The 57,671-nt window shown below is 33.1% G+C and carries 48 protein-coding genes, 1 tRNA gene and 1 pseudogene (1 of these 50 running past the window's edge); 27 read left to right on the forward strand and 23 right to left on the reverse strand.

What is annotated here, in order from left to right:
- The 6 genes and pseudogenes from P8H68_RS12640 to P8H68_RS12665 all read right to left on the reverse strand — a co-directional run.
- A pseudogene (locus tag P8H68_RS12640) lies at positions 1–2,267 on the reverse strand (hypothetical protein); the annotation flags it as partial.
- A 128-nt stretch (positions 2,268–2,395) separates the two neighbouring features.
- Positions 2,396–3,034 (reverse strand): tail fiber protein, encoded by a 639-nt coding sequence (locus P8H68_RS12645; protein ID WP_300325791.1) that lies wholly within the window; start codon positions 3,032–3,034, stop codon positions 2,396–2,398.
- A 112-nt stretch (positions 3,035–3,146) separates the two neighbouring features.
- Positions 3,147–3,506 carry a T9SS type A sorting domain-containing protein gene (locus P8H68_RS12650; RefSeq protein ID WP_300325793.1) on the reverse strand — a complete coding sequence of 120 codons (360 nt, stop codon included), beginning with the start codon at positions 3,504–3,506 and terminating at the stop codon, positions 3,147–3,149.
- Between the two features lie 104 nt (positions 3,507–3,610).
- Positions 3,611–3,958 (reverse strand): hypothetical protein, encoded by a 348-nt coding sequence (locus P8H68_RS12655; RefSeq protein WP_300325796.1) that lies wholly within the window; start codon positions 3,956–3,958, stop codon positions 3,611–3,613.
- A 164-nt stretch (positions 3,959–4,122) separates the two neighbouring features.
- Positions 4,123–5,307 (reverse strand): pyridoxal phosphate-dependent aminotransferase, encoded by a 1,185-nt coding sequence (locus P8H68_RS12660; RefSeq protein ID WP_300325799.1) that lies wholly within the window; start codon positions 5,305–5,307, stop codon positions 4,123–4,125.
- A gap of 62 nt (positions 5,308–5,369) precedes the next feature.
- Entirely contained in the window at positions 5,370–6,461 is a 1,092-nt protein-coding gene (locus tag P8H68_RS12665) for an acyl-CoA desaturase (protein ID WP_300325802.1), read from the reverse strand.
- A gap of 120 nt (positions 6,462–6,581) precedes the next feature.
- Here P8H68_RS12665 and rsmG point away from each other — a divergent pair, with 120 nt between their 5' ends.
- Complete coding sequence (gene rsmG, locus P8H68_RS12670; RefSeq protein WP_300325805.1) at positions 6,582–7,211, forward strand: 16S rRNA (guanine(527)-N(7))-methyltransferase RsmG; 630 nt, start codon at positions 6,582–6,584, stop codon at positions 7,209–7,211.
- Between the two features lie 3 nt (positions 7,212–7,214).
- Here rsmG and P8H68_RS12675 read toward each other — a convergent pair whose 3' ends face one another.
- Entirely contained in the window at positions 7,215–7,715 is a 501-nt protein-coding gene (locus P8H68_RS12675; RefSeq protein ID WP_300325808.1) for a cupin domain-containing protein, read from the reverse strand.
- A 12-nt stretch (positions 7,716–7,727) separates the two neighbouring features.
- The gene (locus P8H68_RS12680; protein ID WP_300325810.1) at positions 7,728–11,846 is read right to left on the reverse strand and encodes a GEVED domain-containing protein; all 4,119 of its coding nucleotides are present in this window, start codon (positions 11,844–11,846) and stop codon (positions 7,728–7,730) included.
- A 332-nt stretch (positions 11,847–12,178) separates the two neighbouring features.
- Between P8H68_RS12680 and P8H68_RS12685 the strand changes: the two genes are divergently transcribed.
- From P8H68_RS12685 to P8H68_RS12710, 6 genes are all read left to right on the forward strand, one after another.
- Positions 12,179–12,886 carry a hypothetical protein gene (locus P8H68_RS12685; RefSeq protein WP_300325813.1) on the forward strand — a complete coding sequence of 236 codons (708 nt, stop codon included), beginning with the start codon at positions 12,179–12,181 and terminating at the stop codon, positions 12,884–12,886.
- 87 nt (positions 12,887–12,973) lie between these two features.
- Positions 12,974–15,130: a TonB-dependent receptor gene (locus P8H68_RS12690; RefSeq protein WP_300325816.1), complete on the forward strand. Its 2,157-nt coding sequence runs from the start codon at positions 12,974–12,976 to the stop codon at positions 15,128–15,130.
- A 100-nt stretch (positions 15,131–15,230) separates the two neighbouring features.
- On the forward strand, positions 15,231–15,854 hold the full coding sequence (locus P8H68_RS12695; RefSeq protein WP_300325820.1) for a hypothetical protein: 624 nt from the start codon (positions 15,231–15,233) through the stop codon (positions 15,852–15,854).
- 2 nt (positions 15,855–15,856) lie between these two features.
- A complete protein-coding gene (locus tag P8H68_RS12700; RefSeq protein ID WP_300325823.1) occupies positions 15,857–17,170 on the forward strand; it encodes a histidine kinase in 1,314 nt (437 codons plus the stop codon).
- Between the two features lie 2 nt (positions 17,171–17,172).
- Positions 17,173–17,454: a 2TM domain-containing protein gene (locus P8H68_RS12705; RefSeq protein ID WP_300325826.1), complete on the forward strand. Its 282-nt coding sequence runs from the start codon at positions 17,173–17,175 to the stop codon at positions 17,452–17,454.
- Positions 17,455–17,467: 13 nt separating this feature from the next.
- Entirely contained in the window at positions 17,468–18,223 is a 756-nt protein-coding gene (locus P8H68_RS12710; RefSeq protein WP_300325829.1) for a LytTR family DNA-binding domain-containing protein, read from the forward strand.
- 58 nt (positions 18,224–18,281) lie between these two features.
- Here P8H68_RS12710 and frr read toward each other — a convergent pair whose 3' ends face one another.
- From frr to P8H68_RS12725, 3 genes are all read right to left on the reverse strand, one after another.
- Positions 18,282–18,836, reverse strand: a complete 555-nt coding sequence (frr, locus tag P8H68_RS12715) for a ribosome recycling factor (RefSeq protein WP_300325832.1) — start codon at positions 18,834–18,836, stop codon at positions 18,282–18,284.
- 23 nt (positions 18,837–18,859) lie between these two features.
- On the reverse strand, positions 18,860–19,573 hold the full coding sequence (gene pyrH / locus P8H68_RS12720; RefSeq protein ID WP_300325975.1) for a UMP kinase: 714 nt from the start codon (positions 19,571–19,573) through the stop codon (positions 18,860–18,862).
- Between the two features lie 133 nt (positions 19,574–19,706).
- On the reverse strand, positions 19,707–20,072 hold the full coding sequence (locus P8H68_RS12725) for a DUF3127 domain-containing protein (RefSeq protein WP_300325835.1): 366 nt from the start codon (positions 20,070–20,072) through the stop codon (positions 19,707–19,709).
- A gap of 219 nt (positions 20,073–20,291) precedes the next feature.
- On the opposite strand from P8H68_RS12725, the gene P8H68_RS12730 reads away from it, so the two are divergent.
- Positions 20,292–21,425 (forward strand): HAMP domain-containing sensor histidine kinase, encoded by a 1,134-nt coding sequence (locus P8H68_RS12730; protein WP_300325838.1) that lies wholly within the window; start codon positions 20,292–20,294, stop codon positions 21,423–21,425.
- Here P8H68_RS12730 and P8H68_RS12735 read toward each other — a convergent pair.
- Both P8H68_RS12735 and greA read right to left on the reverse strand, forming a co-directional pair.
- On the reverse strand, positions 21,422–21,820 hold the full coding sequence (locus P8H68_RS12735) for an HIT family protein (RefSeq protein ID WP_300325840.1): 399 nt from the start codon (positions 21,818–21,820) through the stop codon (positions 21,422–21,424). The two genes, P8H68_RS12730 and P8H68_RS12735, sit on opposite strands and share 4 nt — an antisense overlap.
- A gap of 120 nt (positions 21,821–21,940) precedes the next feature.
- Complete coding sequence (gene greA, locus P8H68_RS12740; RefSeq protein WP_300325844.1) at positions 21,941–22,414, reverse strand: transcription elongation factor GreA; 474 nt, start codon at positions 22,412–22,414, stop codon at positions 21,941–21,943.
- A gap of 115 nt (positions 22,415–22,529) precedes the next feature.
- Between greA and P8H68_RS12745 the strand changes: the two genes are divergently transcribed.
- The 3 genes from P8H68_RS12745 (at position 22,530) to purE (ending at position 24,799) form a co-directional block, all read left to right on the forward strand.
- On the forward strand, positions 22,530–23,021 hold the full coding sequence (locus P8H68_RS12745; protein ID WP_300325846.1) for a hypothetical protein: 492 nt from the start codon (positions 22,530–22,532) through the stop codon (positions 23,019–23,021).
- Positions 23,022–23,072: 51 nt separating this feature from the next.
- Complete coding sequence (locus P8H68_RS12750; protein ID WP_300325848.1) at positions 23,073–24,218, forward strand: 5-(carboxyamino)imidazole ribonucleotide synthase; 1,146 nt, start codon at positions 23,073–23,075, stop codon at positions 24,216–24,218.
- Positions 24,219–24,313: 95 nt separating this feature from the next.
- A complete protein-coding gene (gene purE / locus P8H68_RS12755; protein WP_300325851.1) occupies positions 24,314–24,799 on the forward strand; it encodes a 5-(carboxyamino)imidazole ribonucleotide mutase in 486 nt (161 codons plus the stop codon).
- A gap of 226 nt (positions 24,800–25,025) precedes the next feature.
- Here the strand turns inward: purE and P8H68_RS12760 are convergent, their stop codons facing one another.
- Complete coding sequence (locus P8H68_RS12760; protein ID WP_300325854.1) at positions 25,026–25,553, reverse strand: cupin domain-containing protein; 528 nt, start codon at positions 25,551–25,553, stop codon at positions 25,026–25,028.
- Positions 25,543–26,718, reverse strand: a complete 1,176-nt coding sequence (locus tag P8H68_RS12765) for an MFS transporter (RefSeq protein WP_300325857.1) — start codon at positions 26,716–26,718, stop codon at positions 25,543–25,545. The genes P8H68_RS12760 and P8H68_RS12765 overlap by 11 nt, the downstream gene beginning before the upstream one ends.
- Before the next feature lie 135 nt (positions 26,719–26,853).
- Here P8H68_RS12765 and mgrA point away from each other — a divergent pair, with 135 nt between their 5' ends.
- Complete coding sequence (gene mgrA, locus P8H68_RS12770; RefSeq protein WP_300325860.1) at positions 26,854–27,876, forward strand: L-glyceraldehyde 3-phosphate reductase; 1,023 nt, start codon at positions 26,854–26,856, stop codon at positions 27,874–27,876.
- Between the two features lie 5 nt (positions 27,877–27,881).
- Positions 27,882–28,499, forward strand: coding sequence for a nitroreductase family protein (locus tag P8H68_RS12775; RefSeq protein ID WP_300325862.1), 618 nt, complete (start codon positions 27,882–27,884; stop codon positions 28,497–28,499).
- 68 nt (positions 28,500–28,567) lie between these two features.
- On the opposite strand, the gene P8H68_RS12780 is transcribed toward P8H68_RS12775, so the two are convergent.
- Together P8H68_RS12780 and P8H68_RS12785 are read right to left on the reverse strand one after the other, a co-directional pair.
- Positions 28,568–30,097 carry a ribonuclease E/G gene (locus tag P8H68_RS12780; protein WP_300325865.1) on the reverse strand — a complete coding sequence of 510 codons (1,530 nt, stop codon included), beginning with the start codon at positions 30,095–30,097 and terminating at the stop codon, positions 28,568–28,570.
- A gap of 306 nt (positions 30,098–30,403) precedes the next feature.
- The gene (locus tag P8H68_RS12785) at positions 30,404–30,694 is read right to left on the reverse strand and encodes an HU family DNA-binding protein (RefSeq protein ID WP_300325868.1); all 291 of its coding nucleotides are present in this window, start codon (positions 30,692–30,694) and stop codon (positions 30,404–30,406) included.
- Positions 30,695–30,828: 134 nt separating this feature from the next.
- Here P8H68_RS12785 and mutY point away from each other — a divergent pair, with 134 nt between their 5' ends.
- The 4 genes from mutY (at position 30,829) to gldD (ending at position 34,234) form a co-directional block, all read left to right on the forward strand.
- Positions 30,829–31,887: an A/G-specific adenine glycosylase gene (gene mutY / locus P8H68_RS12790; RefSeq protein WP_300325871.1), complete on the forward strand. Its 1,059-nt coding sequence runs from the start codon at positions 30,829–30,831 to the stop codon at positions 31,885–31,887.
- A gap of 64 nt (positions 31,888–31,951) precedes the next feature.
- Positions 31,952–32,362, forward strand: a complete 411-nt coding sequence (ssb, locus tag P8H68_RS12795; protein WP_300325874.1) for a single-stranded DNA-binding protein — start codon at positions 31,952–31,954, stop codon at positions 32,360–32,362.
- Positions 32,363–32,381: 19 nt separating this feature from the next.
- Positions 32,382–33,674: a gliding motility-associated protein GldE gene (gene gldE, locus P8H68_RS12800; protein ID WP_300325877.1), complete on the forward strand. Its 1,293-nt coding sequence runs from the start codon at positions 32,382–32,384 to the stop codon at positions 33,672–33,674.
- Positions 33,674–34,234, forward strand: a complete 561-nt coding sequence (gldD, locus tag P8H68_RS12805) for a gliding motility lipoprotein GldD (protein ID WP_300325880.1) — start codon at positions 33,674–33,676, stop codon at positions 34,232–34,234. Before gldE ends, gldD begins: the two co-directional genes overlap by 1 nt.
- Here the strand turns inward: gldD and P8H68_RS12810 are convergent.
- The gene (locus tag P8H68_RS12810) at positions 34,231–34,986 is read right to left on the reverse strand and encodes a sulfite exporter TauE/SafE family protein (protein WP_300325883.1); all 756 of its coding nucleotides are present in this window, start codon (positions 34,984–34,986) and stop codon (positions 34,231–34,233) included. The genes gldD and P8H68_RS12810 overlap by 4 nt on opposite strands.
- Before the next feature lie 210 nt (positions 34,987–35,196).
- Between P8H68_RS12810 and P8H68_RS12815 the strand changes: the two genes are divergently transcribed.
- The 8 genes from P8H68_RS12815 to P8H68_RS12850 all read left to right on the forward strand — a co-directional run bounded on the left by P8H68_RS12815 (position 35,197) and on the right by P8H68_RS12850 (position 42,623).
- Positions 35,197–35,284 (forward strand) — tRNA-Ser (locus P8H68_RS12815).
- Positions 35,285–35,524: 240 nt separating this feature from the next.
- Positions 35,525–36,766, forward strand: a complete 1,242-nt coding sequence (locus tag P8H68_RS12820; RefSeq protein WP_300325886.1) for a site-specific integrase — start codon at positions 35,525–35,527, stop codon at positions 36,764–36,766.
- Positions 36,767–36,856: 90 nt separating this feature from the next.
- A complete protein-coding gene (locus P8H68_RS12825; RefSeq protein WP_300325889.1) occupies positions 36,857–37,708 on the forward strand; it encodes an RteC domain-containing protein in 852 nt (283 codons plus the stop codon).
- 240 nt (positions 37,709–37,948) lie between these two features.
- The gene (locus P8H68_RS12830; protein ID WP_300325892.1) at positions 37,949–38,221 is read left to right on the forward strand and encodes a helix-turn-helix domain-containing protein; all 273 of its coding nucleotides are present in this window, start codon (positions 37,949–37,951) and stop codon (positions 38,219–38,221) included.
- Positions 38,221–38,919, forward strand: a complete 699-nt coding sequence (locus P8H68_RS12835) for a hypothetical protein (RefSeq protein WP_300325895.1) — start codon at positions 38,221–38,223, stop codon at positions 38,917–38,919. The genes P8H68_RS12830 and P8H68_RS12835 overlap by 1 nt, the downstream gene beginning before the upstream one ends.
- A complete protein-coding gene (locus tag P8H68_RS12840) occupies positions 38,882–39,691 on the forward strand; it encodes a hypothetical protein (protein ID WP_300325898.1) in 810 nt (269 codons plus the stop codon). The genes P8H68_RS12835 and P8H68_RS12840 overlap by 38 nt, the downstream gene beginning before the upstream one ends.
- Before the next feature lie 252 nt (positions 39,692–39,943).
- Complete coding sequence (locus tag P8H68_RS12845) at positions 39,944–41,368, forward strand: DNA cytosine methyltransferase (protein WP_300325901.1); 1,425 nt, start codon at positions 39,944–39,946, stop codon at positions 41,366–41,368.
- Positions 41,361–42,623, forward strand: a complete 1,263-nt coding sequence (locus P8H68_RS12850; protein ID WP_300325904.1) for a DNA cytosine methyltransferase — start codon at positions 41,361–41,363, stop codon at positions 42,621–42,623. Before P8H68_RS12845 ends, P8H68_RS12850 begins: the two co-directional genes overlap by 8 nt.
- A 1-nt stretch (position 42,624) precedes the next feature.
- Here the strand turns inward: P8H68_RS12850 and P8H68_RS12855 are convergent, their stop codons facing one another.
- From P8H68_RS12855 to P8H68_RS12875, 5 genes are all read right to left on the reverse strand, one after another.
- Entirely contained in the window at positions 42,625–45,057 is a 2,433-nt protein-coding gene (locus P8H68_RS12855; protein ID WP_300325907.1) for an AIPR family protein, read from the reverse strand.
- Complete coding sequence (locus P8H68_RS12860; protein WP_300325909.1) at positions 45,058–46,041, reverse strand: PD-(D/E)XK motif protein; 984 nt, start codon at positions 46,039–46,041, stop codon at positions 45,058–45,060.
- A gap of 10 nt (positions 46,042–46,051) precedes the next feature.
- Positions 46,052–49,219 (reverse strand): Z1 domain-containing protein, encoded by a 3,168-nt coding sequence (locus tag P8H68_RS12865; RefSeq protein WP_300325913.1) that lies wholly within the window; start codon positions 49,217–49,219, stop codon positions 46,052–46,054.
- An 8-nt stretch (positions 49,220–49,227) separates the two neighbouring features.
- Positions 49,228–50,733 carry an ATP-binding protein gene (locus tag P8H68_RS12870; RefSeq protein ID WP_300325916.1) on the reverse strand — a complete coding sequence of 502 codons (1,506 nt, stop codon included), beginning with the start codon at positions 50,731–50,733 and terminating at the stop codon, positions 49,228–49,230.
- Between the two features lie 196 nt (positions 50,734–50,929).
- Positions 50,930–51,361, reverse strand: coding sequence for a hypothetical protein (locus P8H68_RS12875; protein ID WP_300325919.1), 432 nt, complete (start codon positions 51,359–51,361; stop codon positions 50,930–50,932).
- Between the two features lie 1,216 nt (positions 51,362–52,577).
- On the opposite strand from P8H68_RS12875, the gene P8H68_RS12880 reads away from it, so the two are divergent.
- Positions 52,578–55,460 carry an ATP-dependent helicase gene (locus P8H68_RS12880; RefSeq protein ID WP_300325922.1) on the forward strand — a complete coding sequence of 961 codons (2,883 nt, stop codon included), beginning with the start codon at positions 52,578–52,580 and terminating at the stop codon, positions 55,458–55,460.
- Positions 55,450–57,671, forward strand: partial view of a hypothetical protein gene (locus tag P8H68_RS12885; protein WP_300325925.1) — the 5' portion only. 367 nt of this gene lie beyond the right edge of the window; 2,222 of the gene's 2,589 nt are visible here — the first part of the coding sequence; the start codon lies at positions 55,450–55,452; its stop codon lies beyond the right edge, outside the window. Before P8H68_RS12880 ends, P8H68_RS12885 begins: the two co-directional genes overlap by 11 nt.

Genomic DNA, 57,671 nt, shown 5'->3' on the forward strand with positions numbered 1-57,671 from the left:
CCATATACTTTAGATTTTGCTTCTGCAGTAACGGTCAAAGGTTTTTTTCCTATCGTTAATGTAATGTCCTTTGAGCTCGAACCATATATTCCATTTGCAGCCTGAGAAGCACGGATAGTAACGGTACCCGCATTTCCTAGAGTTACGGTTTCATTATTCGTACCCGATAGACTTGCTGTTCCGGTTCCACCTGCAACAACTGAGTAACTAATAGTTCCTGCTGAGTTAGAAGTAGCTCCTAAGTTAAAATTGGCATCGTTATAGGTTTTACCGATATCAGAAAATGTGATTGTTGGTGTAACAGAGGGTGCAACTACATTAGAAATTGTCATATCCTTGTTGGACCAATTCTCAACAAAAGTGATTGGTGAATTAGGAACTATTGTGAAAATAATTTCTGCCACTGAATTAACAGGTGAACTATTCCCATTGTCAAAATATGAGAATATTGAAGTAGCATTACCAGATAAATACTTGTCAGAATTTAATGTCATCGTTCTTATGGTCGTACCATTTTTATCTTTAAAAACAACATTGGTTGTTTCATCAAAAGTTTGACCTGCATAACCATAAATATTAAAAACATCTAACGTAAATGACTCCGCATTCACCCCATCTGCTTTTATACTATACGTTTTGGATTCTCCAAGAACACTATGATCGATATACATATCAGTACCATCATTCGCCATTATGTTACTTATCACATAGTTGGTATTACTTGTGTTGGTCTTAAAACCAGTTCCACCAGAATCATTTGCTCCTAATCCAGTAAAAGTACTTGTTCCTAATTGATGTGTTGTAAAACTAATGTTACTTCCGTATGCAGTTCCAGCTGAGTTGGTTGCATAAGCTCTTGCATGAATAGTAGTATTTGAAGGTAGAGAACTAACTGTGTTTGAAAAGTTAGAATCAGAACCTGCCATAGCCACTTTAGTATTTGCTATAGTTGGGTTTGATGTAAGTGCCCACACTATTCCTTTCTCAGATATTGTACCTCCACCATTAGCAGTAATACCACCTCCTAGATTTGCTGAGATAGTAGTAACTACAGTTTGAACTGTTGTGGTTAATGTTGCCAAAACAACTGGTGTTGCTGTGGTAAACGTTTGAACTGCACCATAAGAAGTCCCTGCAGAGTTTGTAGCATACGCTTTAAAAGAATATTGAGTACTTGGACTCAAACTAGCAATTGATTCAGAAAACACTCCTGTCCCCGTACCATTGGTGTCTTTTGTAACGCCAGTACCATTAATTAACGGATTGCTATTTGTACTCGTAATGGAATAAACGATTCCTCTTTCAGTAATTGATGCTCCACCATTTGCTGTTGCGTTTCCTGCTAGCGTAGCAGAGGCAGTTGTAATGCTACTAGCTGCTGTTGTGGAAATTGTTGCTAGATTAGCTAAAGTAGTAATATCTATTATGCTAGGGCTTACCTGTAGGTTTGGTGAGCCTTCATCATCTTGAGCAGTGGTGTACACATCATAAGATGTACCTGGCGATAAACTTAAGACGTTAAAATTATTATTGAATGCTCCTGAATTAACAACAGCGTTTCCACTTGTTACGGCAGATGTTCCCCCGCTACCAGTTCCATTTTTAACCTCTGAAGAAGTTGGTGCACTAGCTCCATCAGCAACAATTACGTAGTATATTGTACCTGCTTCATCTATATCAGTAGATAATGTAAAACCAGTGGTTGTTACTGAAGACCCATTTGGTGTACCGTTTTCAAAAATTGGAGCTGTCGTATCTGATACAATCGCTGTACCAAATACGAATGTATCGAAAATGCTAGAAAAACCAAGATTTGAGGTGATTACGATTTTATCTACATCATTAAAATCTGAGGTTAAATTATTAGTACCATCTACAAACCCAGATGTTATTGTTCCTGTACTGTATCCATTTTTAAAACCTTCAATTTTGTTTATGAAGGCAGTACCATAACCATTATGATAAAAAGATTGGAAATCAAGTTCACTTCCATCAATCGTTTCAATTGTAAAGGTTTCATTAGGATAGTAATAACCTGCGTTAAGTCCACTTGAATTACCTTCTCCTTCAGAATCATGTTCGTAGTGGTTTCCTGAGCTAGAAATGATGTTTATATTCCCATTAGTATAGGTGTCTGAACCATAATCTTCATCCGTTTCAAATCCATCAGAATCAAAATTAATAGTTTGTCCAAAGGAATAAAAAGAGGTGAAAAGAATTATAAAAAATAAATAAAAAAAGGTGTTAGTAGAATAAAGTTTCTTCATAGCAATCGGTTTGATAGGTGTTTTAGGATAACTTTAAAAAAAATTCCAATGTAGAAAGGATTGTTTAAAGAACAAAACAAGCTGGAAACATAGATGTACCCAGCTTGCTCTATAGTTGTTATGTTTGATTAACTGCGTGATGGAAATACTCCCACCAAAGCTATAATGTAATTAATTGCAAGGTAAGGTTGCATGTTGTTGTGAGCTTGTGAGCCTCCGGTATTGCCAACTGTTATGATAGGATTGGGAATTGAAGATAAGTCTACAGTTCCAGTAACCGTAACTGCATTTTCATTCATTTGAATATCAGCTGTACTTCCAAAAGCATTTACTTGATTTGGACCAACATTGTCAATTTTAGCAATAAATTTTCCGTTTGGATCATTTGTTGCGCCTGTGCTATCAGCATGTAATATTGCCTTGGCATCGATATTAGCTGTTCCTTGTGAGGAACTAGTAGCTGCTGCAGCATGGCTGTGAGAAGGCATTTCTAATTGGTCTAAAACGTGTACTTCTTGTCCACCTCGCATACCTTCCCCGTAATTTGATAAACCAGGTCCTCTTCTTGATCCAATTGGGGTTCTACCTCTTAGGTCTGGTAAAGCAAAAGTTGTTCTTCCGTCACCTCCATAAGTGGTTCCCAATAGGGAGAATAGTGCTTGGTTTGATGAAATTGGTAATAATTGTCCGTCACAAAAAGCCCAGCCTCTTGGGGCAAAGTTTCCTGCAAACATTGAGATTTCTCCTAATAGCGGATCTGCTGCCATAATATTTTTTTAATTGTTTTAGACAAAAATATCACAGACGGTTTGAAAAAAAATGAAGGATTCCTTTAACGTAGAAAAATAAGTTTTAAACGAGGTTTAATTGGTGTAAGTGTTACTTTTTGATAAACCTACTGGTTATCGTGGTATTAGAAGTGCTTATTTTTAAGTAGTAGATTCCCGTGGGTAGGTTGTGAACATCAATTTTAGAATCTTTTACAGCACATGTTTTTATCAATTTCCCCGAGATGTTGTGGATTTCAAGAGATGAAATCAGTAGTGAGCTAGATGTGTGTAGCCTTAATTCTTTTTGAACAGGGTTCGGAGAAATTGTTATCTCGGGTGTGTTGGTGGTGTTGATAAATACTTTTGAAGGTTTGTTGCTGTTTTTTTGTAGTCTATCCGTGCTACTTGGTTTCATGGATACTAAACCAAAAATCAATGCAATCAATACTAGGGGGTAGAATTGTTTCATAAATGTCGTTTTCTTTTGCTTATACGCTATTGAATACTGACAAATATACAATCACCCTATGGGGTAATCAATCCCTAAAGAAATGGAATAATTGTACTCACTGTTTATAGGGAGTGTTGGTGGTTATGGATTATGCTTTCATCTAATTTAGAAAGATTGTATAAAGATTTATTCCACTCCTTTGATTGATTGGAAAGTTTATAAATACTGTAATAAATAAACATACCGTACAAACATATGATTGAGACAAAACTAAAAGATAAGGTTTTGATAAAATCTAACTGATTGTCAAAAAACACATCTAATTTGTGACCACTAAAATTAAATAATACCACATATAACATGGTTATACATAATAATATGAATGGAACGGATTTTTTCTTCTTTGCAATTATCCTTTTGTTCTTGGTAATTGCATTTTCAAATTCAATAACATTTTTAAACTTTTCCATGACTGTTAATTTGATATAAATGAACACAATCATTAAGGGCAGTATATAAAAATATAAAAAAAGATTAAGACAATAGTAATGTGGAGTGAATCCCTAAACAAATGTTTATAACAAAAAAACTCACTACTAGCAGTAGTGAGTTTTAAATTTATATTAAAAAAAGATTAAGCCAGTGCTTTCTTGATTCTATCGATAGCTTCTCTCAATTGTTCTTCAGAAGCCGCATAAGACATACGAATACAATCTGGAGCTCCAAAAGCTTCACCTGTAACCGTAGCAATATTTGCCTGTTCTAATAAGAACATTGAAAAGTCAGATGCATTCTCGATTTTGTTTCCTTTGATTGTTTTTCCGAAGAAGTATGAAATATCTGGAAATACATAGAAAGCACCTTCAGGGATGTTTAATTTGAATCCTTTGATTTTTCCTAATAAATCTAAGACAATGTCTCTTCTTTTATGAAATTCATCTACCATGTAGCCAATTTTCGTTACAGGGGCATCTAATGCGGTGATCGTAGCGCGTTGAGCAATACAATTTGCCCCAGAAGTAACTTGACCTTGTAATTTGTTACATGCTTTAGCAATCCATTCAGGAGCACCAATGTATCCAATTCTCCAACCAGTCATTGCAAATGCTTTTGCAACACCGTTTACTGTAATAGTTCTGTCATACATACTTTCTATAGCAGCAAAACTAAAGTTTCCAGCACCATAGTTGATATGCTCGTAGATTTCATCAGATACTACATAGATATTAGGGTGTTTTTCTAAAACTTTAGCCAATGCTCTATATTCCTCTTCAGAATAAATAGTCCCACTAGGGTTGTTCGGTGAGTTAAAGAAAATTAATTTTGATTTTGGCGTAATCGCTGCTTCTAGTTGTTCTGGTGTGATTTTGAAATCTGTATCAATAGATGATGGGATTTCTACAAAACTTGCTTCAGATAATACAGAAATAGCAGAATAACTAACCCAGTATGGAGCAGGTAATAATACTTCGTCACCTGGATTTAATAATACTTGAGCAACATTTGCAATAGATTGTTTTGCTCCTGTAGAAACTACGATTTGATTTGGGTTGTAAGATAAGTTATTGTCTCTTTTGAATTTTTTACAAATTGACTCACGTAAATCTAAGTATCCGTTAACAGGGCTGTATGAGTTATAATTGTCATTTACAGCTTGGATAGCAGCGTCTTTAATAAACTCAGGCGTGTTGAAGTCAGGTTCTCCTAAACTTAAACTGATAATGTCTTTTCCTTGTTCTTTCAATTCTCTTGCCTTAGCAGCCATTGCTAAAGTTGCAGAAGTTGGTAAGCTGTTAATTCTGTTTGATAATTGTTTCATTTTTGATAAATGTTGATTATTTGATTTTAGAAGTCTAGTACGACTTTTATTTTTTTATATAATTAGTGATATGCAGGATTTACGCCCAATGTTTTTAATTGATGAAAATGTTCTTTCAAAGCCTTTGTCATGGTTTTGTATTCATGATAAGGTAAATTAAATTCCTTGGCAGTTTCCTTCACAATTGTGGCCAGTTTTCCGTAATGTATATGAGATATATTCGGGAAAATATGGTGTTCTACTTGGTGATTTAAACCACCTGTACAGAAGGATACAAATTTGTTGTCTGGAGCAAAATTAGAGGTTGTGTACAATTGATGTATAGCCCATGTGTGCTCTAAGTTTCCGTCTTTATCAGGTAAAGGCATATCTGTGTTTGGTACCACGTGTGCCAATTGAAAAACCAAACTTAAAATCAATCCAGCAGTATAATGCATCGCAATAAATCCAATCAATACTTTCCACCATGCAATGTCTAAAACAAGTATAGGTAAAGCAACCCAAAAAGCATAGTATAATACTTTTGATATGACTAGTGTGATCCATTGACTTGTTGGATTTGGAAAATCACCATAAGAGAGCCCTCTTTTTAAATAACGACTCGTTTGTTTAAAATCTGTTGTGATGGCCCAGTTAATTGTTAAAAGACCATAGACAAAAATAGAATAGTATCTTTGCAAATGGTGAATTTTTAACCATTTAGAGTGTTTTGAAAAACGGATGATTCTTCCCGCATCTATATCTTCATCATGTCCTTTGATATTTGTAAAAGTATGGTGCAATACATTATGTTGTACCTTCCAGTTGTAAACATTCCCCGCAAGTACATACATGCTGCTACCCATTAGGGTATTCACCCATTTTTTACTTGAAAAAGATCCATGGTTGCTATCATGCATAACATTCATACCAACTCCCGCCATACCAACACCGCTAATTATCATAAGCAATAACATGGCCCATTGCGGTAGCGATACTGTAAGGATTAAAATAAATGGGACGAATAATAAAACAAACATGAGAATCGCTTTGGAGTACAATTTCCAATTTCCAGTTTTTGTAATTCCATTCTCCTTAAAATAGCCGTTTACGCGCTTGTTTAAAGTTCTGAAAAACTTTGCTTTGTCTATTCTAGAGAAGTTTATTTTTTTCATATATATACAGATCAGTCTGCAAAAATAAACTTTTTTTAGCTCAAAAGAATTCATTATTTCATAATAATAACCCATTAAATAGTTAAAAGATGTTACTTTTGAGCCATAATTAATGGAATTATGAAAATAATAAAAAAGTATTTCCCAAATCTTACTGAATTACAAGTCAGTCAATTTGAGAAATTAGAGGAGTTATATAAGGATTGGAATGCAAAAATAAATGTCATATCACGTAAAGATATTGACGAATTATACATGCGACATGTGTTGCATTCTTTAGGAATAGCCAAAGTCCAGGAATTTAAATCCGGTTCTAAAGTTTTGGATGTTGGAACTGGAGGTGGATTTCCGGGAATTCCTTTAGCCATTTTGTTTCCAGAAACAGAGTTTCAATTGGTGGATTCCATTGGAAAAAAAATAAAAGTAGTGCAAGGTGTGGCAGAAGCGTTGGAATTGAAAAATTTAAAAGCGGATCACATGCGTGCTGAAAAGGTAAAGGGAGAATTCGATTTTATAGTAAGTAGGGCGGTGACTACAATGCCAGATTTTGTGAAATGGGTACGAAAGAAAGTTGCCAAAAAGTCGAATCACGATTTACGAAATGGAATTTTATATTTAAAAGGTGGCGATTTAACAGAAGAATTATCTGTATTTCAAACAACAACTCTTTATGATCTTTCGGATTTCTTTGATGAAGATTTTTTCGAAACGAAAAAAGTGGTGCATTTACCCTTAAAATATAAACCTTAAGGCTTAACGTGTAAGTTCCTCGATTATAATTTTATGATCGGGGAATTTTTTTTGAAGTTGTTTTGAATTTGCCAATTCAAAATCTTTAAAATCAAAACCTGGTGACACGGTACATCCCACAAGACTATAAGAATCAGGTTGATTGACCGTGGCTCCAAACCAATAATTTTTTGGAACTGTATGTTGGAAAACTTCACCTTCTAAAATAGTTGATCCTAAGACTGTTTTGGTATAAATCCCATCAGGAGAAATTTGGTGAATTGTTAAACTTGATCCTTCATGGAAGTACCAATTTTCATCTTGGTTTATTCTATGAAAAGCAGAGAATTCATTTGTTTTAAGAAGAAAATAAATGGAGGTGCAATAATTTCTACTGCCTTCAAAATTCTCAGGCAGATGCTTTTCTAGTATAACACCTTCGCTTCTATAAGTTTCTTTGTAAAAACCTCCTTCGGGATGTGCCTGCAGATTCAATTCTTTTATCAATAAGTCTTCTCTTTTCATGAGCTAAAGATATCAATAATTTGAAGCCATAATTTTTTTAGAGATTGTTTTTCCATCTATTTTTAGTTGAATAATATAAACTCCAGTTTTTAAATAGGGTGTTTTTAAAGTGTCATTTTCAATTTCTGAAAAATCACTCCAAGTGTGGATTTCATTTCCTAATACATCAAATAATGCAGCTTCAGTGATCTGTTGCTTGTAGTTTTTGACAACAATGCCGTTGGTGTTTATATTAAAATAGACAAGCAGGTTTTCCATAGGATCTGGGTCAATAATATCTAAAACTCCTTCAGGTGAAAAACTTAAAACAAATCGATCCTCATATAAACCTTCTTCAGCATATAAACTTATTTTCCCATTGTTAAGTGGATATAAAACACCCGTATAATTATCTTTTATGTAAACGATTCGGTCAATTGCTTGCCATTCATCAATAGTAAAAGAAATATCACCAGAATAGCCCATTTTAACAACCAAAGGTATTTGTAAATCGTCTGAAATTTCTTGTACGCCAGCAATGATGTATTTATTATCATCATTTGGGAATTGCCAATACATATCGGTCTCACCTATGTCAAACATAGAAGAGTCGTACCCATTGTCAAAGGCAAAAGAATTATGTTGGTTAAAGGATATTCCTATCTGACGGTGCATGCTTATATTTTCTCCGTTGTTGTAGTCCAATCCTAGTTTTATAATAGGTAAATTTGAGTTGTAATAGCTTGGAGTAGGGGTCACAGAAGCTTCCTTTTGTTGTTTCCCAACTTTGAAAAAGATAGATTGAGATCCAAGTTTGATAAACTCTCTTTGACTATTGTTAAAATTAATAGTCCCCCCATCCACATCACTAGAAACAAAGAATCCCTGTCCTACTGCAATATATTCTTTGGGTTCGGTATAGGTTCCGTTTCCGATAGATGGTGTATTTGGATTCTCATCATCATTAGAAGTAACTTTATTTGCAGCAAGTCCCATAGAAGCATTTCTTGTACCATAACCTCCTATATATCCGCCATAATTATGCCCTGCCGTTTCCGAGCTGTCTTCATCCTCAATACCCGCATGCTCCCAAAAATAGAGGGTACCGTCAATTGCATCTATGTTATCTTCAATAAATTTTTTAGCACTGATGGCAGAGCTATACGGATTTCCTACTAAGTAAGATTGATAGCCTCCGACAGTGGTAGTAAGGTTTCCGTCCTTTGGAGTTCCCACAAAAGTGTAATTTTGTGCTACGCCAGGTCCTTTTAAAGTAAAACCATCGACTTGCCCAATAGCTCCGTCAGAACTTTTTCTAGACCAACTAGATCTTCCTCCATCTCCATTGGTGTAGGTGTATATCCAATATTCAGCAATTGAAATTGGACTTCCTGTATTACCATCATAACCTGCTATAAAATTAATGTCTAGCGGCGTTGAATTAGCACTTGTAGCTTCCGTACCGTCTTTAAGAACGGAGGCAACCGTATAACTTGAAGAGCCGGTTGAATTTACCGGTGAGCTTAAATAGTTAAATCTGTAAATACTGGCTGTATTTGATTTTTGATCAATGAACAGGTTTCCAGTTCCGGAAATGTTCTCGGAGTCCGTATGTGTCTGGATCAGTTGAGAAGTACCAGCAAGCCTAAGTTCACTGCCAGAATTTAGAGTGATGTTATCACTGATTAAAAGAAGATTGTCCGTGATGGTCAAGTTTTGAGAAGAAGCTAGCTCTAAAGACTTACCCGGCAAAAGCGATGTTGTTGCGTAATTCTCATTGATTAGCAGACTTCTTGATCTATCTGGATTTCCGTTAGACCAAGCATTACTGATTCTACTCGTAGCATCGAAATAATGTGTTCCTAATAATATATTGGTTCCACTAGCTGCATTGTTTACTTCTGAAATTAAAGGAGCATGTGGATGTCTTTCAGGTCCGCCACTACCAAGGTCTCTATAAGGATCTAAAGAGTTGTCAACAAAGGCAACCCATTCATTAGAGTTGTAGCTAGAGTTATAGGTGTTTACTGCATCGGTTCTTACAAAACAGGTATTATTTGTAATGTTTTCCACAACATCAAATCGATTGTCCCATGCGGTAGCATCATCATTAGTTGAAATAATTAATATATCATCTCCACCATCAAAATTGGTAATATTGTCATCCGTTTGAGGAGATGTTTGATAATTATTTAAAACAGCAGAAGCGTTCTTTATCAGTACAGAACTTTTTGAAGAAATACTAACAGGAATGGTGTATGTTGCAGAGGGAGTAACTCCGGATTGATCTCCTGTGGCATTTTGAAATAAGGCTAAAATCAGCGTATTTGCATCAATTGTTTCCTCACTAGAATTACTAATTTCAATCCATCTATCTGTTGAACTATTATGATAAACCTGCGTAATGATAGCCGCTTCAAAAGAACTAGTATCTCTTGGGTTTATAAAAATATCATAATCCTCAATTTCTCCAGCTTGATAGTCAAAATTACAAGAAGAAGATGGTACGCTACTTTGTTTTATTCCAATACGCATTCTTGATTTCCCTTCAACGGCATTTAGTGGAACTAAAATATCATTAGGAAGGTCAATACTTGATACGCCTGTTGGTACAACCACGCTATAAACTTCCTCATTTTCATCAAAGAAATCCCCATCACTGTTGTAATCAATCCACACGACTATCCCGACAGAGGTGTTTCCTCTTTCAAAATTTATAGTACCACTCAGTGCATTTTCTGGAGTTATGTTCGTTGAAACATCTTTGTAATACGTATAGTTTGATGCAGAGTTATTTGAGGTGTTGTCGATGTCTCCAAAAGTTACTTGACTAATATAGTATGAATTATTGCCTCCTAAATTCACATCAGAATCACAATAGGCTATATCAATGGTTGTAAAGTTTTCTGTATTGGTGTACAAAGCACAGTCGGCATCAATAGCTATTTGAACATCATAATCTGTTCCGAAATTTAATCCAGTCAATGTGGTGCTATTTGTTTCACTCGTCAATTCAATCCATGTACTGTTTGATGTTTGTTTGTATCTTACTTTATAAGAAGATCCTGTAGCGCCCCAAGTAATGTTGGCCGTATTTTCTGTGATCGATGAAATTGAAACATTGGTTGGTGTTACTGGTGTTTCAATAGTGATAGTCTCTGTACTAGTTACCACGGTACTTCCGTTATCGAAACTCCAATCTATGGTGTAAGTTCCAGCGGTGTCAAAATAAGTTGTGTCTGAAGTGGTTCCTGTAATTTGTTGTCCACATTGGTAATCCATTATAGGAGCTGCAGCACTATATTCGCAATAAACCGTGGTTGGCTCAATAATGGGAGCTTCAAAAACACCAGAGTAATTACTTACCGTAACAGTAGCTGTACAGGTATCCGTCAACCCTTTTGCATCAGTAACGGTTAATATAACTTCGTTGATTCCGATATCATCACAAGTAAATGTTGATTTGTCAAGACTTAAAGTAAATTCGCCACTATCATCTGTAGAGCCATTGTCAATTTGTTCAGTTGTGATGGTGATGTTTCCGGATACATCAAGACTTACATCAAGATTTCCAATACAATTTGCAACTGGAGCTTCGTTTATACCAACAATTTCAATGACATAATCTTCAACTTCACCTGCAGCATAACTATAAGCGCAATCATCAATCGATGATTTGTCACTTACGGCAACTCTCATTCTACTGGTACCCACTGTTGCATCTGCTGGAACATCAAAAGTAAAGTATTGAGCCTCTTTTCCATCTTCAGCAGAAGTAAAATCAACGCTATATACGTTTTCATTGGTGCCTCCAAAATCATTGTCGCCATCAAAATCAATCCATACTCTAATGCTTACCTTGGAACGCCAAGATTCTCTTGTAATACGAAGAGAAGCATCATTAGAACTTCCTATTATGAGTTCCGTAGAAGTGCTATTATAAAAAGTATAATTGTCAGTATTGTTCGCTGTAGTATTATTTATATCTCCAAGCTTTACAAAATCTATGTAAAAAGAACCATAATTGTTAATATTGGAGGGATTACAATAAGGGGAAGCATCCGTAATGTAAGTCTGTCCTTTCGTTTGGAAAGAAAACGCCAACAGGAGTAGCGCAATCGGGATGTATTTTTTTATATATTTTACTAACATTGTCTCTTATTTAAACCTTTTCAAACGATTTTAAGGTTCGTTTATAAAACAGTTAAAACTGCTTTTACCCCACTTTTATTTTCATTGAAAGTGATTTTTAATAGGTTTAGATTTCATAAAACTGTAACTATAAAAGCTTTAGTTTTTAAGATTGATTGTTGGTTGGAGGCAAAATTAGTGTAAAATAGGGAGTTTGCCAACGTTTATAGGGGTGTAAATTGTTGAATTTTAGCAATGTTAACCTATGTAAATAATTAAAATCGATGGTAAGGCAAGGTGAATATTTGAAAAAAAGGTTGAAATTTGAACGCAATAAATTTAGTTTCTAAAAAATGAACAATTTTCCATCGTCAAATAATATTCAAAAAGAGATTTTATTATCCAAGATACATGATAAAAAAAACGAATTGGATCGTTTAGAAAAAATGCTTGCTCCTTTTGAAAATGATTTGATAAGAGCTTTGGAGTCTGAAATTGTAGAGGTACAAGAACTAACAGCGCTATATAAAAAACTACAAAAAGCTAAAAAGCAAAAGCGACTTTTACAAAAGCAAAAAGGTAAAAATTATGTTGCGCAAGAGGCTGTGGTTCCGATGAATTCTTATGAAGAAGAGGAATCTGATTATGAGAAAAAACACAGGAAAGCTCTATATAGAGAGGCAATGGTTTGTGTGCATCCCGATAAATTTTCGTTAGAAAGTGATCAAAAAGATTTGGCCACGGATGCGGTAAGTCAGCTTATTGAATTGTATGAGAATGGTAGTTTGGAAGAGTTACAGGCTTTTCATGCTTATGTAATGAGTGGCAATTTACTTGCTTTAGAATCGGGTGTTGAAAAAAGTTCAGAGATAGACCCCAATGAATATTTAGAAATTCAGTATCAAAAAATTACGTTGGAGTTACGAGCTTTTAAAAAGAAGCAAACGTATATTGTGATGACTACCTATGATAATCCAATGGATTTTTTAGAAGAGTTAAAAGCATATTACGCGGATAAGATTTATAAGTTGAATAAGCGAACCCGGAAAGCAAGAAAATAAACAGTTCGTCTTTATTATTTTACAGTTCAGTCTGTATAACTTTCCTAAAAGCTGCTTTCATAAGACTTTTGAAAAAAATATAGTCTTATGAAACTTTCTATTTTAGTACCGATGTTGCTGCTCATTTCAATAGCAACCTATTCTCAAACAAATATTGGCGGATTTGTTCTGAATCAAAAGAAGCAACCCATTGTTGGAGCAAATGTTTATTTAAAAGGAACCTATGCCGGTACGATGACCGATGCTGAGGGACATTTTGAATTTGCAACTCAAAAAAAGGGAGAACAAACTCTTGTGGTTTCTTATGTTTCTTTTGAAACTAAGGAAATAATCGAGGATGTTGTGAAAATGAATTCTTTGGCAGTAAAACTAAAGGAAGATGTGAGCTCTTTAGATGCAGTAGTCATTGCGGCAGGTACCTTTTCATCAGGAGATAATAGCAAGGTTGCTACTTTAAAACCTTTGGATGTAGTGACTACAGCGAGTGCTTTGGGAGATCCAATTGCAGCTTTTCAAACGATGCCGGGAACTTCTACGGTTGCTGAGGATGGTCGCCTGTTTGTAAGGGGAGGTGAGGCAGATGAGACTCGGATTTTTATTGATGGGATTCGAGTTTTTACACCTTATTTGACAACAGCGAATAATACGCCAACGAGAGGACGTTATTCTCCTTTTTTATTCGAAGGCATGACTTTTTCTACAGGGGGTTATTCAGCAGAATACGGTCAGGCACTTTCAGGTGTTTTGTTGTTAAATACCATAAATGAACCTCAGCAAGAAAAAACAGATATCGGAATAATGAGTGTCGGTGCAACTGTAGGGAATACCCAAATATGGAATAAGAACTCTTTAAGTGTCAATGTCTCTTATTTGAATTTGGCGCCTTATAATTCAATTTTTTACGATAGAAATGAATGGATCAAACCCTATGAAGCGCTATCTGGAGAAACGGTATACAGACATGTTTTTAAAAATGGCTTGTTAAAATTATATACGGCTTTTGATTCCTCTCGCTTAGAGGTGATCCAAGAGGATATTAATTTTAGTGATGGACTTAGGTACGGCATTACCAATGATAATTTTTATTTTAATGGTTCGTACAAAGGTGTTTTGTCTGAGAATTGGTCAGTTCAAACAGGGATGAGCTATACCGTTGCAAATACAAAAGTAAAGTATCAGCTAAGCGATATAGATGACCTTGAAAACTCATTGCACACCAAGATGAAATTCAAACGGTTTTTCTCAAATAGATTTCAATTGAGTTTTGGTGCTGAATATTTTCTAACAGATTTTAAGGAAGATTTTTCTGATGAAATATTTCCTTCTTATAACGTGGGGTTTCAAAAAAATATTGGAGCTGCCTATGGCGAGTTTGATTTATTTTTATCAAAAAACGTAGCTTTTAAAATGGGCTTGCGTGGAGAATATGCTAGCTTAGAAAAAAGAGCTGCTCTGTCTCCAAGAGCCTCATTGGCCTATAAAGTTTCAAAGTTTGGTCAAGTTTCATTTGCCTATGGAGATTTTGAACAAGCGGCATCCAATGCCTATTTGAAATTTAATAATGAGCTCGCATCAGGAAAAACACAACATTATATTTTTAACTATCAGTTTAATAAAAATGGAAGGATTTTAAGAACCGAGCTGTATGCAAAAAGCTATGATGATTTGATAAAATACGATACAGAACTTCCTTTTTATGGCAGTAATTTTTCTACGGAAGGTTATGGTTTTGCCAACGGAATTGATGTTTTTTGGAGAGATAATACATCAATTAAAAATACGGATTATTGGATAAGTTATAGTTATTTGGATAGCAAGCGTGATTTTAAGAATTATGAAAGTGAAGCGCAACCAAATTTTGTAAACACACATAATTTTTCGGTGGTGGTAAAACATTGGATTGAAGATTGGAAAAGTCAGTTTGGACTCAGTTATACTTATGCTTCCGGAAGGACGTATACCGATCCGAATAAGACTGGTTTTTTAAACCAGAAAACAACACCTTATGGTAGTTTAAGTTTGAATTGGGCCTATCTATTGACGCAGCAGAAAATTTTATATCTGTCCGTCAATAATGCTTTGGGAAGACAAAATATCAACGGTTACCAGTATGCAAATACTCCAAATGGTTCTGGCGTTTTTGAAAGCAGGGCTTTGTTACCAGCTGCAGATAGTTTCTTTTTTGTTGGTTTTTTCTGGACGATAAGTGAAAAAGGATCCGACAATCAATTGGATAATTTATAGAGAATTACAATTCATCATTAAAAATATACAATTCGGTTTCTAAGTTTTTTAAAAAACTGAATTTGACAACATCTTTGTAGCAACTTAAAAACAATTTATTATGAAAAAAATGATTACAATTTTAATTTTTGCTGTTAGCTTATCGATGAGCGGTCAGGCAAATTATCAAGAAGGAATGCAACAGGCTTTTGGCTTATGGGGACAACAGAAAAATACGGAGGCAGTAAATTTATTTGAACGTATTGCCAACGCAGAAAATAGCAATTGGATTCCTTATTATTATGCCGCGCAGGTAGAAATTATTTCAGGCTTTGCGGAGAAGGATATTGCAGTATTAGATGCTAATTTGAAAAAAGGACAAAATTATTTAGATAAAGCGATGGCTCTTTCAGAAGATAATCCTGAGTTATTAGTGATGCAGGCCTTGTTGTATACAGTATGGGTAGCTTATGATGGAGCTACTTACGGGAGGAAATATTCTAAAAAAATCAATAAATTATACAAAAAAGCAGAAAAAATAGCACCTACAAATCCAAGAGCAGTGTATTGTCATGCGGAATGGAATATTGGGTCTGCAAAGTTTTTTGGTGATGATATTCAACCATTTGTAGAGGACTTGGAAAAATCTTTAGATCTTTTTGCTACATTTGAATTGCCTTCTCCTTTTTATCCTAATTGGGGTGAAGATCGTGCAAAAATTTTGCTTGAAAACTGTAAATCATAGAAATGAATAGATTTTTGAAAAACGTATTGCTTGCCTTTGTAATGGGGGTGGTTGCTTTTCTATTGGGAAGTTACTTTTATGGAGATTTCCAATTTGATTCTGCTGCTGAATTGTTACGAAATTTTGGAATACACCAATTGTATTCTTTTGCATTGAGTTTTTCAAATGTTGGTTTTTTCTATTATTTAAACAGTATCAAATGGAAGGATAAACAGTGGCCGTTGAGAGTTGCTATAGGGATTTTAGGAGCGGTAGGAGTCACCTTGATTACCTTGTTTTTGTTGCGACTTTTTACAGGGATGTATCTAAAAGAGATTTCTTTTTCTGAGTTTCTGAGTAGAGAAAGATGGGGGTATTATTCTTTTGGCTTATGGATATCACTAACCATAGTGGTTGTTTTTCATGTGGTTTATTGGTACAAAAGAAATCAAGAAAGAAAAGTAACAGAGTCTCAGATTGTTGCTAAGACTGAAACTGCAAAATACGAATCCTTAAAAAATCAATTAGATCCGCATTTTTTGTTCAATAGTTTGAATGTTCTTACTTCCTTAATAGAGGAAAATCCAAGTCAGGCTGAAAGATTTACCACAGGGTTGTCAAAAGTATATCGATATGTATTGGAGCAAAAGGATAAAAATTTAATTCCTTTAGAAGAGGAATTGAAATTTGCAAAGTCGTATATGCAGTTATTAAAAATGAGGTTTGAAGATGGCGTAGAGTACACTATTCCTAATGAGGTAAGCAATCCAGAGTATAAAATTGTTCCCTTGTCTTTGCAGTTATTACTTGAGAATGCGGTAAAGCACAATATGATTACTTCAGACAAACCTCTTCAAATCAAGATTTATGAGAAAGATGGTTATTTGGTAGTAGAGAATAACAATAGACCAAAGGCGTCTTTAGAGAAAAGTACCAAAGTGGGACTTAAGAATATCAAGCAACGTTATGGCTTGATTACAAAAAAAATAGTGGAGATAATTTCAGATACAGAAAAATTTCAAGTGAAATTGCCTCTTTTAACCAAAGAAATTAAAGTGATGCAAACAGATTATATCAATCAAAGTGAAAAATATTTACGTGCCAAGAAAAGGGTAGATGAGTTGAAAAATTTCTATTATGGATTGGTCTCCTATTGTGTGGTAATTCCGTTTTTGATTTTTATCAATTATCAAACCTATTGGGGGTATAAATGGTTCTGGTATCCAATGTTGGGGTGGGGATTGGGAATGGCCATTCAAGGAGCTCGTTTGATCGGTTTTAACAAAGGATGGGAGCAAAGAAAAGTAAAAGAATTTATGGACTCAGAAAATTACTAATTATGGATATGAACGGAAATCTAACAGAAGAAGAGAAATATACCAGAGCAATGCTAAAGGTAAAAGAGATTAAAGAATTTTACGGTCATGCTATAGCGTTTTGTGTAGTGATCCCCTTATTGATTTATTTAAATGTATTGAATAGTCCTGGTTTTTATTGGTTTTGGTTTCCTATCGGAGGCTGGGGTTTTGGTCTGCTGATGCATGCGATACGTGTTTTTAAAAAAACATCAAGATGGGAAGAAAGAAAAATTCAGGAATACATGAACGACGAAAATTTTTAAGGGTAGGATTGCTATGAAAATAATTATTATTGAAGATGAAAAACCTTCTGCAAGGCGCTTGACTCGCATGTTATCTGGTTTGGAAAAAAGTGTTTTGGCTACTTTGCATTCTGTGGAAGAGTCTATAGAATGGTTTCAGCAAAATGAACATCCAGATTTAATTTTGTTGGATATACAATTGTCGGATGGGTTGAGTTTTGAGATTTTTGAACAGGTTAGCGTTAAGAGTGCGATTATTTTCACCACAGCTTATGACGAGTATGCCTTAAAAGCGTTTAAATTAAATAGCATCGATTATTTATTGAAGCCGATAGATCATGAAGAGTTAGAAAATGCAATTGAAAAATTTGAAGCGAATCAGCTTAAAAAACAATCCTTGCAAGTAGATTTGAATGAGATAAGAAAATTATTGGTGAATCCATTAGAAAGAAAATTCAAAGAGCGATTTACCATTAAGTTAGGCCAGCATATAAAAATGATTCCTGTGGATGATATTGAATGTTTTTATAGCGAAAATAAAGGGACTTATATAGCAACAAATAGCAATCGGATTTTTTTAATGGACGGAACCTTAGAGGAGATTGATGCTGATGTAGATCCTGAAAAATTCTTTAGAGTATCCAGGAAATTTTATGTAAATATCAATGCAATCAAGGATATTGTATCTTATACAAACAGTAGACTGCAATTAATTTTGCATTCTTTTTCAGAATCTGAAATTATAGTAAGCAGGGAGAAGGTAAAAGATTTTAAAAAGTGGATCAGTTAAACTTCAAGCATAAAAAAAGTCGCTTTAACGCGACTTTTTTTATGTTGTAAAATGAAAATTATACTTTCATTATTTCACCATCTTTAACAGCATAAACTTCATCAATTTTTTTGATGTAAGAATCCGTTAAAGTTTGAACATCTGTTTCAGAGTTTTTCTTTGCGTCATCTGAAATATCTGTTTTTTTAATTTCGTTATTAGCATCCTTACGTGCATTTCTAATACTTACTTTAGCGTGCTCAGCAGCTGCTTTTGCAATTTTAGATAACTCACGTCTTCTTTCCTCTGTTAAAGCAGGAACATTGATAATTATGCTCTCTCCATTGTTCATTGGGTTGAAGCCTAAGTTGGCAACCAAAATTCCTTTTTCAATTTCAGGAATTAATTGTTTTTCCCATGGTTGAACTGTAATCGTTCTACCATCTGGAGTATTAACATTGGCAACTTGACTCAATTTTGTTTGAGACCCGTAGTAGTCTACCATCACACTTCCTAGCATCCCAGGAGTTGCTTTTCCGGCTCTAATGTTACTAAATTCTTTAAGCAAATGATCCATAGCACTGTCCATTTGTTCTTTAGCACTATCAATGATAAATTCTATTTCTTCGTTCATAATGAGTATTTATATTGTTCAGCTTATTCTTTATCTGAAACTACAGTTCCTATTTTATTTCCTGAAAGTAACTTTTGTAAGTTCCCTTCTGTATCCATATCAAATACAATAATAGGTAAATTATTTTCTTGACTCAATGTGAAGGCTGTTAAGTCCATAATTTTTAACCCTTTGTCAAGCACACTCTGGTAAGTAATAGTATCGTATTTTGTTGCGTTTGGATCTTTTTCTGGATCCGCAGAATAAATACCATCTACGCGAGTACCTTTTAAAATGACATCTGCAGAAACTTCTATAGCTCTTAATACTGCAGCAGTATCTGTTGTGAAATATGGGTTTCCAGTTCCAGCGCCAAAAATAACAACACGTCCTTTTTCTAAATGGCGTACTGCTTTTCTTTTGATAAATGGTTCTGCAACTTGTTCCATTTTTATTGCTGTTTGTAAACGAGTGCTTACTCCAGCAGATTCTATAGCGCTCTGTAAAGCAAGTCCGTTGATACAAGTAGCAAGCATTCCCATATAGTCCCCTTGAACACGGTCCATTCCATTACTTGCACCTGCAACTCCTCTAAAAATATTACCACCTCCAATAACAATAGCAACTTCAATTCCTCTGTCAACTATGGCTTTGATTTCTTGAGCGTATTCAGATAATCTTTTTGGGTCAATACCATATTGGTTTTCTCCCATTAATGATTCTCCACTCAGTTTTAATAATATTCTTTTGTATTGCATGATGTGCTTAATTTTTGGCAAATATAAGTTTTTTGGATTTCTTGGCTAAAAGATTTTTTGAATTCTTCTATAGCTTAGGCCAAAAAAAGAGGCTATCTGAAAAGATAGCCTCTAAATACTTTATGAGATGAATTTAGAATGGTAAATCATCTGGTTCGTTGCTGCTTGCAGCAGGTGCACTTGTTGTTTCAAAAGAGTTCCCTCCAGCAGGAGCTCCAGCCGCTTGGGCAGCTTCAATTCTCCACCCTTGGATAGAGTTGAAATACTTTGTTTCTCCTTGTGGATTCACCCACTCTCTTCCTCTTAAGTTGATTGATACAGTAACATCTTGTCCTTCCTTATAGTTGTTAAGTAAATCACATTTATCTTGAACGAATTCAATCAAAATAGATTGTGGATATTGTTCTTCCGTAGTAACAACTAATTCACGTTTTCTGAATCCATTACTTCCGAATGTTTGCTCTGCATTGATCAATTTAACCTTTCCTGTTACTTGCATTTCTTTATTAATTAAATTAGTTTTTTTTCGATGAGACCCTTTTTAAAGGGAGCAATACAAATTTATAATTTTTTATCGTTTTAATAATGTTTTTTCACGATTGTATTGTTAGAACTTATCAACAGTATTGTGTCAATTTTGAATCCAAAACCAAATTATGGCACAATATTGTTTTTTTTTTGCGTTCTTGTTGTACACTTCTCAAATTGAGATTTTTCTATGATAAAAAAATATTACAAATATATTATCGTCATTGTGTCTTTTGGTATTGTTAGCGCAATCCTTTGGAATACGTATGATTTTTCTAAAAAATTTAAAACCAACGAGCGTTCTAAAATGGAAATTTTAGCAAAGGCTTATGACCGTTTTGGTTCAGATGATTTGGATCAAGATTTTTCTCTGGAGGCAAAAATTATAGAGAGTAATCATAATATTCCTATGATTGTTACCAATGAATTAGATTCTATTATTATGAATAGGAATTTAGATTCCATCAAAATTTTAGACAAGCAATATTTGTACGATCAATTGAGGGTAATGAAAAAAGAAAATACTCCCATAGTCATCAATTATTTGGAAAATAAAAAATACCATATTTATTATAGAGATTCTGATTTGTTAACGAGACTGCAGTATTATCCTTTGCTGCTTGTGTTGATATTATTGTTGTTTTCAGGTATTATCTATTTGGTTTTTAAGTCAAATAAAATAGCAGAACAGAATAAATTGTGGACAGGTATGGCCAAAGAAACGGCGCATCAAATAGGAACACCTTTGTCTTCATTAATGGGTTGGGTAGAGCTCATGAGATTGGATAATTCAGTTCCTCTGATTGTTCCAGAAATTGAAAAAGATGTCCTTAGATTGAGTGTTATTGCAGATCGTTTTTCAAAGATTGGATCTATTCCAGAAAAAGAACCTTTGGATGTGCTACCTATATTAGAGAAAACACTAGCTTATTTTAAGTCAAGAAGTTCTAAGAATATATCTTTTGCTTTTGAAACTCAAGAGTCGGAAGTAATTGTAAATATCAACGAACAATTGTTTACTTGGGTTTTAGAAAACCTAATTAAGAATGCGATAGATGCAATGGCTGGTAAGGGAGCTTTGGCTATTTGTTTAAAAAGGGAGTCAAATAAAATGGTAATCACAGCACAAGATACGGGAAAGGGAATCGCAAAAAATCAATTCAAAAAAATATTTACACCGGGATTCACTACCAAAAAAAGAGGTTGGGGACTAGGGTTGTCTTTGTCTAAACGAATTGTAGAAGATTACCACGCTGGAAGGATATTTGTAAAAAAATCGGAAACAAACGTGGGAACTACTTTTGAAGTTCAAATACCTCTTTAATTTTCTACCGCTTCAGCAATTTTGTTAGCTAGAGTAATAAATTCTTCGGAAGTCATTTTTTCTTTAGGTGCTGCAAAGTTGGCATCATTCATAGAGTTTAATGGAATCAAATGTACATGAGCATGTGGTACTTCAAGTCCGATTACCGATAGGCCAACTCTATTGCAAGGAACTACTTTTTCTATGGCTTGGGCAATTTTACGAGCATAACTAAACAAATCAGCATACGTTTCTTCATCCAAATCGAATAATTTGTCTATAGGCTTTTTTGGAATTACCAAAGTGTGTCCTTTAGCATTTGGATTGATGTCAAGAAATGCATAAAAAGAATCGTTTTCAGCAATTTTATAAGATGGAATTTCTTGATTGATGATTTTGGTAAAAATAGTCTCCATGTTTGTTTTTTTTCAAAAGTAAAAAACCCTTTTCAAATAAATGAAAGGGTTTTGTGTAAGTTTTATAAAAAATGTACCCTGAGCTTGTCGAAGGGTACGTTTTTGAATTATTTTAGTAAACTATCTAGAAATTTCTAAAATTTCAAATTTCATAATTCCGTTAGGAACTTTTACTTCTGCAATTTCACCAACTTTCAATCCTAATAAACCTTTTCCAATAGGAGAGTTTACAGAAAGTTTTCCATTTTTAATATCTGTCTCAGAGTCTGCTACTAAAGTATAAGTAAACTCCATTTTATTAGCAGTATTTCTTAATTTTACTACGGAGTGAATCAATATTTTTGATAAATCTAATTGAGATTCGTCTAGAATTCTAGCGTTAGCAACTACATTTTTTAATTTAGCAATTTTAAATTCTAAATGAGATTGCTCTTCTTTTGCAGCATGGTATTCAGCATTTTCACTCAAATCACCTTTGTCTCTAGCGTCAGAAATTTCTTGCGTTACTCTGGGTCTTTCAACCGATTCTAAATGCTCTAATTCGTCTTTTAATTTTTTCAATCCTTCTGGAGAGTAGTAAGATATATCACTCATAACTTTTTCTTTTTATAAAAACAAAATCTCATTGCGACTAATAGCCAATGAGATCGTGACAAATATACAAATTATTTGTAAATTGCAGCCTAATTTTCCTAAACCCCAAGGTGACATGAAAAAATATATTTACATTCTTTTTTTGCTAATAGCATCCGTTGGATGTACGGATGAACCTTATCAGGATCAGAATCTTATACCGAATATTGCTTTTAGTACTACGATAAATTTAAATTTACCGGAATCTCAAGAACTGTTAGTTCCAAGTGGATTTGTGGTGTATCCCAATATTGGGCATAGAGGAGTTATAGTGTATAATACTGGAATTGGAGAGCAAAGTGTTGATCAATATTTGGCTTTTGATTTGGCTTGTCCACATGTGGAAGTTTCGTCTTGCGGAACACCCATGGATATTAGTAATTTTCCTGAAATGAAAAACGCATGTACCTCAGATGGTATTTATTATAGATTTGATCTTGGGTATTCTGTGACTTATGAAAAGGATAGTGAAAACAAATCTATTCCTGTTGAGGGAGTCGTTTATGATTTACAACAATATAGGGTAGATGACCTAGGAAATAATCAATTGAGAATTACTAACTTTTAAAAGGTGAATAATTCAAAATAGATACTTATTTTTGCGCCAAATTTTACACACATGAAAACATACTTTTCTTCGGATTTTAAATTAGGCGTTTTAGGAGGCGGACAACTAGGTAAAATGTTGTTGGCAGAAACTCAAAAATTTGATGTGCATACTTCTATTTTAGATCCTTCAAAAGAGGCTCCTTGTGCAGCACATTGCAATGAGTTCCATGTAGGTAATTTATTAGATTATGATACGGTTTATAATTTCGGAAAAACGGTTGATGTTTTAACTATTGAGATAGAGCATGTGAATATTGAAGCTTTGTATCAATTGGAAAAAGAAGGAGTAAAAGTATATCCGCAACCCAATGTAATTGAAGTAATTCAGCACAAGGGAAAGCAAAAGGATTTTTATGTAGAGAAAGGGATTCCTACTTCACCTCATCAAAGATTTGCGACTTTAGAGGCATTGAAACAAGCTAGTTTTGAATTTCCATTTGTTTGGAAATCTGCTCAGTTTGGCTACGATGGAACGGGCGTGAAAATAGTAAGAAGTCAGGAGGATATCAATGGCTTGGCAGATACAGAATGCATTACAGAAGAATTGATTCCTTTTAAAAATGAATTGGCAGTCATTGTTGCTAGAAATGCAAGTGGTGAGATCAAAACATATCCAGTAGTGGAAATGGAATTTCATCCAGAAGCCAATCAGGTAGAATATGTAATTTGTCCTGCACGTATTTCTGATGCTGTAGCAGCTAAAGCAAATGAAGTTGCTTTGAAGGTAGCAGAATCTTTTGAACATGTTGGTTTGTTAGCGGTAGAGATGTTTCAAACAGAAGCCGATGAAATCATTGTAAATGAGGTAGCGCCAAGAACACATAATAGCGGACATTATAGCATTGAAGCTTCTTTAACAAATCAATTCGAACAGCATTTACGTACGGTATTAAACTTACCTTTGGGTCATACAAATAGTAAAATGGCAGGGATTATGGTAAATCTTGTCGGTGAAGAAGGTTTCTCTGGAAATGTTTTTTATGAAAATATGGAAGAGGTGCTAAAATTAGAAGGAGTTACACCGCATATTTATGGTAAAAAAGAAACACGTCCTTTTAGAAAAATGGGACATGTAACTATCGTAAACGAAGATATTACGGTTGCAAGAGAAGTTGCAGAGCAAGTAAAAAATACGATCAGAGTAATTAGTAAGTAACCGTTCGACAAGCTCAGGGTACGAGCTCAGAATATACCCTTCGACAGGATCAGGGTAGTAAGATAAAATTAGATTAGAATTAAAAAAAACAAAAGATGAAAGTAGCGATTATTATGGGAAGTGATTCTGATCTTCCAGTGATGCAGGATGCGATAGATGTTTTAAATGAATTTGGAATAGCCAATGAAGTTGATATCGTATCTGCACATAGAACACCTGAAAAATTAGTTGATTTTTCTAACAATGCACATAAAAGAGGTGTTTCTGTAATTATCGCAGGAGCTGGAGGGGCAGCTCATTTACCAGGTATGGTGGCTTCTATGAGTCCATTACCAGTAATTGGAGTACCTGTAAAGTCTAGAAACTCAATCGACGGATGGGATTCAGTATTGTCTATTTTACAAATGCCAGGTGGTGTACCGGTAGCAACTGTTGCTTTAGATGGTGCAAAAAATGCTGGTATTCTGGCCGCACAAATTATTGGGGCTACTAATCCAGAGGTATTGAATACGATTATTGCGTATAAAGAAAGCCTAAAAGAAAAGGTGATTGCTGCATCAGAACGTGTGAGAAAAGCATAACTATCAAAAAGAGTATAAAAAAGCGACTTTCTAAAAGGCGCTTTTTTTTTGGTTAAATTAAGCTTTAGAAAGTGAGACTTCAACAGGCTCAGCTTCCGGAATACGATACCAAAGACTCTTGGTTCCTTGCTCTTGATTCTTCTTTCCTTAATACGAGACTTCGATAAGTGCAGCCTCCGGTTTTCGTACCCTGAGCTTTTCGAAGGGTGAAAATATTTCTGAAACATTATTTAACAAATTTCATCCCATAAGTATTGGCAATAGAATCAATTTGCTGTCTACTTGGCTTGCCTTTTTTAGAAATTTGAGCAATGGTTTCAAAGAAATTTTCAAATCCACCAGGGGTGATGGTATTGATAGTAATCCCAGTAATAGTATCTATGTTTTTAAAATGATGCGGGATTCCTTTTGGTAATTGGACTAAACTTCCTTGTGGCGCATCCATAACTTTATCACCGCAAAAGAATTTATAATGTCCTTTCAATACATAGAATAACTCATCTTCATGACTGTGAACATGTGGAGGTGGTCCGCCCATAGGGGGTGTGTCTGTAACAATAACGGAATAAGCTCCGTCCGTAGCTTCGCTTAAAATTTTTCCAGTAATTTTCACCCCAAATACATTCCATTCTTTACCACCATCTGGCAACACAATAATTGGTTTTGAAGGAGTTTTGTGTGAATGAGAAGCTTCTTTTTTACAAGCGATTCCCACCATAAATAGACAGGATAGTAGTATTGTTTTAATTTTCATTTTTCAATTTTTTTAGAAGGTTTAAGCTTCCAATGATAGGGCCTATTGCCAAAATTAAAAATATGAATTTCGTATGAAATGTAAGATGTAAATAGCTTAATAATTGAATACTTACTATAGTGATTGAGAATCCGATACAGTTGACAATGGTTAAAGCCGTTCCTTTGGTATCCGGAGCTGTGTTTTTTGCTATTAAAGTAGAGAAGAGAGGAGAATCTCCAATGACAGCAAATCCCCAAATACTTAAAAAAGTTATAAATGCCGTGGAAGGAAAATCAAAAATGAAGGGAGAGATACAGCAGCAGATTCCTGAGGCGATTAAAAAATAAGTCGCCGTTTTTTTGAGTCCAAAACGTTCCGAAAGATACCCGCTTATAATACAAGAGAGACTTCCTAGGCCAATGATGATAAAAGAATAAAGAGAGACAGATAAATTATTTTGAGAAGCTTTGTTAAAGCTTTCAAGCATTAAGGGAACAAACGCCCAAAAGGCATATAATTCCCACATATGGCCAAAATATCCTATTGCAGCTTGACTAAACTTTTGATTTTTAAAAATATCAGGTATTGTGTTGAGGTTAGGTCTGCTGTTGTTTTTTTTGAAATAAGGACCTTTTTTGATTGCGATAAGAACGATACAACCACCTATGATTGCCAGCGTAGAGGTTGCTATAATTACATATTGCCAGGGATAGTCGCTAGTTATTAGTTTTATCAAATGAGGAAAAGCTGTTCCTAAAACAAGAGCACCCACTAGCCATCCTAAGGATTTTCCTAAGCCTTTATCAAAATAATCTGCGGCAATTTTCATTCCAATGGGATATATCCCTGCCAATGCAAATCCCGTTAAAAATCTAAAAATAAGGAGGCTGTATATATTATTATTCGGTACAAGTATACCTAGGTTAAAAGCACCACCCAATACTGCACAAAGAAAAAATATTTTAGAGGGTGAGAATTTATCACTGATTGCAAGTAGTGCAAAAATTAAAGTTCCAGAAATAAACCCTAGTTGAACAGAGGAAGTAATATAACTAAGCGTGTTTGAGCTCAAATTAAAATACGAAACCAAATCATTGATTATACTATTTCCGGCAAACCACAAAGAGGTGCATAAGAATTGTGAAATGATGATCAGAGGAAGTATTTTCTTAGAAGTACTCATAGGTTTTATTTAGGCGTTGGTCTTGAAAAGAACCAGACACTTACAAAGAAATAGAATTGAAAAGTAAATAGATAACAAATGAAGGAATAATTTTAAATCAAAATAGTAAGTTTACGTTTCTAAAAATGTAACGCAATGAACACATCTTTTAATGTACCCGTAGAAGAAAGCTATAAAGCCAAAGATTCTAGATATGAAAATATGATATATAGGAGAACAGGAAATAGCGGTTTGTTATTACCAGCGCTGTCTTTAGGTTTATGGCATAACTTTAGTTTTACCGATGATTTTGAAAATGCAAGAGATATTTTGCATACTGCTTTTGATCATGGGATTACCCACTTTGATTTAGCGAATAATTATGGTCCTCCCTACGGTGGTGCTGAAACTAATTTTGGAACAATTTTCAATAAAGATTTTAAACCGTATAGAGATGAATTGATTATTTCTACGAAGGCAGGTTATGATATGTGGCCGGGGCCATATGGGAATCATGGATCAAGAAAATATTTAATTTCAAGTTTAGACCAGAGTTTGAAAAGAATGAATTTGGAATATGTAGATATTTTTTATCATCACAGACCTGATCCTGAAACACCTCTTGAAGAGACCATGGGGGCTCTAGATCAAATTGTAAGACAAGGTAAAGCTCTATATGTAGGTTTGTCTAATTACAAAGCAGAGGAAGCTGATAAGGCTTTTAAAATATTACAAGATTTAGGGACTCCTTGTTTGATACATCAACCGAGATATAATATGTTAGATCGTTGGGTTGAAGATGGATTGTTGGATGTTCTCGGTGAAAATGGTGTGGGTGGAATTGCTTTTTCTCCCTTGCGTCAAGGAATGCTAACCAACAAATATTTAAATGGTTTTCCAGAAGATTCTCGAGCAATAAAAGATGGTAGGTATCTGAAAAAAGATCAAATCAATGAAACTTTAGAGAAAGTACGTAAATTAAATACCATTGCAGAGGAAAGAAATCAAACCTTGGCTCAAATGGCCATTGCTTGGATTTTAAGAGATGAGCGTATTACTTCGGTATTGGTAGGTGCAAGTAGAAGTTCGCAATTGTTGGATAGTATAAAAGCCCTGGATACTTTAGAGTTTGATGCACAAATATTACTGAAAATAGAAGAGATTTTAAAAGGAGAATAAAAAATATGAAGGTAGAAGAGGCTATAAAAAATAGAAGAACCTTAAAAGTTTTAGCTGCGGAATTTGCAGAAGTAAAGGATATATCGACGGATGTTTCCAGAATTTTAGAAATGGGACATTCTGCTCCTTTTCACTATATAAATTCTAAAGCACAAGAAAAAGAATTGACATCTTTAGCTCCATGGAGATTTTATGTTTTGAATGGAGAGGCTTGCCGAAAAATGGCAAGTTATTTTGAGGAAAATGAAATTGCAGGTGGAAAGATCATAGATATGTTAAAGGCTGCTCAAACGTTGATTCAAGTAACTTGGACACCAGAAACTGTAGAAAATGATTCTTTGGTTTCCGAAGCTATAAATATTGAGCATATAGCAGCCACATCCGCAGCGATTCAGAATATGTTGTTAACAGCAACAAGTTTGGGTTATGAAAATTATTGGTCTAGTGGCGGAATGCTCAAAGAGGAACAGCTTTTTACATTGTTGGGGATTCCATTGGATGAAAAATTATTGGGAAGTATCTTTTTATTTGATGCTGATACAAGTGCTTTTAAAACAAAAAAAGGAGCCTTAAGAGGCAGGCAGGGTTCTATTGAAAAATGTACCAAAAAGATAAAGCTCTAAACACAAAAAGCACCAAATCAATTAAGATTTGGTGCTTTTTTATGATATATTTTTTGCTAATATTTATACTATCGTTCAAATTTAAAACGATACTGTAAATACTGATAAGCATCTCTTGGTAATACTTTGATCCACTTTTTATGCTTTAAGAACCATTTAATTTGTTCAGAGATAAGTCCTTTTTGCAAGTAAGCTGCAACAAAAGGATGTACATGTAATGCAATCTTTTTGTTTTTGTTTTTACTTGCCATAATTCTATTAAGTTCAACATTAAACTTATCCACCATTACAATAGGAGCTTCAACTTCCCCATTAATATTAGGGTTTGGCTCTTTTGTTTTGATGTTAGTTTCAGCACGAACTCTTTGTCTAGTAATTTGAATCAAACCAAATTTACTTGGAGGAAGAATTTTATGTTTCGTTCTGTCTAAAGACATCTCTTGTTTTAAATGATCGTAAAGTTTTTGTCGATTTTCATTTGAGTGTAAATCGATAAAATCTACAACAATAATCCCTCCCATATCGCGTAATCTCAATTGACGCGCAATTTCTGTAGCTGCAATTAAGTTTACTTCCAAAGCATTTTCTTCTTGAGAATTTGCTTTGTTGGAGCGATTACCACTATTTACATCAATAACATGAAGTGCTTCGGTATGTTCTATCACCAAATAAGCACCTTTACTCATAGAAACAGTTTGTCCAAATGCCGATTTGATTTGTCTTTCAATCCCGTATTTTTCAAAAATAGGAGATTTGCCTTCGTGCATTTTTAAAATTGACTGCTTTTCTGGGTAGATTTCTTGTAAATAATCGTTGATTTCTTCAAACAAAGTGTCGTCGTTTGTAACGATACTTGTAAAAGATTCATTTAAAACATCTCGTAAAATAGAAGATGCTCTGTTCAGTTCACTCAATACTTTGGTTGGAGTTTGTGCATTAGGAATTTTCCCACACATTTCTTTCCAACGTTCTAATGAGTTCTGTAAGTCTTTGTCTAATTCGGCTACTTTTTTTCCTTTAGCAACTGTTCTTAAAATAACTCCAAAACCAGCAGGTTTAATGCTCTTAGCAAGACGTTTTAATCTGTCTTTTTCTTTTGGATCTTCAATTTTTTGTGAAACAGATACTCTTTTAGAAAAAGGTACCAAAACTAAATATCTACCGGCTATAGAAATCTCTGAACTAATTCTAGGACCTTTTGTAGATATGGGTTCTTTTACAATCTGTACGAGTACATTTTGTTTTGATTTTAGAACTTGATCAATACTTCCGCTTTTTTCAATGTCTTTCTCAAATTGGAAGTTTTTTAAAGTGTAATCTTTGTAATTACCTGTACTTACTTTTTTCATGAATTTTGATAACGAATTCACTTGTGGCCCTAAATCATGGTAATGTAAAAATCCATCTTTTGGATATCCTACATTTACAAATGATGCATTTAGACCAGATAATATTTTTCCTGTTTTGGCGACAAAAATATCTCCAACAGAAAATTTATTATTGTTTGTTTCGTTATTAAATTCAATAAGTTTACCATCTTTTAGTAGAGCAAAATCAATATCAGATGAATTTGAACGTATTATCAATTCTAGTTTCATTCCGAATAGTTTTAACTACATAAGAATATATAATTCTTACATAGATGGATTAAATTTAATACAGGGTAAATACCCTAATGAAATTTTAATTTCTTAAAATTTCTTTTTCAATGAACGGCTCTTGCCATAAAGAGCAAGAAAAAGTAATTATAAAATTACTTTTTCTTGTGTCTATTAGCTCTTGCTCTTTTCTTACGTTTGTGCGTAGAGATCTTTGCTCTCTTTCTTTTTTTACCACTTGGCATAACTTTTCTGTTTTATAAATCTGATTGTTTCACAGATTTGGTTAATAATTTGTTCAGTAATTTATTTTACTAATACGTTGTTCTTTACTCCTTCTGCAAAAGTTTTTGCAGGTTTAAATGCTGGGATGTTGTGCGCAGGAATTTTTATTGTTGTGTTCTTAGAAATGTTTCTTCCTGTCTTTTCTGCTCTAGTTTTGATAATAAAACTACCGAAACCTCTTAAGTAAACGTTATCTCCTTGCTCTAAAGCTCCTTTCACTTCGCTCATAAATGCCTCAACTGTTGCTAAAACATCTGCTTTTTCAATACCTGATTTGTCTGAAATACTTGATACAATATCCGCTTTTGTCATCTTAATCTAATTTCTAATGTGTTGTTATGTTTTTTTAAGGCTGCAAATATATGACAATAAATCAATTTCAAAAAGCTAAATCATTAAAATTTAATACAATAAATATAGTATTATTGCATAAATAAAAATATTTCATGTCTTTTTGTAACTTATTGGAATCGTGGTATTTGTCCGTGAATAGGGATTTACCATGGAGAAAAAATAAAAATCCTTACTCGGTTTGGCTGTCCGAAATCATACTTCAACAGACAAGAGTAGCGCAAGGAACTGCTTATTACCATAAATTTTTAGAAAATTTCCCTACGGTTGCTGATCTAGCAAATGCGGATGAAAGTCTTGTTTTAAAATTATGGCAAGGCCTTGGTTATTATTCTAGAGCGAGAAATTTACATTATTCTGCTAAGTTAATTATGGAGGAGTATAATGGTGAATTTCCGAGTACTTATATAGAGTTAATGAAGTTGAAAGGAGTAGGCGATTACACCGCATCTGCCATAGCTTCTATTTGTTTTAATGAACAAACTGCAGTGGTTGATGGTAATGTATACAGAGTATTGGCTCGTTATTTTGGCATCAGTACACCCATAAATTCTACGCAAGGAATAAAAGAGTTCAAACAATTGGCGCAATCTTTATTAGAAACCGATAATCCTGGACAGTACAATCAAGCCATAATGGATTTTGGAGCCTTGCAGTGTACACCGCAAAATCCGGATTGTGATACGTGTCCACTAGCCGGTGGTTGTGAAGCTTTGAAGAAGAATTCAATCAATCAGTTGCCCGTAAAGGATAAGAAGATAAAAATAAAAAAGAAATATTTTAATTTTATTGTGTTGCTGACTCCCAACGACAAAGTGATTCTGTCCAAAAGAGAAGGGAAGGGAATCTGGCAAAATTTATATCAGTTTCCTTTGCTGGAATCAGACAATACTTTGGATTTAGAAGCGTTGGTAGAAAGAGCTGATTTTAATGAGTTGTTTGAGGGTGATGTGCATTCCATAAAATTGTTCAATAATAAAGAGTGGGTGCATAAATTGTCGCATCAGCATTTACATACCCAGTTCTGGGTGGTTGAAGCAGCGAGTGGGCATTCAGATTTGATACCTTTGGAGTCTTTATCAACGTATGCAGTTCCAAGATTGGTAGAGAAATTTATCGAGAGTTTTGATTTTAATAAGGCATTAGAAATATAAAAACAAAGCTCTAAAGGTTTTGAAAACAGTTTTTTTAGTATTTTTGATATAGAGTAAGCAGATTATGGCAGGAACATTGAATAAGGTAATGCTGATTGGGCATTTGGGAGATGAAGTGAAAACTCACTATTTTGAAGGAGGAAACTGTATTGCAAGATTCCCTTTGGCTACCAATGAATCTTATACAAATAAAGAGACTGGAGCTAAAGTTAGCCATACAGATTGGCACAATATAGTTGTCAAAAATAAACTTGCTGAAATTTGCGAGAAGTACCTAAAGAAAGGAGATAAAATCTATTGCGAAGGTAAATTGAAAACACGTCAGTGGGAGCAGGAGGGTATCAAAAAATACACTACTGAAATTCATGTGGTTGATATGACTTTTTTATCGACAAAAGGAACAACGAATAATGAATCAAACCCTGCTATGAAAAATGAAGAAACAAAGGAAATCAATGATGATTTGCCATTTTAATTAAATTTTAAATATAAAGTTGGACCCAGAACCCATTATCACATTTTTAAATTCAGTACCATGGTATCTAGTATTAGATATAGTGGTTTTAATCGGTTTGCTGATTCTTTCAGCAATGATTTCAGGAACTGAAGTAGCCTTTTTTTCTTTGTCAAAAACAGCTTTAGACGAACTTGAAAAATCTAAAGAATCGAAAGGGGAGCTAGCCTTAAAATTATTAGCCAGACCTAAAAAATTATTAGCAACCATACTGATTACTAATAATTTCATCAATATTTTAATTGTACTATTGTTTTCATTCTTGGGAGCTGAGCTTCTTGGGAATATGGATGAGAATTTTCGATTTTTTATAGAGGTGATTCTTATTACCTTTCTTATTTTGTTGTTTGGAGAGGTGCTTCCTAAAGTATATGCCACTAGAAATTCATTGAGTTTTACTCTGTTTATGTCGGGGCCAATTGCGATTTTGAATAAATTTCTTTCTCCGTTAAGTGCTATGCTAACGGGTTTGACTGGGATTGTTGAGAGTAGGCTTGGTAAAAAGAATACAAATTTATCAGTAGAAACTTTATCCCAAGCTCTTGAGCTGACTTCTGACGATGCTACAACCAAAGATGAAAAAAATATTTTAGAAGGAATTGTCGCTTTTGGTAGTACGGAAACTGTACAGGTGATGAAGCCTAGAATTGACATTTTTGCCATTTCTGATGAGTTGCCATTTGCAGAAATGTTGGAGAAAATTATTGAAAATGGATTTTCTAGGAACCCAGTATATCACGATAATATTGATGAGGTGATTGGGGTTTTGTATGCAAGAGATTTGATGCCTCATATCACAAAGAAAGATTTCAATTGGCAAACTCTGGTAAGAGCTCCATTTTTTGTTCCAGAAAATAAAAAATTGGATGATTTGTTGGCTGAGTTTCAAGAGAAGAAAAATCACTTGGCCATTGTAGTTGATGAGTACGGAGGGACCAGTGGTTTGGTTACCTTGGAAGATGTTATTGAAGAAATTGTTGGGGAGATAAGTGATGAGTATGATACAGATGACTTAGTTTATTCTAAGATTGATGCTTCAAATTATGTCTTTGATGGAAAAACAGCGCTAAAAGATTTTTATAAAGTATTGAATATCGACTCTGAGTTATTTGAGCCTTTTAAAGGGGAATCGGAAACTATTGCAGGTTTCATTTTAGAGATCACAGGTAGATTTCCTAGAAGAGACGAAAAGATAAATTTCGAGAATTTTGTTTTTTCTGTGGAAGCGGTTGATAGAAAAAGAGTAAAACGTGTTAAAGTAACTTTAGTATAGTGAGAAGTTTTGTTTTTTTGATAATTATGTTGATTGCTTTAGGATGTAAATCGGATGTGCAGCCTAAGCCAAATGCTTATTTAAGGTTGGATTATCCAGCGCCTGCATATTTGAATTTTGCTAAAAAAGAGTACCCTTTTACTTTTCAGTATTCAAGCAAAGCAAAAATTATTAAAAAGAAAAGATTTTGGCTCGATGTATATTATCCAGAATTGAATGCAACAGTAGTGTTGTCTTATGCTCCTGTCCAGGATAATTTGAATCTTTTATTCAAAGATGCAGAAAAGCTAACTTTTAAACATATGATTAAGGCAGATGATATTCAGGCAGTGCCTTATGAGAACTCAGAATCTAAAGTGTTCGGGAAAATGTTTGAAGTGTATGGGGATGCAGCTACTCAAATTCAATTTCATGCGACGGATTCTGTTAAGAATTTTATGACTGGAGCCTTGTATTTTTATGCGAAGCCAAATTATGATTCTATCATGCCCGCTGTGCATTATTTAAAAAATGATATGATCAGGTTGATGGAGACTTTGGAATGGAAAGAGTTAGATTAGAAAAACCAAAGTTTTATAGCCATACCCGAAACGACTACCAAAAGAAAGTATTTTATAAATCCATCTCCTTTTGTTACGGAGTACCTACTAGCAAACCATGCACCGATAGAAGTGCCTATTGCTAAAGTGAGACCGTATTTCCAATGTATTTTGTCGTTGATGGCAAACAATACAACTGCTGCAATGGTATAAATAAAAACAACGGTTACTTTGGTGGCGTTTGATTTTACTAAAGAGAATTTATTGATCGTCGGTAGGAGTAATAAGATAATAAAACCGATACCTGCATTTATAAAACCTCCATATATTCCAACAAAAAAGAAGGTCAAGATAGAAATCCATAAATGTTTACCTGTTGTTTTTTCTGTAATTTCTTTTGGTGTTTTTCGCTTTTTTTGGAATACAATCAAGCAAACAACTACAATCATAATAATCGACAGAATTTTATTGAATAATTCCCCTTTGATATCGATGGCAATTTGAGCACCAATTATCGAACCAAGAAAGGCTGAACATCCAACATAGATGCTAAAAGGGAAGGTGGATATTCCTTTGCTTTGGAAACCTGAAATAGCTGTTCCGGTTTGAAATAAAATAGCAATTCTATTGGTTCCATTAGCTACACTTGGCGGAAGTCCTAAAAATATTAAAAAGGGAAGTGTAATTAAAGATCCACCACCAGCAAGGGTGTTTATGATACCGGCCAAAAAGCCAACGATGACTAAAATTATCCAATTATACGCTTCAAGCATCTTGTTTTTTAGGCAAATCTATTGAATTCTTTTTCGAATTCATTTTTGTTTCAAAAAAATATGCGATTTAATATTGGGTAAAAAATTTGTTTTCAGAGAGTTAATTTTGAGGAGTAAAAAAAACTAAAAAAAAACCACAAAAAGTTTGAAGTAATTGTAAAATGAGTGTATATTTGCATCCGCATTCAGGGAATACCTGATGAGACACTTGGAGAATTGGCAGAGTGGTCGAATGCGGCAGTCTTGAAAACTGTTGAGGGTCACACCTCCGGGGGTTCGAATCCCTCATTCTCCGCCATAAGATTTAAAAATCTTATTAAAACCCCATAAACTTAATGTTTATGGGGTTTTTTATTTTCATTTAAATACAATCAAATACATATAAATGCAATACTAAGGTGTCACTTAAGGTGTCACTTTGGGTGTCACCTCAAACTGACACCTCGATATTCATTTAACCCAATGTTTACCTAGCCTTAACGTTTTCAAACTATCATTTTATTTAAGTTTAATTAATATAGTTTAAAACAGTATTAGCATGTTACAATCCATTACAACCTTGTTTTACATCAAAAGAAGTAAAATAGATGCAGAAGGAAAATCAATGATTTACTTGAGAGTAACCATCAACCAAAAAAGAGCTGAGGTCAGCACAAAATTAAAAGTACATATTGATAAGTGGTGTACCAGTACTTCAAAAGGTTTAGGTAGATCTTCAGAAATCAGAATTCTAAACAATAAATTAGAGAAAATAAATACTAATATTCTCGATTTGTACGAACGCCTGAGATTAAAAAACAGCAAGGTTAGTTCGCGTGAATTGGTAGATGTTTTCCAAGGAAAAGTAGAACACGAAAAAATGCTCATTAAAATTTTCGACGATCATAATAAAATGGTCGAAAAATTAGTGGGTAAAGATTTTGCTCCAGGAACACTTGAAAGGTATAAAACAGCACGCATGCATGTGTTCAATTATTTAAATCACGAATATAAACTCGATGATATTCCGGTTGTAAAAGTAGATTTAAAATTCATCAATGGTCTGGAGTATTATTTAAAAACCGAACGTGATTGTGGTCACAACACAACGGTAAAATATATCACCAATTTTAAAAAAATTATCCGAATTGCAAAAGCCAACGAATGGATAGAAAAAGACCCTTTCTACAACTGGAAGTCTAGATTGAAAATTGTAGACAGAGAATTTTTATCACAGTTAGAATTGCAAAAACTCATTGATAAAGAATTTGAAAACGAGCGCTTAGAAAGGGTAAAAGATTTTTTTCTGTTCAGTTGCTTCACTGGCTTGGCTTATGTGGATGTTAAAAAATTAAAACATAACGATATAGTAATAGGCATAGATGGTGAAAAATGGATTGATATTTCACGTAAAAAAACAGCTACAAAAAGTAGAGTTCCATTGTTAACTATTCCTAAAATTATCATCGATAAGTACAAAGACCATCCCTTGGTGGTAAACAATGATATGGTGCTTCCTATGTTGAGCAATCAAAAAATGAATTCATATTTAAAGGAGATTTCTGATGTGGCAGGGATCAATAAAAACCTCACCTATCACTTGGCGCGCCATACCTTCGCAACAACGGTAACTCTGTCCAATGGTGTACCGATGGAATCTGTAAGTAAAATGCTTGGGCATAAGTCTATAAAAACCACCCAACATTATGCTAAAGTACTAGATGTAAAAGTTAGTAATGATATGCAATTATTAAAATCTAAAATAGAAGGAGATACTACTAATTTTAGTGATATAGGTTGATGACTTTGAAGAAAGCAAGCCTCTTTTAAATTACTGTTATCAAATAGTTAACGCCTTGAATTTTATCATTATTTACATTTGTTTAGTGTCATGAAAAAGATAAAGAATTTTACCCCTATTTTCGATCATAAGATGCTTGAAATAGAAAATCAAGATTTGGATACTATTGACGCTATTCGTTTAAAAATTAATTTTGCAAGTGTTTTTTACAAAGAAGCGTACCAACATATGCGAGCTATAGACTTTGGCACTACACAAGAAGAGATTTATTTTTTCAAACACGTAAAACCGCATATTATCGGTACCCTAAAATTTTTGAATCGTAAATTAAATTATTTACACGACACTTCTTGGCTTACTGGTGTTTGCAGGGAGCAATATTTGAAAAATAAATTAGAGAAAATCAACAACTTCAAAAAAGACAATAATGACCTGTATTATTATTTGAAATTTGATAGTGAATCTTTGGACGAATTTTATTTTTTAAGAACAAATAACAACGATTTATTTCATCACCCAAAAGAATATTTAGATGAGTCTATCATTCACGGTTCTAGCACCTATTATAGCAACCTGGTTACTAAAATTTATTATTACAGGTTGCAAGGGGAATATTTTAAAGACGAATTGATAAGATTTGAAAACATAAAAAATGGTATTGAGGTTAAAAATTCGGATTGCAATTTACCAGAATTAGAATGGACAGAAACAAAAAGAGCACTTTTAGAAATGGTCAAATCATTGCATAAGGTAAAAGCTATAAATAACGGTGATATTTCACTTCAAGCTTTGATAGATGTCTTTAGTAAACTCTTTAATATCGATATGAAAAATCACTATAAAATATTTTCTGAGATCAAACAACGAAGCGGTGAGCAGTTGACTTTCCTAGAAAAACTAAAAGAGAGCTTACAAGAAAGCATTGATCTGTACGATGCGTAATATAATGTAACCTTACCCACAGGTTCCGTAGTAATATTTTAAGTTTAATCACTCCCATAAAACTCAAAAAGGCAATAAAAACACCCTTGTTTTATGGGAGTATTTTATCAATTTCTAAAAAATATTGATAAAAAAATAGTACGGTAGGTTACCCTCAGGTACTGTGCATAGTATTTTAAACTGTTTCAAATTTGTAAAACGATAGTCAAATCATTACAAATTTAAAAACCTTTAAAAATTATGCCTACATCAATTATCACAACAGACGACTTAAGAGAATTTAAAACCGAATTATTAGAAGATTTCAAAAGCCTAATTGAACTTAAAAAAAATCAAGAAAAAAATCGCTACCTAAAATCTGCAGAAGTAATGAAATTGTTAAGTATAAGTGCTGGTACTTTACAGACATTTCGAATCAATGGAACCATACCATACTCAAAAGTCGGTGGTATTATTTTTTACAAGTACCAAGATGTAATAGATATTGTTGATCAGAATAAAATTACAAACTAATGGCTGAGGTAAATTATATTTTGCACCTCAACGAATTCTATAACAAGCTTAGAAAAGACAAAAGGCTGAAAGCAACACATATCAGCCTTTATTTAGCTCTTTTTCAAGAATGGAATAATTCGAGGTTTGCCGATGAATTTCATATTTCTAGAACAGAAATAATGGACCTTGCACGTATCGGTTCAAAAGGTACGTATCACAAAAGTATTAACGATTTATCAAACTGGAAATACATCAAATATTTACCATCAAAATCCGCCTCTATTGGGAGTAAAATTCACATGTCCATTTTTGGTACAACACCTGTATCAGACCTGTACCACTACGATACCAAAAAAGGTACAACAGGTGTACCACAGGTGGGGCGTAATATAAACTATATTAAACATAATAAACATATAAACGATGATGATGGAAATACACCCAAAAATACTATCACCACCATCGATATTCATTTTGAGAATTATTTAAATAACAAAAAACTCATAACTGCGGTTATGAGTTCTCAAAAAATCAGCGAGGAATATTTAAAAAATCAATTAAAAATCTTTGTTGAGAAATTAAAAACCGAGGGAAAATTTGCCAAAACAGTCGATGATTTCAATACGCATTTCATCAGTTGGTTAAAAATCCAAGTTAAAAACCAAAACAATTCAAGCTATGGAAAACTCACAGGAGTCAATGCAGCATTCGACTGATCTAAAAACAGACCTCAGCAAATACAATCTAAGCAATTTAAGAGCCCAGCAAGGTAGCGCAAACAGAAAAACAGTACATCGTCCAAAACCTATGTCAGAAAGTCTAAAAGGCTTTTTAAATAGGTCTGAGAAGCAAATTGAAGTCCGTGTTCTAAAAAAAGAATTCTCAAATCTATTTCTTTATTTCAGTGCGAATTTTTACGGTTATGGAAAGCATTATGTGGTAGATGATGAAAATAGAAAATATGTACTCGAGCTATTATCGTATTTTTCAAAATCCGAAAAATTCGGTAGCCAGGGTGTTGTAAAAAACACCTGTTCACTGGAAAAAGGACTGTTTGTGTTTGGGCCATGTGGCTGTGGCAAATCCGATTTGTTTGAAATATTCAGACGAATGGGGTTTTATCTAGCCAAGTATGGTCATATGCAAATGTATTTCAAAGGCTATACAGCCAAGGATATTGTCGCCAACAAAATAGAATTCTCAAAAAAGTTAAACGAACGTGATCCTAGTATTCGAAAGATAAATATCGAAACAGGAAATATTTATTTAGATGATGTAGGTACAGAACCAAAATTCTTTTCTCAAGAACTCATTAGTGATTATTTACAACAACGCTATAGCAAAGAAAAAGAAAACCCATATCGCACTTTTATTACATCCAATTCCAGTGTTTCAGAGTTGAGTGCTAGATACGGAATACAAGTTGAAGACCGGTTCCGTGAAATGTTTAATATCATCAAATGGGAGGGGGATTCTAGGAGGAGTTAAGACGGCAAAAACAAATCTATTAGAATGTTCATGTTGTCGTTAAATATGCTGAGATCATTTAATTTTAGGTTTTAAGTAATTCCTAAACTGTTTTTTTACTACAATCATTGGCAAGAAAAAAACTCTTTTTTACTTAAGTTTGTAGGGTATGTTAAAATCCAAAATTTCTTTAGTTCAACTGTATCTTTTTTGATTAATTAGATTTATAAAAACGATTTAAACCACAAAATTCAATGTATTTTTACATTTCTTATGGAAAAAATTAAAAGACATACATATATAGATTTGTTTTCTGGAGCGGGTGGCCTAACCATTGGTTTCGGAAATAATGGATTTCATTTAGAGTTGGCTAACGATATAGCAGAACCAGCCTTAAACACCTTCAAGCAAAATCTTAAAAAAACGCATCCTGAAACAGATGAAAATAGGATTGTTTTAGGTGACATTAAAGAGTTATATGAACATCTCGGAACAAGCAGTGTTACTTATGATTTACAAGGTCATTTAACAATTGAAACTGATAAAGAAGTTGAGCTTAGAAAAAAAGCTCCATCAATAAAGGATGATGATGATATCAATAAAATTCTTTCAGAAATAAAACACGTGGATGTATTAGCGGGTGGTCCTCCATGTCAAGGATTCTCAATGATAGGGCGCTCAAAAAAAGCAAATTTAGAAGAAAGAACGAAAGGATTTATTGATGATCCTAGAAATCAACTCTTTAAATATTATTTGAAATTTGCCGAAAAACTATCTCCAAAATTAGTTTTAATAGAGAATGTAAAAGGTTTAACCTCAGCTTCAAATTATCGTGATCTAATCGAAAAATCATTAAAAGATACTGGTAAATATGGCTACAATACTTCTTCTGAAGTTTTAAATGCTAAGGAATTCGGTATGGCACAAAATAGAGAACGAATATTCTTTATTGGGGTGCGTAATGATATCCATGAAAAATATAACATTTCAGCATCTGAAATATTTGAAGAAATAATAAAAAGCAAAAAAGAGCCCTTAAAACTTAAAGATGTAATATTTGATCTACCTCAGATAAAAGCAAACCCTAAACCAAATAATTATAAGGTTGAAAATGAAGTTTCATATAAAAATATGAAATCTTGTTTTGGGAAAAATATTTCTGACGAACCTTATAATGAAATTATAGATAAATCGAATAGTTCATATTGTAAAGCAATCAATACTTATAATGGTGAGTTGAGAACACCTGAACTACTGTTTAATCATAAAGCTAGATACAATAACGAAAGAGATTTGTTTATTTATAAAAACCTTATACCAGGTAAATATCTAAATGACCCTTTAAACAAAAAGGCTTTATCTAGAGTAACATATGGTGTTGAATATGATAAAGACGGTACTAAAAAAGTAAAAGGGTTTGGTGATAAATATTTTAAGTTGGATCCTGAAAATGTCTCTAAAACTATTATTGCACATCTAGAAACGGATGGTAATTCTTATGTGCATCCAGGTCCAAAACCAAGAAGTATTAGCCCTAGAGAAGCTGCAAGAATTCAGTCTTTTCCTGATTGGTATTTCTTTACAGGCGGTACCCGTAATCAATTTAAGCAAATTGGTAATGCAGTGCCTCCATTAATGTCAGGCGCAATAGCTGAACAGTTTAAAATAACATTAGATAGAATTTCTTTAAATGACTAACAACGATAAAATCACATTCATTGATCTTTTTTCAGGCTGTGGGGGATTGTCTGAAGGTTTTCTTCAGTCAGGTAAATATGATGCATTAGCTCATGTAGAATGGGAATTACCTATGGTAAACACATTGAGAAATCGTGTAGAAACTCATTGGGAGCACTCTAAGGAAGAAGCCAATAGGAGAGTCGTTCATTTCGATATTCAAAAATCTACAGAATTAATACATGGTGGTTGGGATGAAGAAACTCTAGCTAGTTATCAAAAAACAAATCACCCTGATGTTATAAAAAATGGATTAAAAGGACTTGTTGGTAATAAAAAAGTTAATATAATTATAGGTGGTCCTCCATGCCAAGCATATTCTATTGCAGGGAGAGCACAAGATAAAAATTCAATGAAAGATGACTATCGTAATTTTCTTTTTGAAAGTTTCATTAAAGTAGTAGATCATTTTCAACCTGAATTATTTGTGTTTGAAAACGTGCCAGGAATGCTTAGTGCTTCACCCGGGGGGGTAAAAGTAACTCAAAGGATTTATAAATCATTTTCTGATCATGGCTATGAGATAGTAGAACCTGATAAGTTAAAGTCTGTAATTCAAGTCGCCAGTGACTTTGGTGTTCCTCAAAAAAGGAAAAGAGTCATTATTATTGGTATTCGTAAAAACATTAAATCTAGTAATTTCAATTTAGATTCGATTTATTCTGAGATTAACAAAACCAAAATTAGTCCACCGAAGACACTTTTTGAAGCTATCGGTCATTTGCCAAAGCTGAAACCTTCCAAAGTCGTTTTCAAATCTGATGGCAGGAAGTATTCGCATTCTCCTGTTACTGGTAAAGAATTCTCTCCTGTAAATCATGAGCCTAGATATCATAACAACCGTGATATAAAAATTTTTAAAGACTGGGTGTCAAACAATATGAATGAAAGCAAAATGAATGATAAAATTTTGTTTTACAATAATTTACTCGGTAAAAAAACAAAACACTCTAAATACCGCAGTTTAAATTGGGATAAGCCTTCACAAACGATTGTTGCTCATTTAAATAAAGATGGATTAATGTTTATCCATCCTGATTCAGATCAAGCAAGAACGATAACTGTTAAAGAAGCTGCACTTATCCAATCTTTCCCCAATGATTTTGTTTTTATTGAAAAAATGGGGTACAATTATAAAATGATAGGTAATGCTGTACCTCCTTTAATGGCTAAAAAAATATCAGAAGCTATTGCTAATATCATTAATTCTCTATAAGCTATTTATTACTATAGACTAGTGATGCTCTATAAACATCTTCAGCTTTAGGGGGTTCTCCATTTTTCAGTTTAATTCCTATTTGTGACAATGAACTATAAAACTTCTTGCCTTTTATTTGCGCAATACTAGCTTCTTTTTCGAAAACAGATTGAATATCTTGATTTTCTGTTATTGCATCATTATAGATTTTAATCACACGATCTAAGGCTGTTTTTAACATAATATCATTCGCTCCAAAATCAACTTTATCAAACAAACTAGGTGCTTTTTCTCTTACTTCATTTAGTAATCCTTTTAAGTAATTCAATCTATGTAATGAAAGCTCTTTTGGTGCACCTTTTGAGGGAAACAAGCTATCTATACAGCTTTGTAATGTTTGTGGTTTAAAATCAATACGTTTTTCTATTGTATCTGTATTGACATTATTATCAGTTATAATTATTGTATAAAGACTATTGTAGAATTTTTTTCCTTTGCTTATTAGGTCTACAGTATCAGATACTTGGCTAAAGTCCACCTCTTTGTAGGTTTTCTTTTTTTTCTTTTCTTTAGTGTATAATTTTATGATTTTTAAGGTGTCAGGTGTATTCATAAAAGATTTTATTTCTTGTGATTTACTAATGTCATTCCATAATAATTCTTTCTTGGTATTTTCTCCTAGATCATCACTTTTTGCATATTTCCTAATTAAAGAATACAATAAAACCATAAGCTCTTTCATGAAAACAAGTAGCACATCTTCAAGTTTTTGTTTAACCCAAATTCTTTCAAGATTAAAATTTGAATCTCTCTTGTCGGTTCCTCCAAACATTTTGTACAATACAGAAAGTGAATATGGAACAACAGCTGACCTTAATTGACCAATCGCTTTTGTTCTTGTACCGTGTAACACTTCTAATTCTCTAAATAGTATTGCTTTTGCAATCAACTCTTCATAAAATTCTCTATTTACATCAATAGGTTTTATTTTGTCACCATCACCAGATACTTTTTCTATAAATGACCTAAATACTTTCTCTCCACCTTTTTTTACTAACCAAGGTTGGTTTCCCCATGCAGTATAATATTTACCTAAATCAACTTTTGTCAATCTTCTTGCCCTTGGGAATTTTTGCTCAATTTTCCTTTTATTATTACCACTTAGTTTAACCATAGTGCTAAATTCTCCTCTTGCCTTTTCAAAAAACCACTTATTACCTAACGGGGTTGTTACACCTAAGGAAATGGTTTTTATTTTATCCATCTGTGGGTTTCTAGATTTAAGATCAACCTTAGAAACTTTTGACTGTGTGTTAGAGTAGAGACTAATGTTACTGATCAATTCATTCAAATCACTTTCACTAAGCTCTTTAGCAATGTTTATTTTTGCCATCAAATTAATTTTACTCACATCCAATCTATCTTTCTTAGAAAAGAAAATACTCGCTGTTGTTTGTCCTCCATTTACAATTTGAAAATCCGTTAAAGATTTTAAATAATACCTGCCGTTCTCTTCAGTAATATCTTTATCGGTGGCTGTTATCGTTAGTCCATTATTATAAGCAATAAATTTTTCAGGTTCATGTCTAATTGTTTTACGCATTCCTGAATTTGCTTCTACTTTGAAGTTTAAAAATGAACGTACATTTTTCTCTAATAAACGAGTACTGTTTTTTCTATATAAATTAGCAAGTCCTTCTGCAGGCAAGACACATAAATAAGATTCAAAATTTTCTTCATCTGCAGCCTTTAGTACTTCGATCCTTTTATCAAAATATTCTAAGAAGTCTATTTTTAAAGAATACTTTGCGCCGTTTGAAATTGAAATGTCATAAAGAAAGTTTAGATCAATTAATTTTTTGTCAATTAAAATTTCTTTTGTTCTTTTTTCATTACCCTCAACATAATTTACGTTAAAAACTTCTTCTTTAAAGGTCATTTGTTTTGTTGAAAGGCTATTACCTCTTGCCTCAACTGTTAATGTAGGACTAATCACAAATATCTCTATTACATCGATAGCCTTCATGAAATTTGAACTACCTAAATTATGCACTAAGAAACTTGCTGGGTCTGAATCCTGTAAATCTATATATCTCTTTATTGCACTTTTTATAAAACGGATAGCCTCTGCATAAATAGCTTGATAAACTTCTTTTAACTTTATAATTAAATCTGCTTCATTTATTTTAAGGCTAGTAGCATCTTCGTTAAGTATAAAAACCTGTAAACGTTCTCCAGTTTCATTAATAGTGTAACCATTGATTTTCATTTTTTGGTTATCTTGAATACCGCTATAATAGGAAGGGTTAAAATCTTCAGAGTCTAATAATTTAGTTTCTACTAACTCTGGTAAAATATTAGATAAAAAAGCTTCTTTTGAAAATACACCATCCTCATCTATAGAGTCCTCAATTAGATCTGTTCTTACTTTAAAATATTCCTTTAACTCCATTTATATTTTTTTTGTTGTTATGATGAAATCTCCTAAAGTATGTAAGTTCAAATGATATTTAACTTTAGTTATTTGCTTTGGTAAATTATCACTACTTATCCTTGGGAAGCTCAATTCTTTATTTTCTAGTAAACAATTATAATCTGTTATTTCCTTAGGTGTGTAGCAATAATTATCATAAGTAGTTATTGTTTGGTAGCTAATACCTAGTCCGTTTAATGCGTTAATAAACACTCCTAGGTCTCCACTTTTTTCAAATATTATATTTTTGATATCTAAAAACACAGTTGAGATAGTTTCTAAAGAGTCTTTTGTTGTTTCTAATGATACAACTCTTAAAGTGAGGCTTTTGCCTTCTTCTTCTTCTAATTGGTATGCACTTGAAATTTTAACAATGGAAGCATCAATCCTTTTTGTTTTAACCTCAACCAATGCATTATCAAAAACAAAGTCTGTTGGTGAATTGTATGGTCCTTGCCACGAATCTAATATTTCGTTTACATCTCTATTATCCATAGAAATAAGATAATCTTTAAGTGCAATTAATTCACCAAACAAGCCTCTTATTACTACCTCTGACAAAAGTGCACTTGTTCCTTTATTAAAAAAGCTAATCCATTTAATTATTGTAGCAGTAAAAATTGATATTGTTTTTTTTGTGTCACTCTCATTATGAATTTTGTTATATAATGATATAATCAATTCATCAAACAAATCTGAAAATGAACCATCAAGTAACTCTAAAACATACTGTTTATATATCTTGGAGTAGCTAAACTTTATATTTTCCTGAATTATTTCTTTCATTTTAAATGAAATATTTCCATCAGTTTTTAATAAAACACATCTGTTGTTTTTGTCATTGATAGCAATATTCAATTTTGGTACACAGTCTTCATCTAATATAAGATACACCCATGGGTTGTCTCCACTATTAATTTTTTCTAATTTAAGCCATTTATTCTCTAGGTTCTCTATTGTCATTTCCTTTGGGCTATTGTTCACTTAGTTGATATTCTTCTTCAATCTCCTTGTCAAATTCTTCAATCTCTTTTAACAAAGTTTTTTTCGTCCAGTCTAGGTCTTCAACATCAATATCATAACCTTGCTCTACTACATATGTTTTTAATTCATCTAGCGTCATGTCTTTAATTTCTGGGAATTCATGTTTAGTAATATAAACACCTCCACTAACTCCACTAACTTTAGGGAAACCTAAGGCGCACCCTATGAGAGGCAAGTCTTCAACCTCATTTAAGTTGTTTCTTAGTTTGTATTCTGTTAGCCTTTGATTTGTTAGTTCTATTTCTTCTAAACTAATTTTTCCTGATTTTTTTATATGGAAAACATCCTTTAAACTCATTAAATACACAACTAACAATCCAGTACTCTCATCCATTTGTTCACGGTACGCACTATCGGGTACCGATTTTTTTTCATTGTCTTTTCTACTTTTAAATATTTTCTCTGCCTTTTCTTTTTCATCTTTAGATAGTGTTACTGAAAAATCAGAAGGACTTATGATTGTACTATTTCTAGCTTTGAAAATATTATTATCGATTAAGGAAACAAAATTCCTATTTGGATTATTTTCAGGATCTTTTCCGATTGTAGGTCCAGATCTTTTTATCATAGGGACTTCATACGTTTTTCCATTACTGTCAAAAGTAAATACTTCACTTGTCTTTTTTGAAATCACTTTAAGGGCAATTTTCCACTTCAATAATTTGTTTTTATCTGCACAACTGTCTAAATATTCGTCTAATCCATTTGTGTCCAAATTTAACATTGTATTTGGTAGGGCTAAGAACTCTTTTAACCCTTCTTGGTCAGTATCATATGTTAAAAACCCATCAATAGAGTCATCCCAAATAAAATTATTAATATGTTTTTTTAAGTTTTCTTCAGAATTTTCTATTAAATTTCTATCAATTTTAAACTGTGTAGATTGTTGAACGGTATCACTAAAATCTAAATTTTTAATTGTTAACCCTTTTAAGAAATTTGTTCGTGTTAGTTTAATCACATCAGGATTGTTTTGTATCCATAATGTATAATCACGTGGTGTTCTATCATCAAGTTTCGATAAGTAATTGAATTTTTCTTCAAGATCCTCCATTGTTAAAGATGCCTGGTTGAACTTCTCTATATTGTCTGTTGTTGTAAATAACTTGCAACAATCTATATAGCCAGGTCGGTAACCAAACCATCTACCCATCTGCATCAAAGTATCGATAGTATTTGCTTTTCTTAAAAAATAATTGACTGTTAATCCCTCTAATGTAAACCCTCTTGAAAGTCTATTACCTCCAATTGCGATATATTTTTTTGGTTCATCTCCATATATTAAATTCTCTCCAGATTTAGAATTAACTGAAGGAATCTCGATGTTTTTAACCGCTTCGGTTAATAATACTTTAATGTCTTTATGAAAATCTTGTGGTGTTAAATAAGGGTCATCATATTCACTACTCAAATGATTTCTAATATTGTTTACTATATACGCATAATGCTTATTCCAAACACGTTCAAACTCCAACCAAACAGGAGCATCTAAACCATCATTATTTAAATTTTCAGTTAATTCATTTACATATTTTTCTACTAATCTTTTTAAACGGTCTTGCCAACTAGCAAACAATGATATATGAATCAACATTGTATGGTGTTTGTGATAAAAAGGTGTTTGTTTTAATTCAGACTCTCGATTTAGCCTAATAGCAATACTTAAAATAAAACACTGAATAGCTTCTTTTAGAGATTTTGGTATTCCGTCTTGTTCATTAGGATAGTTATCTCTTAAATTTGCTGCTCTTGTACCTGCTTTTTTTGCTATTGTTGGGAAATCATTTTCTTTATCAAACCTAGGTGGTATTTGCAAATAGTAATTAGGATCATCAATGTCAATAGGTCTTGCAACGATACTTTCTATCTTTAAGTTTTCAATCTCACCCTTTTTGTTCTTTTTTTCTATCCTTGTGTCAAAAAAATGTTTAATCCCTAAATAATTTGATGGCGGATATAAAAGTTCTATAAAATCATCTGGGAAAAGATTATCCACCATGTCAAATTCATAACTCTCCTTTTTATGTGTAAATTTATTTTTGGTTTCTGGTATTTCGTTTCTATCTTGTAACACATTTGCGAAAGGTGTAGCAGTATATCCCAAATATGATTTTCTAGTAAAAAGTTCTAATATAGAACGGATTTCTTTGTTTGTTCTTGTAGCAAATTCTTTCCCTTTGAACCCTAAATTATTTAATGACGCATTGTCCGCTTCATCATCAATTATTAAAATTGGTAAGTTTATTTTGGGGTGTTCTTCTGAGATTGATTCGTTTAACCACAAGAGTATATTCCTTAGGATGTATACGTTTTTTTTACAAATTAAAATATTTGTTGTATTGTATTTGTCAAAATCTGCTTTCAGTAAACTTCTGTTAAAATCACTTTCTATCGATGTAACAGAGGAAATAACGTTATTTTCGACATTATATATTTCGCCTACTCCAACAGCTATACCACCTGCTCTTTTGGGTCCTAAAACATCTAACTCAATTCTCTTTTGTGTTTGTATTCTAAGATCTTCCATCAGACCAGACAATACTATAATCATCTTATACCCTGTGTCGATAGCACTATTAATAACTCCATTAAAGTTGGCCGTTTTTCCAGATTGTACACTACCTACAACCATACCTTTTTTGTAGAATTCTTTCTCACTCGTTGGGTCTCCCAAGTTCTTGACAATATTTAATGTAGAGTCTTCTGTTTCGGATATAATGGTTTCAGATCTACCTATTTTTTTTAAGTACTTAAAATATCGTTCTCGGTATGTTTCACTAGAATCATCCCCCCATCCAATTTTTTTTTGTCTTTCATTAGTTAGCCATTCCGGAAACTTCTTCTTTAAAGTACTGCTTTTTTCAATTGTCAAAGGTGTTTTAGCTCTATGCTGTCTTTCTGCAATTGAATATTTCTCATCAAATCCTCCCGTATTTAATACCTCAGCATAACTAAGGAAATATTGACTCAGTGTTCTGATAAATTCTTTTGTTTTTTCTTTTAGTACTGCAGAATAAAAATCTTCTTTAATTAATCCTCCTTCTTTTAGTACTTGTTTTTTTTCATTATCAATATATTCAATAATTTGTTCAATCATAGCGGTTTTTATTCTATTAGTAATTTTGCAATTTTATCGGGGATGTTTTCGTTTGTGAATCCAAGTCCCTTCAATATCAGGTTGTAAATATCAGATTTTTTAACACCTTTTTTTAACACATTAATTATCGTAAGTTTTAATACATCTTCATCTATTGGCTCAGCTTCTTCAAAATATTCTATAAAATCAGTATCAACATGTCGTTGTTTATTGATAGTATGATTTATAGCTCGTAATAAAATGTGTAACTTTTTCTTTTGAGAACTATTTAAAATATCGTTGATTTCATTTAATAAAGGAAATTCATCATTGATAGAATAGAATACTCCTTTTGTTGTCTGTATTCTTTTTAATAAATCAATATTACTATGGTCAACAGTTCTCCTTTGCTTTAACCCTCTATTGTTATATTCCTTTTTAGCTTGTTCTCTTAGCTCTATTAAATACCTAAGTACACCTGTTTTTAATTCATAAGGTATTTCAATTTTTGATTTAGCAACATTCAACTGTAACTTATCATCATTTATATTCTCAAATTCAATTTTTAATCTTGCTAGCTTAAGTTTTGTCTCCTTTTTTATAATACCATTCCAACCTCCAAAAAAAATAATCCGATTCCCTCTATAGATATAGAGTCCTTCTAGATCCATTAAGTTTTTTTTTTGCGTAGTCCATGAATCTTCATTTTCAGTAGCTTCAACAGGTAATACATATGCATTCATTCTCAATACATCTTCCCCGAATTTCATTTCTTTTTCACCTAGGCCTCTTGCTACATCGCCGTTTGTAGAAATAAATGGGTCAAATGCTTCAACTCTCTCATTATTGATCCGTATAGATATAGCTCCTGTAGTCAGGTTCATGAATTTATGAAAGACAATACCTAAATATTCGGAAGTAACTGTGTTTATTTGTTCTTTGAAATGTTTGTATTGATTATCTGGATTGAGATAATTTTCAAACTTGTATAAGCCATCCCATATAACAATTGTATTTGGTGCGTAATTATCAAATGCCTTTAGGTGATTTTTTGACACCTCATTGTATTCTTGCAGTAACTCTAATATTTCTGTTTGATTATTTACTATAATACGCCATTTTCCACACTTTTTCAAATAATTAACATCCCAGGTTCTCCCATGAAATTTATCAGTTCCTTTTTCTCTTGAAAGTACAGTAAATTTTCTGGTTTGTGAAAAAGAAGCTGTTTTCATTCCTAAACCAAAACGTCCAAGATCTGTGACTTCACGTTTGTTTTCTACACTTTTACTTGGGAACATCATGTTTTCAGAAAGATGAACTTCGTTCATTCCTATTCCATTATCGGTTATAAAAACCTTTAATGTATCACCTGTGTTACTTGACATTATTTCAATATTACCAGCCTTAGCAGATATCGAATTATCTAATAAATCAGCAAGTGCCGTTTCAAGAGTGTAGCCTTGTTCCGCAATTGATTTGATTAAATGCTCTGGATTCGGAGAAGCATCTTCATACTCAATAGTTGTAACCATTTATCTTTGAATTTTTTCAGCTAAAGATATAAAGTTTTGCGAAAATACATTTAGCATTTCTCAATAAAAAGACAAAAATCTCTTTATTGATAGTGTGTTGGTTAAATTCTCTTATTAATCAATACTTACTTGAAAGCCTGATGAGCATTTTGAATATTCAATATTTGAAAATTCTCTTCCCTTTATTCTAGTAAAACTATTTGTTTATCAGTCTAAAAACATTAATTAAGTTATCCTCAATATATTTAATGATTTTCTTAATATCACTAATGACATAAAATTCACCAACCATTGAGCCATCTGCATACAAAAGATAAGTTTTCTCCTTGTTCCTGATTAAGCCTTCTGCAATTCTTAAGTTTACACCATTTACCGTCTTTTCAGCAATAGGATTGTCGTAATTAAATAGTTTTATTCGAATATCATCTTTCTCACGCCTAAAATGCTCCTCTACATTTCCATCAACATAATTAGCTTCAATTTCTTTTTGCAGTGTCTCTAATTTGTTTTTATCTAAGAATTCCCCCCTGATTTCATCTCCTAACAAGTTAATTGTCTTTTTAATTTCTAGTTTTAGTTGTTTAGATGAATTACCATTTAGGTTTTCTTTATATTTAGTTACATCCATACACTTTTGTCTATTTCTTGAAATTATATTTATTCAAAAATATAAAAATGCCTCTAGGTTTTTATGCTAAGTCAAAATCTTTTAGTATGAATGTGGTTTTAGTTGCCAGCACATTGCAGCTTGCTCCATTCGTACCTCACTCCTCAACTCCAAAGAGCTGTCGTTCTCGTCATGTAAATACAATCAAATCCTCCGTAATAAAATCTTGCTGAATTAATACCTGTTAGGTTACGCACCCATGGCACATTCCTTTTTTCGAAATTACAACAACTGGTATTTTAAATTATACTAATCTCGTACCCTGAGCCTGTTGCAGGGTCGTACCAAAAAAAGCAAAAAGCCATTCCATTCAGTTCATTTCTATCGGCATATTTTCGGCAAGTAAGCAGTGTGTTAGTTCCGTACGCCAATTCGGGGTTAAGCGGTCTCTCTCCTAAAGTCGTTCGGACGCACCTCCCTTTATTTTTCAAAACCACTGATTACTAAACTTGATTATTTCGTCACAAAAAATAAATCGGCGCTACTTTCTTATAGGGCACGCCCCTCGGGGGCAAAAACAAAAGTCTCACAGGCTTCTTTGCGGCTGAGGTTTCTTAATGTCAATCCAACAAACCATTACATTCATAACTCCCGTTTATACTCCATTGATCACCCTTCCCCGCTTTTTTGTTTTTGCCCCACGTCCTGGGCGTTGCCCCCTTGCTATTCGCAAGCATCCCCCTTCCTGCCGGAGGCATCGGCTTTTAAAATTTTAAGCAAGGTTACTGCACAAAAAAACACACCAAACAAAAATGGCATGTGTTTTTTTTTAATCAGCGTTGCGGTTGTTTGGCTTTGTTTTTTTAAGCAGCCATATAGCCCTTAAATTTTTAAAAGCATGGTATTGTTCTTTTTGCTAAAAAAATAAAAAAAGAAATAAAAAAATCATTAAGTTTGGTGTGAATAGCGCACGTTTAGTGTACTTAATCCACTAATAAAACGGTAAAACGCTACGTGATATAACATTATTACGTGTTGTATGCCATGCGAAAAAAGAGCCACCGCACAAATAGCACATTTGGTTTTTGCCGACACACTGGCAAACGCTGAAAAAACCAAAAAAGCTGTTTTTTAGCCAACGCTCGAAAATAAAATTATGTTAGAAGTCCGAAGAGGTATAGCAGCAAAAAGTTACGAAAACTCGTTTTTTAGGGAGTTTGCAAAGAACCTTTCTCAAATGTTTGAGAAATATAATATGGACGGCTTATTGGTAGGCAATTCTCAGTGCACTGTTGAAAACCGATTGCAAATTGACGCTCTTCTGATAACACAAAATGTTGTCTGTATTATAGATTTCAAAAATTTTGGTGGCGAAATCACTTTGCCTAGAACTTCCGATATTCTTTATGGAAGATGGACTGACAGTAACGGAGAAATGGTTAAAGGAGGAAGTTCTATCAACCCTTATTGTCAACTTAAAACACAACGCAAAAGATTTTATGATGTGTTTAAGTCAAGTATAGAGTCAAAACTGGCAAAAGACAACTACTTCAACCCTGGGCATACAGTTAGAATTGTCTGTTTTCAGAAAGAAATTCATCTAAACGGTGAGATTCCTCCAGAAGATGAAGTGAATTTCAAAATCATACATCATGGAAATTACTTAGAGAAGATCAAGGACATCATTGATGTTAATGATAAGGAGGTAAACTTAAAAAGAGATTCATATCAAAGTTTCATGAACGTTTTTGAAGCAGACACATTTGATTTAGAAGAATCTTATGGTAAAACATTTGAATACATCAACGAAGCATCTGAACTCAACTTTGAAGGGCTAAGAATTGATCAGAAATCTGCACTTAGCGAGTTTCGTTCTTTTTTAAAGGAAGATGAAGAGAGAGTTTTTATTCTCCAAGGTACATCTAATAGTGGCAAAACACATTTGATTCCATTTTTAAAAGATTTATCATTTGAAAACGGAATATCACAAGTTGAGATTCTGGCTCCATCAAGTAGAATCGCCAATAATCTTGTTAGTAAAATTGATGATATAGGCAGCCTATATTCTTACATATATGGTGGCAATCAAATTTCAGAACATGAAGAAGGTGATGATGATACTGAACAAGATGACAAAGAAAAAAATAGAATTGATATTGTTCCCTTGAAAAGGTCTGATAATGAAGATAATGCACTGTTTATTATTGATGAATCTCAATTAATTTCAGATAGCTACCACCAATCCATGGATTTAAGGTTTGGTTCAGGTTATTTGCTAAAAGACTTCATAAAGTTCTTGAATATAAGTGAATCAAAAAGAAAGGTCATTTTTATAGGGGATTGTTATCAAATTTCATTGGGTAAACCAAATGAAAATCCATTGTCAACCACATATCTAAATGAAAAATACGAGTTACAAGTACGAGCTTTTCAGTTAGATGATAATCCTGATAGAAATATAATCTTGGACAATGCCCTTTCTTGTGTGTCAGGTTTACGTCAAAACCTGTTTAATAGATTGGCATTCAGTTTTTCTAAGAGTTTTTATCACACCGAAAAGGAAGAGGTTAAGTCAATTATAAAGCAATACTTTGATAATTCAATTGATGTCAAATTTTTGACCTATACAAATGAAGAGTCGCAAAAGGTAAATTTATGGATTAAAAAAGTTATCCTTCAAAACAGTGAGGATTTATCTATTGGCGACTTACTTCTTTTAAACAACAATATCAGTACTGAAGAGGTTGATAACCCCTTTTCGAAGCCTCAAAAGGTATATAATGGTCAGTTTTTTATTTGCGAATCAAGTGGAGATTCTTCGATAGAAAAAGTTGAATTGAAGAGTAGTAAAACTGTGGAACTCAAATTAAGAGAGTTAACAGTAAAACTTTTGGGAAAAGGGGTTACTGTTCAACTTTTAGCACTTGAAAATTATCGAAATAATCCCAAAGGAGAACTCTCAGAAGATGAAACTATTGCTATCAAAATATTACTAAACAGAGAATTAAGAATTCTACAAGAGAAAAATCCTTTTGAGAAATCTTCTCTATACCAAAACTTAATTAACTCTGAGGAATACAAGTCCAAAGAGTTAGAAATATCAGATTTGAAAAAGCTTTTTGATTCAAGAGAAAAAGTTAAAACAAGGTTGGAAGCCGAAGAAAGACAACTAAGGGTTTTGACCAATAAAATAAAAAGAAAATACAGGGTTGAATTGGAAAGGGAATTGATGAAGAACCCTTCATCTAAATACTACAAAATAAAGAACCTTGCATTGTTAAGGTTTGGATGGGCGATGAATGTTCATAAAGCTATGTCCTACAAATGGGATAATGTGATATTCAATGTTGATTGGAATGGTGGTATAGCTAATGCTTCTTATTTTAAATGGTTATATACAGGGGTTACAAGAGCAAAAGAGAAAATTCATTTATTGAATTATGAAGGTATATGTCCTACTCTAAAGACTGAATTTAAAGATATAGCGACTGATTCTGCTGTAAAAAAGGATTACTACGTCATAATTGATAAGGATAAGCAACTTACAGATTCCGACAATGAAATTCTGAATCGAATACACATGAATGATTCTGATAATAAAGAATTAGTAGTAGGGCTTTATAAAACGGTTGAAACCAAGATTTTTTCAAGAAATCTAACTATTAAAGCCATAGAGCATCCAAATTATCAGCAAGTCTATACACTTTCCGATGGTACTAATGATGTTAAAATCAGATTTTATTACGATGGAAAGCTTCGGGTAAAAGCACCTACCATACAAAGCGGAAATAACCAAGATTTCAACAAGTTAGTACTGGATATTCTAGTAAAAAATCGGAAACTAAATGACTTCTCAATAATTAAAGATTCTTGGAGAAGAGAGTTTTATGAACTTTTGGAAAGACAGTTTAATACAAATGGACTTTTTATTCAAAGTATAATTCAAAACCCATATAAAGACTTTGTAAGTGTCTCTTCAGAAAATGAGGAAAGTATAGATTTTGATGTAAACTACAATGGTGATGGCTTCATCAGCTCAATCCTTGCGAGGCAATACTCAGATGAAAATTTATGGGTTCAGTTGATGGAATTTGTAAAAAAATCAAATCATGGAGAATAGTGATGTCTTTGATATTAGAAAGGAAGCAAAGGATTTAAGAGGTCAATCTAAAATCAATAAGTTGCTTGAAGGAGCCGGAATTGCTAACAATATTTTCCGAAACGGTGAAGGTGATGAATGGACTAAGAAAGCTTTAGCATGGGTACTGATTGATCTGGTAAAAGAGTTCATTTCTTTGGGGGATATTAGTAATGCAGAACAATATTATAATCAGCTTCTCCAAATTGATTTTTATGAATCAGACGATATAGTTTCAAATCAAATACAGTTTCTAAAACCTAAAATTGATGTTCAGTACAAAGAAATAAAGCAAGCAGAAGATTTAAGTAAAGCGAACAAACATTCAGAGGCATTCAGCCTGATGAAACAACTGATAGCATCAGGTAAATTAAAACCCATGCATAATGAATCTTATGGATGGATAATTTACCGTTATATTAAATCTGAAATTAATACGCTTGATTCTGTCAGTGTACGAAAGTATTTGTGGGACTATATGAATCTTAAAAATGATAGACCTTCAATGCTCCATTCAATGATTTTAAACTTTGGGCTTAACTATTCTAAAGAGCACTCAGATTTTAATTTATTGAACTTCTTTAACCTATGGAGACCAGGAAATCTGAGATATGAGGATAAGACAAACTCTGAACATGAAGGGAATAATATACCCTCACTTATATCTAGGATTTGTAGAGAATTAATTGATAAAGACTATTCATTTGATGTTGCTGAATTTATTGATAAGGTAAAATTTGAAAGTTCAGACTGGGGTTTCTCCTCTTACGAGACGATAGACTTATTAAGAGAACCGTTTTTTTGGAAGACCTATAATTATCAAAAGACTAAACAATGGGATGAACTATGGAAATCTTTTGATTTTTATGTTGAGAATTATTCTATAGCTCCAGCTTCAGAATGGCATTCAAAAATTTTAAGTCTTGCAGAAAGAAATATGACAGAAGTAAATGCTTGGAGATTTTTTGATTTTTTCAAGGGGTGGAATCCCAGCCTCCTTACTTCGCATGATTGGAAAGATGTTGAAAAGGATGATAAAACCTATAAGTCCATAGGTGTAAAAGCAGTGAAAAAGGCTTTTGAGCATTTAAAAACAAATCAAGAAACTGATTTAAACTGGTTGATTAAGGCGTATGAAGAAGGTGTAAATAAGTGTCCAGAAAATGAATGGCTAAAAAGAGAATTAGCGATCCTATATGAAAAGGACGGAGATATTGATAAATCAATCACTATATATAAAGAACTAGCACTTGAATTATATGATAAACCATATTATTGGAACGAATTTTCAAGCTTAGTAAAGAATAATGAAGATCTGCATTTGTCAATGCTCTGTAAGGCAGCTTTGATTGAACAAAATGATGATTTCCTTGGGGATGTGCGTTTAGCGTTAGCTGTTGTTTTCGAAAGGAAAAATTTGATTCAGGAGGCAGGAATCGAGCTAAATCTATATAAAGAAAATAGACAAAAAAATCAGTGGAAAATCGGTACTGATGTTGATGAGCTGACATCAAAAATAAAACTTGTAGAAGGTAGTAATACTGAAAAGTATAAAGAACTCAAAGGAATGGCTGAAGAGTTCGCTTTCAATGATCTTCCTTGGATTGCACTTGTATATATTGATAGCTTCAAAGATAAAAAAGGAAGAACAAGATGGGGGTTCTCAGACGGAAAGGGAATAGAAATATCTCCCTTGAAGAAGTTTTTCAATCTCAAAAACCTCAATTTAGGTAAGGTGCTCAATTTTAAACTAAAGGAAACGACTAAGGAGATTGATGACTCAAAGAGCTACTGGCTACCGTCAAAAAAGATTAAAGAATATAATCCACTTATATACAGAATCACGGAATTAGAAAAATGGTCAACTTTTGAAAATGAATATGCGATTGTTGATTACATCAACCAGGATAAGAATGTAATTCATGCAATAACTTTCTCAAATCAAGAAATCTTCTTTAAATCGAACCCAAAAGACTTCAAGAAAAACGATCTTATATCTGGCAAAAGAATTCGGAAAAAAGATGGTGATGCTTTCAGAGTCAAGTTGGTGAATATCCAAAAGGAGCCAAACAATAAGGCGATATTTGAAATTGAGCCAAAAATCGCTGTTGTGGATGGTGTCAATCATTCCAAATCACTGTTCCATTTTGTAGTCAATTCCAAAATTGATGGAATTGTAAGGTTCAATGAAAC

This window comes from Flavicella sp. (genome assembly GCF_029238425.1).
Taxonomy (GTDB): domain Bacteria; phylum Bacteroidota; class Bacteroidia; order Flavobacteriales; family Flavobacteriaceae; genus Flavicella.

Excerpts from the sequence above, each read along its gene's own strand:
- P8H68_RS12700 (WP_300325823.1), top strand. The coding sequence starts at position 15,857 with ATGAATAGATTTTTGAAAAACGTATTGCTTGCCTTTGTAATGGGGGTG.
- P8H68_RS12730 (WP_300325838.1), top strand. The coding sequence starts at position 20,292 with ATGATAAAAAAATATTACAAATATATTATCGTCATTGTGTCTTTTGGT.
- P8H68_RS12830 (WP_300325892.1), top strand. The coding sequence starts at position 37,949 with ATGCCTACATCAATTATCACAACAGACGACTTAAGAGAATTTAAAACC.
- rsmG (WP_300325805.1), top strand. The coding sequence starts at position 6,582 with ATGAAAATAATAAAAAAGTATTTCCCAAATCTTACTGAATTACAAGTC.
- P8H68_RS12725 (WP_300325835.1), bottom strand. The coding sequence starts at position 20,072 with ATGCAAGTAACAGGAAAGGTTAAATTGATCAATGCAGAGCAAACATTC.
- P8H68_RS12760 (WP_300325854.1), bottom strand. The coding sequence starts at position 25,553 with ATGAAAATTAAAACAATACTACTATCCTGTCTATTTATGGTGGGAATC.
- P8H68_RS12765 (WP_300325857.1), bottom strand. The coding sequence starts at position 26,718 with ATGAGTACTTCTAAGAAAATACTTCCTCTGATCATCATTTCACAATTC.
- P8H68_RS12865 (WP_300325913.1), bottom strand. The coding sequence starts at position 49,219 with ATGATTGAACAAATTATTGAATATATTGATAATGAAAAAAAACAAGTA.
- P8H68_RS12860 (WP_300325909.1), bottom strand. The coding sequence starts at position 46,041 with ATGACAATAGAGAACCTAGAGAATAAATGGCTTAAATTAGAAAAAATT.
- P8H68_RS12675 (WP_300325808.1), bottom strand. The coding sequence starts at position 7,715 with ATGAAAAGAGAAGACTTATTGATAAAAGAATTGAATCTGCAGGCACAT.
- P8H68_RS12845 (WP_300325901.1), top strand. The coding sequence starts at position 39,944 with ATGGAAAAAATTAAAAGACATACATATATAGATTTGTTTTCTGGAGCG.
- greA (WP_300325844.1), bottom strand. The coding sequence starts at position 22,414 with ATGAGTGATATATCTTACTACTCTCCAGAAGGATTGAAAAAATTAAAA.
- P8H68_RS12835 (WP_300325895.1), top strand. The coding sequence starts at position 38,221 with ATGGCTGAGGTAAATTATATTTTGCACCTCAACGAATTCTATAACAAG.
- P8H68_RS12875 (WP_300325919.1), bottom strand. The coding sequence starts at position 51,361 with ATGGATGTAACTAAATATAAAGAAAACCTAAATGGTAATTCATCTAAA.
- P8H68_RS12850 (WP_300325904.1), top strand. The coding sequence starts at position 41,361 with ATGACTAACAACGATAAAATCACATTCATTGATCTTTTTTCAGGCTGT.
- P8H68_RS12825 (WP_300325889.1), top strand. The coding sequence starts at position 36,857 with ATGAAAAAGATAAAGAATTTTACCCCTATTTTCGATCATAAGATGCTT.
- P8H68_RS12810 (WP_300325883.1), bottom strand. The coding sequence starts at position 34,986 with ATGCTTGAAGCGTATAATTGGATAATTTTAGTCATCGTTGGCTTTTTG.
- P8H68_RS12645 (WP_300325791.1), bottom strand. The coding sequence starts at position 3,034 with ATGGCAGCAGATCCGCTATTAGGAGAAATCTCAATGTTTGCAGGAAAC.
- frr (WP_300325832.1), bottom strand. The coding sequence starts at position 18,836 with ATGAACGAAGAAATAGAATTTATCATTGATAGTGCTAAAGAACAAATG.
- ssb (WP_300325874.1), top strand. The coding sequence starts at position 31,952 with ATGGCAGGAACATTGAATAAGGTAATGCTGATTGGGCATTTGGGAGAT.
- P8H68_RS12785 (WP_300325868.1), bottom strand. The coding sequence starts at position 30,694 with ATGACAAAAGCGGATATTGTATCAAGTATTTCAGACAAATCAGGTATT.
- purE (WP_300325851.1), top strand. The coding sequence starts at position 24,314 with ATGAAAGTAGCGATTATTATGGGAAGTGATTCTGATCTTCCAGTGATG.
- P8H68_RS12690 (WP_300325816.1), top strand. The coding sequence starts at position 12,974 with ATGAAACTTTCTATTTTAGTACCGATGTTGCTGCTCATTTCAATAGCA.
- P8H68_RS12680 (WP_300325810.1), bottom strand. The coding sequence starts at position 11,846 with ATGTTAGTAAAATATATAAAAAAATACATCCCGATTGCGCTACTCCTG.
- P8H68_RS12695 (WP_300325820.1), top strand. The coding sequence starts at position 15,231 with ATGAAAAAAATGATTACAATTTTAATTTTTGCTGTTAGCTTATCGATG.
- P8H68_RS12750 (WP_300325848.1), top strand. The coding sequence starts at position 23,073 with ATGAAAACATACTTTTCTTCGGATTTTAAATTAGGCGTTTTAGGAGGC.
- P8H68_RS12840 (WP_300325898.1), top strand. The coding sequence starts at position 38,882 with ATGGAAAACTCACAGGAGTCAATGCAGCATTCGACTGATCTAAAAACA.
- P8H68_RS12880 (WP_300325922.1), top strand. The coding sequence starts at position 52,578 with ATGTTTGAGAAATATAATATGGACGGCTTATTGGTAGGCAATTCTCAG.
- P8H68_RS12745 (WP_300325846.1), top strand. The coding sequence starts at position 22,530 with ATGAAAAAATATATTTACATTCTTTTTTTGCTAATAGCATCCGTTGGA.
- mutY (WP_300325871.1), top strand. The coding sequence starts at position 30,829 with ATGTCTTTTTGTAACTTATTGGAATCGTGGTATTTGTCCGTGAATAGG.
- P8H68_RS12705 (WP_300325826.1), top strand. The coding sequence starts at position 17,173 with ATGGATATGAACGGAAATCTAACAGAAGAAGAGAAATATACCAGAGCA.
- P8H68_RS12685 (WP_300325813.1), top strand. The coding sequence starts at position 12,179 with ATGAACAATTTTCCATCGTCAAATAATATTCAAAAAGAGATTTTATTA.
- P8H68_RS12820 (WP_300325886.1), top strand. The coding sequence starts at position 35,525 with ATGTTACAATCCATTACAACCTTGTTTTACATCAAAAGAAGTAAAATA.
- P8H68_RS12650 (WP_300325793.1), bottom strand. The coding sequence starts at position 3,506 with ATGAAACAATTCTACCCCCTAGTATTGATTGCATTGATTTTTGGTTTA.
- P8H68_RS12655 (WP_300325796.1), bottom strand. The coding sequence starts at position 3,958 with ATGGAAAAGTTTAAAAATGTTATTGAATTTGAAAATGCAATTACCAAG.
- P8H68_RS12710 (WP_300325829.1), top strand. The coding sequence starts at position 17,468 with ATGAAAATAATTATTATTGAAGATGAAAAACCTTCTGCAAGGCGCTTG.
- P8H68_RS12660 (WP_300325799.1), bottom strand. The coding sequence starts at position 5,307 with ATGAAACAATTATCAAACAGAATTAACAGCTTACCAACTTCTGCAACT.
- P8H68_RS12775 (WP_300325862.1), top strand. The coding sequence starts at position 27,882 with ATGAAGGTAGAAGAGGCTATAAAAAATAGAAGAACCTTAAAAGTTTTA.
- P8H68_RS12665 (WP_300325802.1), bottom strand. The coding sequence starts at position 6,461 with ATGAAAAAAATAAACTTCTCTAGAATAGACAAAGCAAAGTTTTTCAGA.
- mgrA (WP_300325860.1), top strand. The coding sequence starts at position 26,854 with ATGAACACATCTTTTAATGTACCCGTAGAAGAAAGCTATAAAGCCAAA.
- P8H68_RS12735 (WP_300325840.1), bottom strand. The coding sequence starts at position 21,820 with ATGGAGACTATTTTTACCAAAATCATCAATCAAGAAATTCCATCTTAT.
- pyrH (WP_300325975.1), bottom strand. The coding sequence starts at position 19,573 with ATGCAATACAAAAGAATATTATTAAAACTGAGTGGAGAATCATTAATG.
- P8H68_RS12780 (WP_300325865.1), bottom strand. The coding sequence starts at position 30,097 with ATGAAACTAGAATTGATAATACGTTCAAATTCATCTGATATTGATTTT.
- P8H68_RS12855 (WP_300325907.1), bottom strand. The coding sequence starts at position 45,057 with ATGGAGTTAAAGGAATATTTTAAAGTAAGAACAGATCTAATTGAGGAC.
- P8H68_RS12870 (WP_300325916.1), bottom strand. The coding sequence starts at position 50,733 with ATGGTTACAACTATTGAGTATGAAGATGCTTCTCCGAATCCAGAGCAT.